Raw genomic sequence first — 57,418 nt, 5'->3', positions numbered from 1 at the left:
CGCTGAGCGCCCGGTCGTGCGACACGACCACCACCGCACCGCCGAACGACTCCAGCGCCGTCTCCAACTCCTCGACGAGAGCGGGCGCGAGGTGGTTGGTCGGTTCGTCGAGCAGCATCAGCCGCGGCGCCGAGGCCAGCAGGCAGGCCAGGCCGAGCCGGGCCCGGTTGCCGCCGGAAAGGCTGTGCAGCGGGCGGTCCCGGTCGAGTCCGCCGAGGCCGAGGGCGTGCAGCGACCTCTCCGTCCGCGCGTCGGCCTCGTAGCCACCGCGCTCCTCGAAGACGTGGAGGAGCGCACCGTACTCGGAGAGCAGCGGAGCGGCCGTGGCCGCCGGGTCCTCGGAAGCGGCGGAGTCCTCCAGGAGCGTCGCCGATCGGCGCAACCGGGTCTCGATCGTGCGGAGTTCGGCCAGGGCCGCGTCGATCGTCCGCTGCACGGGGAGGTGGCCGGGCAGGTCGATGGTCTGCCCGAGGTGACCGGTGCCGCCGCCTCCGTCCGAGACGGTCACCGTCCCGTCGTCCGGCGGCTCCGCTCCGGCGAGCAGCCGCAGCAGGGTGGACTTCCCCGAGCCGTTGTCCCCCACGACGCAGAGCCGCTCGCCGGGGCGGACGGTCAGGCTGACGTCGTCAAGGACGAGGTGGTCCGCGTAGGACTTCGAGACGCCTCGCAGGGCGAGTTGGACGGGCAAGGGAGACCTCCGTGCGGCAGGACGGGCGGGGCGGTACGCGACACGGGTCTCGCCTCATCGCTGCGGCCCTCCTGGGTCGGGGATCCTTGCCGCGACCACGGTGGCACGGTGCGCTCCGGGCGGCAACCGGATTCCGCCCCGGACCTCGGCCGCGCCGTTCGGAGGGCGCTCCCGGGGCGCCCGGGTCCGCCGCGTGCTGCTCCGGCTGCGGCGGATGCTGCGCGGAGCGCGGACCGCGTCGCGCTCCGTCCCGCGAGAATGATCGTGTGGCATACGCCAATGGCATGAAGGGCGTCGACGGCATGGACAGGCCAACCGGACGCCGCCGCGCACCCCGCCCGGCGGCCGTGCGATGCAGGCACCCGGGGAGCGCTCACCTGCGCGGAAGCCCGGGGGCGAACCCCCTGCGGCACTCTCCCGGCTGGGGGGCCGCTGCATCGGCGCAGGACAGCCGGTCGTCGAGAACGGCCTGATCTGTGCCCCGGGCACCTGCCGAACGCGGATGCGCGCGCACTTTAGACAACAGAGGAGGCCGTGCGTCGCAAAACGGCAGAACTCACTCGGGAGTGCAGCACGTTCCGTAACTTCTCCCTCACCGGTACTCCAGCGGGGAGTGCGGCGACGCGGAGGGGGCGGCGTGCCCGGAATCGACGAGTGCCTGCTGGAGGCCATGGTCCTGCCCGGCGCGCGCGGTGCCGCGGTGGTGGACTGGACGAGCGGCCTCGCGCTCGGCACCGTCGGCGAGTCGCCGGTGGGAGACCACGAGGCCACTGCCGCGGAGACCGCCGAGTTCGCGAGGATGGCCACCGAGCACCCCTCGTTCGCCGCACCGGAGGGCTCCGCCGGGCGCCGCGAGGGGCCCGGCGCCCGGAGCGGACGCGGGACGGCCTTCTCGGAGGCGCTCGGCAAGGGCCTGCCGGTGGAGGACGTCATCGTCACCTCACGGGCCGGCTACCACCTGCTGCGGTTCGTCGAGACCACCTTCGACAGCAGTGTGTTCCTCCACCTCTGGCTCGACCGGGACGAGGGGAACCTGGCCCTGGCCCGGATCCGGCTCGGGGAACTCGCCGACCGGTTGGTGCTGGTGTGACCACGATCGAGGCCGAGGCCCCTGTGACCATCGACAGACGTCCGGACCCCGCCGGACGCCACGCCGAACCGCCGAAGCCCACCGCGCCCCCGCCCGCACCCCCGGCCGCCGCTCCGCCCCCGCCGTCCGCCCCCTCGACGCCCCCGCGTCCGCGGTACCGCCCCGGCGCCCCGTCCCCGGACGCCGCGCCGCCGGAGGCCCCGTCCCAGGTGCGGGCGCCGGCGACCGACCTTGCGGACCTGGCCGGGCAGCGCGCCACCGGGGCGGTCCTGAGCGATGCCGGCGCCCTGTACCTCGTCGACGGCGAGGTGGTGCACGCGGAGAGCGCGGCCACCCCCGATCTGGAGGTGCTGCTGGTCCGCACCGGACGGCTGGCCGCCACCGGTTGGCAGCAGGCGGTGGACGCCGGCGGCGCGGACTGCCGTGTCGGTCAGGTGCTCGTGGAGTCCGGCCTGGTCGGCCGGGGCGAGCTGGAGATCTGCCATCTGTGCGCCCTGTTCGACGCCGCGTTCTTCGTCCTCACCTCGTCCGGCAGACCGGCGCGGTTCCGCAGCGGTGTCCGCCACTGGCTCGGCACGGTCCGTCCCGTCGGGGTCGCCCGGGTGGAGCGGGAGAGCCTGCGCCGCAGCCGACTGCTCGCCCACCTCTGGCCGCGACCGGACGTCGACGACGCCCCGGTCCGCTGCCCGCCGCCCGAGCCCGCGGACTCCGTGGACGGCGCGGGGCCGCGCCACGGGCGCCACAGCGCCGGCGGGAGTCCGGGGGCGGATTCCGCGCGCACCGGCGGGGCGGCCACCCGTCCGGCCGGCGTCAGCCGGCGCCAGCAGGAGGTGCTCGACCAGGCCGACGGTACCCGGACGGCCTCGGACATCGCCCGCGCTCTCGGTCGGCCCGCCTTCCACACCCTGGTCGAGGTGCGGCGCCTCACCGCGGCCGGCCTGCTCGAAGCGCCGCGCGCACCGGACCGGCAGGCCGCCGCCCCGTCCGTGCCGACCTGGGTCGCGGAGATCCCGACCGACCCGGACACCGCGCTGCTGCGCCGTATTCGTGACGCCCTGGAGGCAAGTCTGTGAGACCTCGTCCCACCCGCAAGGCACCCTCCGCGGCGTCATGAGGCGCACCTTGCGACAGCGCGCCGAAAGGAGACAGCTGATGGCCGCGGAACCGGAGGTCCTGGAGGAGCTGCGACGGTTACGGGCCCGGGTGCCCCAACTGACCGGAGCTCTGGCAGCCAGCATCGACGGACTGGTACTGGCCCAGGACACGCCGACCGTGGAGGCCGAGCCGATGGCCGCGCTCACGGCGGCGGCACTCGGTGTCGCGCTGCGGCTGAGCGACACGGCGGGGCAGGGCGGCTTCCGGGAGCTGGTGGTACGGGCCGAGCACGGCTATGTCGCCACCTACGCGGCCGGGTCCGGCGCCGTCCTCACGGTGATGGCGGAACCGCGCACGAACGTCGGCCGCATCCATCTCGAAGCACGCCGCTCCAGCGCGCGCATCGGCTCGCTCGTCGCCGAGGCGCTGGAGCGCAGGGACCACCTGTGAGCCGCTCCCGCCGTCCTGCGGGCCGGTCGTCCCGCGGAACGGGGGGCCGCCCACGGCCGATCGCGGGACTGCCACCGAGGCCCGTCCACATCCGAACGAAAACCGTCACGGAAGGAACCATCCGATCATGACCAATACCGAAACCGCCCTCAAAGAAGCGATGACCGCCATCGAGGGCGCCGTCGGCGTCGCTCTCGTCGACTACGGCAGTGGAATGGCGCTGGGCACCCTGGGCGGCGGCAAGGACCTCGACCTCAACGTCGCCGCGGCCGGGAACACCGACGTGGTCCGTGCGAAGGTGCGCACCATGGAGCACCTGGGACTCCAGGAGGACATCGAGGACATCCTCATCACCCTCGGCGGCCAGTACCACCTGATCCGGCTGCTGAAGGGCCGGGACAGCAAGGGGCTCTTCCTGTACCTGGCGTTGGACCGCGGGCGGTCCAACCTCGCGATGGCCCGCCACCAGCTCACCAGGATCGAGGGCGAGCTGGAGGTCTGAGCGGAGGCCGGTGGCTCCTCCCCGCCACCGGCTTCCACCACCACGCCGCGGGGGCCACCGGTCCCGGCGGTCGCACGCACCGCGGACGGGCCCCGCACCACGGCGCCCGTCCGCGGTGCCGTCGCGCGAGACGGGCGCGTACCGCGACCCGCGCGGGGGCGAGCCTGCGGGGGAGCGCGGCGGGCGCGCTGTGCCTTCAGGGGCCGGGCATCCACGCACGCCACGGGCGGGTGATGACCTCGCGGTAGATGTGGTGCTCCGGGTTCCCGCCCGCGTGCCGCAGGGTCCACGCCCTGGCCTCGGCGGCGTCGACGCTGGGCCCGGACTCGGCATGGCACACCGCGCACTGTATGGCGTGCGTGATCGGCTCGGCGTCCGGCTCCCGGTCGGGCGCAAGGGTCCAGCGGACGAAGCGCATGACGGTGCGTACGGTCATCGCGTACCGCCTCGGTGCGGCAGCGGGCGCGCCCGTGGTGGCGGAACGTTTCGGCCGGCCGGGCCCGGCGGTGCGGCGGAAAGGAGGGGCCCGAACGGTCGCCGCGCGGCGACCACGGAACGCGTGGGCACGGGGGCGATGGGGCGCAGGTGGGGCTCCGTGCTGCTGTCTCGGCTCGACCGCACGCGGTGGGGGCCGCCGGACGTGGCGCGGGATGCGGTCCTGCTCAGGGCTGAGCAGAGGCATGCCCAGGTCGGGACGTTGCCACACACATCGGCGGGAGCCGGTCCGGTACCGCGCCGAATAAGCGGAGTGACCTACTCCGAGGGCTGTGCCGATCCACCGCGGCGTGATGGGATCTCCGGGTGAACTCCCGTCCGGTCCCCTGGAAGCCCTCCTGCGCCCAGCTCCGCCCCCGTCTTCCGGAAGATGTGGCCGCCTGCGCCCGGGTGCTGGCGGACGTGCACGCGCGGGACGGGTATCCGCTCCACTGGCCGGCGGACCCGGCGCAGTGGCTGGACCGTCCCCGGACCCTCGGCGCCTGGGTCGCCACGCTGGACGAGCGGATCGTGGGCCACGTGGCCCTGTCGGGCAGCGCGGTGGACGACGCGGCCCCCGGCGTCCTCGCCCGGACCGCGTCCTCGGACCCGGACACCACCCCGGTGCAGGCCCCCGAGGCGTGCGCGGAGCCGGACGCCGAGCCGGGCCCTGTGTTGGGCGCCGACCGGGTGGACGGCCCGGCGTTCGACCTGCCCCTGCCCCTGCCCCCGCCCCCGTCTGCGCTCCCGGACCCGGTTGAGGACGCAGCCGACCCGTCCCCCGCGGGCCCGACCGCGGGGGTGGTCAGCCGGCTGTTCGTGGCGCCCGAGGCCCGCGGCCACGACTTCGGCCGCCTGCTCCTCGCCGAGGTGCGGCGGGCGGCGGAGTGGCACGGTCTGGTGCCGGTCCTGGACGTGAGCGCGGCCGACACGGCCGCCGTGGCGCTGTACGAGCGCCTCGGCTGGCGGCGGCTGGCCACCGTGGAGCAGGAGTGGCGCCCGGGGGAGCGGGTCCCGGTGCACTGCTACCGGGGCCCGGTCGGCTGACCCGCCACACCGGCCGCCGCCCGCCCCGACCTCGGCCCGCCTCCGTCCCGCCCCGACCGCCGGCCGGGCGGTCGGTGTGCGCCGGGAAGCGGGGGCCACTCGTGTGAGCTGCCTTACGTTCCGTGTTTCCCGGCGGTTACCGGGCAGGGTTCCCCGCTGGCGAGCACGGTGTCTCAGGTTGCGGCACCGGCGGGTCGAAAGACCTCCGCTCGCTAAGATGAGCCGACCGAGGGCCCCGGCCAAAGGGTCCGGTGAGACTGAGATACGAGGAGCGCACGTGAGCCTTGTCGTGCAGAAGTACGGCGGCTCCTCCGTTGCCGATGCCCAGGGCATCAAGCGCGTTGCCAAGCGAATCGTCGAGGCCAAGAAGAGAGGCCACCAGGTGGTGGCCGTGGTGTCGGCGATGGGTGACACGACGGACGAGCTGATCGATCTCGCGAGTGAGGTGTCCCCGGTCGCGTCGGGGCGCGAGTTCGACATGCTGCTGACCGCCGGAGAGCGGATCTCCATGGCCCTGCTGGCGATGGCGATCAAATCCCTGGGACACGAGGCGCAGTCCTTCACCGGCAGTCAGGCAGGGGTGATCACCGACTCCGTGCACAACAAGGCACGGATCATCGACGTCACACCGGGCCGGATCAAGGACTCGGTGGACGAGGGCAACATCGCCATCGTCGCCGGTTTCCAGGGCGTGTCCCAGGACAGCAAGGACATCACGACGCTGGGCCGCGGCGGCTCGGACACCACCGCGGTCGCGCTGGCGGCGGCACTGGACGCCGAGGTCTGCGAGATCTACACCGACGTCGACGGTGTGTTCACCGCGGACCCGCGTGTGGTGAAGAAGGCGAAGAAGATCGACTGGATCTCCTTCGGCGACATGCTGGAGCTGGCCAGCTCCGGCTCCAAGGTGCTGCTGCACCGCTGTGTCGAGTACGCACGGCGCTACAACATTCCGATCCACGTCCGGTCGTCCTTCTCTGGTCTGCCGGGCACCTGGGTCAGCAACGAACCGCGAGGGGACGAGCCGATGGAGCAGGCGCTCATCTCGGGTGTCGCGCACGACACCTCCGAGGCCAAGGTCACGATCGTCGGGGTCCCGGACAAGCCGGGCGAGGCGGCGGCGATCTTCCGCACGATCGCGGACGTCGAGCTGAACATCGACATGGTGGTGCAGAACGTCTCCGCCGCGACCACCGGGCTGACCGACATCTCCTTCACCCTGCCGAAGACGGACGGCAAGAAGGCGATCGACGCGCTCAAGAAGCAGCAGAGCACCATCGGCTACGAGTCGCTGCGCTACGACGACCAGGTCGCCAAGATCTCCCTCGTCGGTGCCGGCATGAAGACCAACCCCGGTGTCACGGCGACCTTCTTCGAGGCCCTCTCCGACACCGGCGTCAACATCGAACTGATCTCCACCTCGGAGATCCGGATCTCGGTCGTCACCCGGCAGGACGACGTGAACGAGGCGGTCCGCGCCGTGCATACGGCGTTCGGCCTGGACAGCGAGTCCGACGAGGCGGTCGTCTACGGCGGCACGGGCCGCTGACCCGACCGGTCCCGTCCGCGGCCGTGGCCGGCGGCGGGCGACAGCACGCACGGCGCAGTACCCGCCCACCGCGGGTGCTGCGCCGTTTCCGTGCCGGCCCGCGGGCCGGCGTGCCGTACGGGAGGACCCGCGGCGCACGAGTCAGAAGACGATCGCTCTTCGGACCGAACAGGGGCTGTTCGTGATGGAGTCGTGCTGGTCGCCGCTTGATCTGGACCAACGGTCTGAACGACCATTCCTCTCTCGGCTCCCGCGCAACCGGTGCGGGGGCGGTCCGCGTCTTCGCTTCCACTGTCGCGAGTGGCAGATACCGGCACAGCGGCGCGGCAGGGATATTCCGCGGAGAGGGGGTGCGCATGAGGACGTTTCGACCGATCACGACCCGTACAAGAATGACCTCGCCCGCGTACAACCCTGACAGGGGGGAACGTGTCCAACAGGCGTGGCAGACGTACTGGAAACGGCAGCGGCATCAGTCGGGCGCACGTACGGGAGCGGAACTCCCGGCGGGGACATGCCCGTGATCGCGCCGTGGACGGAGGGTCGTCCCGCGCTGGTCCCGGCCCGTCGCGGGGATGCTGAGGAAGCGATGGCCGCCGGCACCACCGTCGATCAACTGACCGAGACCTACCGCACGCACTACCGCTCCCTGCTCGGACTCGCCGCGCTGCTCCTCGACGACACCGCGTCCTGCGAGGACGTCGTGCAGGAGGCATTCATCCGGGTGCACTCCGCCCGCTCCCGGGTCAAGGAGCCGGAGAAGACGCTGGCCTACCTGCGGCAGACCGTCGTCAACCTGTCGCGTTCCGCGCTCCGCCGCCGGATCCTGGGCCTCAAGCTGCTCTCCAAGCCGATGCCGGACATGGCGAGCGCCGAGGAGGGCGCATACGAGCGGTTGGAGCGCGACGAACTCAAGCGCGCCCTGCGCGGACTTCAGCGGCGCCAGCGCGAAGTACTGGTGCTGCGATACTTCGCGGACATGACCGAGGAGCAGGTGGCGGAGACTCTCGGGATATCGCGCGGCTCGGTGAAGGCCTACGGCTCGCGCGGTATCGCCGCCCTCCGGGTGGCGATGGAGGCACCGGCATGAGCAGCGAACAGCGCGACGCGGACCGCCCTCCGCAGGCGGACGCCGCCCGCGAGGAGGCCCCCCGGGCGGAGGCACCCGGGGACGGGGCGGAGGACGACGGCCGGGGGCGCTCGGAGGGGTCCTTCGAGGAGGCCGCCGCGCTGCGCCGGCTGATGCGCGACGTCGTGGACGACCTCGACATCGCACCCGACCCGGAGGCCCTGGAGCGCATCCGTCGCGGGGTGCCCGCCAGACGGGCGCGTCGGCGCAGGGCCCTGGTCGCCGCTTCGGCGGCGGCCCTGGTCGCCGTCACGGTCCCCGCACTGATGCAGACGGGCGTGGTCCCCGGCCCGCTGAACGACCGCAGGGCCAACACCGCCGTCGGCGAGGACGCCGGGACGGAAGACGGCTCGCGGGAGGTGCACGGCGAGGGCGACATCGAGTCCGCGGGCCGCAGCGGCGATCGGGACGGCGGGGCGGACGACCGGAGCCGGGACGGCACCACGGCCGCGCCGAGCAGCGGGGCCGGCACCGCTCCCGGGAACAGCGGGGACGTCGCGGCGGGTGCGCCGCGCTGCACGCGGGACCAGCTCGGCGACACCGTCGTCGAGGTCGGCGAGCCCGACGCCCTGGGCCGCGTCTACGGTTCGTTCCGGTTGGCCAACGTCTCCGGCGGCACCTGCCGGGTCAAGGGCAGTGACGCCCTGGTGGCCTCCGCACGGGGGCAGATGACCGCCGCGGCGAACGCCGTCCAGGTGCTCGACCACACCGAGGGCGGCAAGGCCGAGCAACTGCCCAGCCCCGCCGAGGCGCGCAGCGAGATGGTGCTGCGCAGCGGCGAGGCGTACCAGGTGCGGTTCGCCTGGATCCCGGACGCGCAGCGGGGCGCCTGCGCTCCCGACCCCGGCTCCGGTCCCTCCCCCGATCCCAGTCCGACCGGTCCGGGGGACGGTGGCGGGGACGGCGAGGGGGACGGCGGGAACGGCGGCTCCCAGGGCGATGGCAGCGGCACCGCCGGCGGCGAGGGCGGCGGTGACGAGGGCGGTGACGAGGGCGGCAGCGGCGGCGACGACGCCGGGACCCCGGGCTCGTCCGGCGAGCACAGCGGCATGACGACGCAGGGGGAGGCCGACGAGGGCGGCGGGGCGGCGATCGTGCTCCGCTACACGCCGGCGGCGGGGGAGCCCCAGGTCCCCAGCGCCTTCCTCGACAACGCCTGTAGCGGGACCGTCTACCGCACCGGCGTCCTGCCCGCGGCCTGACCCGGCGGACACCCGCCCGGCCGGGCGCACCGGCCACCGGGCGGTCCGACCGGCGGCCGGTGTGCCCGGCCGGCGCGGCCCCGGTGGGGGAGGAGACGGTACGGGGGCGGGCTCAGCGCGCCGGGCCCGCCCCCGTACCGTGGGGGCGTGTACCGCTTTCTGCTGACTTCGCGCTGGTGGGCGATCAACCTCTTCGTCGTGCTCGCGGTCCCGTTCTGCCTCTTCATGGGGACCTGGCAGCTCGGCCGCTTCGAGGACCGGGTGGACACCCACCGCGAGCAGCGCGACCAGGTCGAGCAGGTCGCGGAGCAGGAGGCCCGGCCGCTCGCCGAGCTGCTGCCGGTGGACAAGGAGACCTCCGGCCGGATGGCCGCCGCCACCGGCCGCTACGACACCGACGCCGAGTACCTCGTGCCCGACCGGGCGCTGGACGGCGAGCACGGCTTCTACGTCCTGACCCTGCTGCGCCCCGGGCAACCTTCCACAGGGGACCGCGGCGCCGAGGCGCTGCCCGTGGTCCGCGGCTGGCTGCCGGGGGCGCCGGACCCCGGCCGGGTGCCCGCGCCGCCGTCCGGCGAGGTGACCGTGACCGGCGCGCTCCAGGCCTCCGAGACCGGCGGGAGCACGGGGCTGCCGCAGGGGCAGCTCGGTACCGTCAGCGCCGCCGCGCTCGTCAACCTGGTGCCCTACGAGGTGCACGACGGCTGGATCACCGTGCAGGACCCGCAGCGCCCGCTGACCGCGGTGCCGCCCGTCGCGGCGAAGGGCAGCGGGCTCGACATGAAGGCCTTCCAGAACCTCGGCTACACCGCCGAGTGGTTCGTCTTCGGCAGCTTCGTGGTCTTCATGTGGTTCCGGCTGTTCCGTCGCGAGGTCGAGAGGGAGCGGGACGCCGCCCTGGGCCTCCTCCCCGGCGACCCCGGCACTCCCGGCGGCTCTGCGGCTCCCGCCCCCGACGACGCCCCCGAGGGCAGCGAATCAGCCGGGGGCCCTGAGAGCAGCGACACCGCCGGGGACGAGAGCGCCGCTACGGGCGGAGGTGCCGCTGGGCGAACTCCAGCTCCAGCGCCACCTGCTTGATCCGCTCCTCCACCACCAGCGAACCGTGCCCGGCGTCGTAGCGGTAGACCTCGTGCGGGTGGTCGCGCCGCTTCAGCCGGTCCACGTAGTTCTCCACCTGCCGGATCGGGCAGCGCGGGTCGTTCACCCCGGCCGAGAGGTAGACGGGCGCCGTCACCTCGTCGACGTAGGTGATCGGGGAGGAGGCGGCGAAACGCTCCGGTACCTCGTCGGGGGTGCCCCCGAGCAGGGTGCGGTCCATCGCCTTCAGCGCCTCCATCTCGTCGTGGTAGGCGGTCACGTAGTCGGCGACCGGCACGGCGGCGATTCCCAGCGTCCAGGCGTCCGGCCGGGTGCCCAGGCCCAGCAGCGTGAGGTAGCCGCCCCAGGAGCCGCCGGTCAGCACCAGCTTCGCCGGATCGGCCAGCCCCGAGGAGACCGCCCAGTCGCGTACCGCCCCGATGTCCTCCAGCTCGATCAGGCCCACCCGGTGCTTGAGCGCGTCCGTCCACGCCCGTCCGTACCCGGTGGAACCGCGGTAGTTGACCCGCACCACGGCGAATCCGTGGTCCACCCACGCCGCCGGCTGCGCGGCGAAGGCGTCGCTGTCGTGCCAGGTGGGCCCGCCGTGGATGTCGAAGACGGTGGGGAACGGACCCTCGCCCGCGGGCTTCTGCACCAGCGCGTGCACCTGCCCGCCCGGGCTCGCCACCCAGACGTCCTCGACCGGCACCGAGACGGGGGCGGTCATGCCCGGCGGGTCCAGCACCACGCCGCCGGCGGTCGAGCGCACCGTCGGCGGTTCGGCGGCGGAGGACCACAGGTACTCCACCGAGCCGTCGGGCCGGGCCGTCGCGCCGGAGACCGTCCCGGGCGGCGTCTCCAGGCGGGTCAGCCGCTGGTCCGCCAGGTCGTAGCGGTACAGCTCGCCGCGCGCCCGGTAGTCGTGCGAGACCAGCAGCGCGGCACCGTCCGGATACCACTCGGCGCCCACGTCACCCGGCAGGTCGATGTCCAGGCCGGAGCTCTCGCCGGTGAGCGGGTTCCAGATCACCGGCTCCCAGCGGCCGCGGCGCTGGTGGCCCATCAGCAGCCGCGGATCGCCGTCCACGGGGGCGAACCCCAGGACCGTCAGCCCCAGCTCCTCACGACCGCCCTGGGTGTCGTCCAGCTCGGCGACCGTCGTCCCGTCCGGGCGGACCACGCGTACGGCCGAGTGCATGGCGTCGCCGTGCTCGGTGTGCTCGATCGCGATCAGCGACCCGTCGTACGACAGGTCGGCCACGCCCGCCGACTCGCGGTGGCGGTAGATCTCCACCGTCTCCGCACCGGGCCGCGCGAGATGGACGGTCGAGCCGTCGGTGTCGGTGGAGCGGCCGACCACGGCGGTGCCGTCCCGGCCGAGTGCCAGACCCGCCGGGTAGGAGGCCTCCAGGTCGGTGATCGCCGGTACGTCCTCGCCCCCCTCGAAGGGCTGCCGCATCCAGCGGCCGAACTCGTCGCCGTCGGTGTCGGAGAACCACCACACGTGGGCGCCGTCCGGGGTCAGCACTCCGTCGGTGGTGCCGTTCGGGCGGTCGGTCACCTGGCGCCGGCTGCCAGTGGCGCGGTCCCACGCGTACAGCTCGTAGGTGCCGGTCGCGTTCGACACGAAGAGCGCGCGCTCCGGCGCGTCCTCGGCCCAGTCCGGCAGCGACACCCGCGCCGCCCGGAATCGCTTCTCCCAGTCCGGCATGGTCCCGGTGGTCCCGTTGTTCTCAGTCATGCGCCCCATTGTGCGCATGACCGAGAAACCCACGGGGCGTTGCGTCGAACACGGCCGGTACCCGACGGCCGGTACCCGACGGCAGGTCCCGGCCACTCCCGGTGGCCCCCGCCGTCGGCACCGGCCGTCCGGGCGCCCGCCGGTTCAGTCGGTGAGCTCCACCTGGATCTCGACCTCCACCGGTGCGTCGATCGGCAGCACCGCCACGCCGACCGCGCTGCGGGCGTGGACGCCGCGGTCGCCCAGCACCTCGCCGAGCAGCTCGCTCGCGCCGTTGACCACGGCCGGCTGCCCGGTGAAGTGCGGCACCGAGGCCACGAAGCCGACGACCTTGACCACCCGGGCGATCCGGTCCAGGTCGCCGGTGACGGACTTCACCGCGGCCAGCGCGTTCAGCGCGCAGGTGCGGGCGAGCTCCTTGGCCTGCTCGGGGGAGACCTCGCTGCCGACCTTGCCTGAGGTCGGCAGCTTGCCGTCCACCAGCGGGAGCTGGCCGGCGGTGTACACGTACCGGCCCGTGCGCACGGCCGGGACGTAGGAGGCCAGCGGCACGGCGACCTCGGGCAGTTCCAGCCCCAGCTCGGCGAGCCTGGTCTCCACGGCGCCCTGGCCGCCGGTCACTGCTTCTCCCGCTTCAGGTAGGCCACGAGCTGTTCGGGGTTCGGGCCCGGCACGACCTGGACGAGTTCCCATCCGTCCTCGCCCCAGGTGTCCAGGATCTGCTTGGTCGCGTGCACGAGCAGCGGCACTGTCGAGTATTCCCACTTCGTCATGGCCTTGAGGGTAATGGGTGCGGCGTCTGGTTAGGCTTCGGAGGGTGAGCAGGCTCCATGTGGTCACCGGCAAGGGCGGTACCGGCAAGACAACGGTCGCCGCCGCACTCGCGCTCGCTCTGGCGGAAGCCGGGCAGCGCACACTCCTGGTCGAAGTGGAGGGACGACAGGGCATCGCGCAGGTCTTCGAGACCGAGGCGCTGCCGTACGAGGAACGCAGGATCGCCGTCGGACCGGGCGGCGGCGAGGTGCACGCGCTGGCAATAGACGCCGAGCGTGCCCTCCTGGACTACCTCCAGATGTTCTACAAGCTCGGCTCCGCCGGGCGCGCGCTCAAGCGGATCGGCGCGGTCGACTTCGCCACCACGATCGCCCCTGGAGTCCGGGACGTGCTCCTGACCGGCAAGGCGTGCGAGGCGGTGCGGCGCCGCACCAGGAGTGGCGCCTACGTCTACGACGCCGTCGTCATGGACGCCCCGCCGACCGGCCGGATCACCCGGTTCCTCGGCGTCAACGACGAGGTGGCCGGGCTGGCCAAGGTCGGTCCGGTGCACAAGCAGGCCCAGGCGGTGATGCGGGTGCTGAAGTCGGCCGAGACGGCCGTGCACCTGGTGACCCTCTTGGAGGAGATGCCGGTGCAGGAGACCGTGGACGGCGTCCGCGACCTGCGGGCGGCGGGGCTGCCGGTCGGCGCGGCGATCGTCAACATGGTCCGCCCGGTGCTGGTCGAACCCGTCCTGCTGGACGAGGCCGAGGGGGCGCACGCCCGGCTCGCGCAGGCCTTCGCCTCGGCCGGTCTCGGCGGCGCCCGGCGCGGCGGCAAGGCCGAGAGGCTCGTCGCCCCCCTGCTGGAGCAGGGCCGCGAGCACGCCGCGCGGCTGGAGCTGGAACAGGAGCGGCGCGCCGAGATCGCCGCACTCGAGCTGCCGACCCACGAGCTGGAACTGCTCGGGGAAGGCGTGGACCTGGCCGGTCTCTACGAACTGGCCGCACGGCTGCGCGGCTGCTGGGCCGACGCGGAAGTCGTCGAAGGAGCGGGCAAGTGAGTCTGGGTGACGCACCGGTACTGGAGATCGATCCGCTGATCGACGATCCGGAGACCCGCATCGTGGTGTGCTGCGGCTCCGGCGGCGTCGGCAAGACCACCAGCGCCGCCGCGCTGGGCGTCCGGGCCGCCGAGCGCGGGCGGCGGGCCGTGGTGCTCACCATCGACCCGGCCCGGCGGCTGGCCCAGTCGATGGGCCTGGCCGAGCTGGACAACACTCCCCGGCCGGTGCCCGGCGTGGACACCGCCAAGGGCGGCGAACTGCACGCCATGATGCTCGACATGAAGCGGACGTTCGACGAGATCGTCGAGACGCACGCCGATGAGGAGCGCGCCCGCGCCATCCTGGAGAACCCCTTCTACGCCTCCCTGTCGGCGGGCTTCGCGGGCACCCAGGAATACATGGCCATGGAGAAGCTCGGCCAGCTCAGGGCGCGCGACGAGTGGGACCTGATCATCGTCGACACCCCGCCGAGCCGTTCGGCGCTGGACTTCCTCGACGCCCCGAGCCGGCTCGGCTCCTTCCTGGACGGCCGGCTCATCCGGCTGCTGACCGCCCCCGCGAAGGCCGGCGGCCGGGCCGGCATGAAGTTCGTCAACCTCGGCATGGCCGGGCTGAACATGGTCACCGGCACCCTCGGCAAACTGCTCGGCACCGGACTGCTGCGGGACGTGCAGACCTTCGTGGCCGCGATGGACACCATGTTCGGCGGCTTCCGCAAGCGCGCCGACGCCACCTACCGGCTGCTGCAGGCGCCGGGCACAGCCTTCCTGGTGGTCGCCGCACCGGAGCGGGACGCCCTGCGCGAGGCGGCGTACTTCGTGGAGCGGCTGGCCGCCGACCGGATGCCGCTGGCCGGCCTCGTACTGAACCGGGTGCACGGCAGTGCAGCGGACCAGCTGACGGCCGAACGCGCCCTGTCCGCCGCCGAGGCGCTCGCCGAGCGCACCGGCGGCGACCCTGACGCCGACGAGCACTCCGAACCGTCCGAGCGGTCGGGCCGGGCAGGCGTGTCCGCCGAGGGTGCCCAGGCTCCGCCGGAGGGCGGCGCGAATCGTTCTGAAAATCTTGGCGCGGACGGCATTGTGGATCACCGGGGCGGGAAAGCTACGGGAGATTCCGGTGGTGACGGCTCCCCCGCAGCGTCGGACTTCCCCCTGCCCGATCCCCCTGCCGGTCGCGCGGCGAGTTCCGCCGCCCGGTCCGAGGGGGAGACCCCGCCCGCGTCCGCGCAGCGCGCGGGTGTCCGCGGCAAGGACGCCGCTGTCGGCGATCCGGACCTCGGCGATCCGGAGATCGAGCTGCTCGCGGCCGGCCTGCTGCGGCTGCATGCCGAGCGCATGCGGGTGCTCGTGCGCGAACGGCGCACGCGTGACCGCTTCGCCGCGCTGCACCCGGAAGTGCCCGTGGCGGAAGTGGCCGCACTGCCCGGAGACGTGCACGACCTGGCGGGACTGCGCGCGATCGGTGAGCGGCTCGCCGCCCAGTCGCGCCCGGGTCAGCCGGCGGCCGCCGACAGGCCCTCGTAGCTCTTGCCGGCGCCGTCGCGTCCCAGCGAGCCGAGGGCGTCGATGTCCGACTCCTCACCGGCGTAGGACGTGCTGTAGGCCTCGTACTCCGTACGCGCCGTCTCCAGCAGCCGGCGCCAGGAGGTGACCGTGGGCCGGCGGCGCAGCAGTGCGCGGCGCTCCCGCTCGGTCATCCCTCCCCACACGCCGAACTCGACGCGGTTGTCCAGAGCGTCGGCCAGACACTCCGTCCGCACCGGGCATCCGGTGCAGACCGCCTTGGCCCGGTTCTGGGCCGCTCCTTGCACGAACAGTTCATCCGGATCAGCAGTACGGCAGGCGGCCTGCGTACTCCAGTCGGTTACCCAGCTACTCATGCTGGTGCCGTCCTCTCCCGAGTTGAGGCTCCCCCACGGCGACAAACGGCATATGCACCGTCGCCAGTTGAGGACGTTACGGAAGGCAGGGCAGGAGGCAACACCCCCGACGGGCCCAATCTTGAATGGTCCGATTGGACTATGCGTGCGCGTGAGATCACCCACCGGAGTGAGCGCGCGACAAGCCGGACAAGTAAATCGAAGGCGACATCTCGGGTGTCGGGGGTGTTCGTTATGTCGGAGTCTCCTGGCATATGACGCCATTTCAGGGCGTCTCTCATCACTCACAGGAGTGATGAGACGGGTCATGCCGAACTGACCCTGTTACCAAGGTGTGAAGCAGCGTAGGCGAACAGATGCACCCCTGTCCGGGGTTCGGGCACGTACGCTGGCCGACATGGCAAACAAGCGCTCGGGCGGCGGGCTGTCCGCGACTCAGCAGGTCGCCAAGTTCCTCGGAGTCAGCGTGCTGTCCGGGGCCGTACTCGCCGGGATCGCGCTGCCTGCGGTGGGAACCTTCGGCCTGGCGGCCAAGGGGACTGCCGAGGGCTTCGACGACATCCCGGCCGTCATGAAGCGCCCCCCGCTGAGCCAGAAGACCCGAATCCTCGACTCCGAGGGCGGTCTCATCGCGGACGTCTACTTCAGGAACCGCACGGTGGTCTCCCTGGACGAGATGTCGCCGTGGATGGAGAAGGCCATCATCGCGATCGAGGACGAACGCTTCTACGAGCACGGCGCGGTGGACCTCAAGGGCGTGCTGCGCGCACTCAACCGCAACGCCCAGACCGGCGAGGTCTCCGAGGGTGCCTCGACCCTCACCCAGCAGTACGTCAAGAACGTCTTCGTCGAGGAGGCCGGCGACGACCCCACCGCGGTCGCCCAGGCCACCCAGCAGACCATCGGGCGCAAGGTGAAGGAGCTGAAGTACGCCATTCAGCTCGAACAGGAACTCAGCAAGAAGCAGATCCTGGAGAACTACCTCAACATCACCTTCTTCGGTCAGCAGAGCTACGGCGTCGAGGCCGCCGCGCAGCGGTACTTCTCCAAGCCCGCCAAGGACCTGGAGGCACACGAGGCGGCGCTGCTCGCGGGCATCGTCCAGTCGCCCAGCCGCTATGACCCGGTCAACGACGAGCAGGAGGCCACCAAGCGCCGCAACCTCGTCCTCCAGCGGATGGCCGACACCGGAGCGCTCAGCGCGAAGGAGGCCGAGGAGGCCCAGGAGAAGCCGCTCGGACTGAAGGTGAGCAGCCCGCAGAACGGCTGCATCACCGCCCGGAACGACGCCGGCTTCTTCTGCGACTACGTCCGCAAGGAGTTCCTGCGCAACGAGGCGTTCGGCAAGACGGACAAGGAACGCACGCAGCGCTGGCAGCAGGGCGGCCTCACGATCCGCACCACCCTCTCGCCCACGGCACAGAAGGCGGCGTCCGCCGCCGCCGCGAGCAAGGTGGACAAGGACGACGACATCGCCGCCTCCGTGGTCTCCGTCGAGCCGGGCACCGGCAAGATCCTCTCGATGGCGCAGTCCCGTCCGTACGGGAACGACCCGGAGCAGAACCAGACGGTCCTCAACCTCGCGGTCGAGAACAGCATGGGCGGCTCCTACGCCGGCTTCCAGGTCGGCTCCACCTTCAAGCCGATCATCGCCGCCACCGCGCTGGAGCAGGGGTTCGATCCCGCCGAGACCTTCAGCAGCGACTGGAAGACCGAGTTCGAGATGAAGAAGTTCCGCACCTGCGAGAACAAGCCGTACGGCGCCGGCGAGTACCCGGTGCAGAACGAGCTGGAGTCGGAGGCCGGGACCTGGGACCTGACGAGCGCCCTGGGCAAGTCGATCAACACCTACTCGATCAACCTGCTCCAGGAGACCGGCATCTGCGACACCGCGGAGATGGCCACGAAGATCGGCGTCCGCAGCGGTACCGGCAAGACCCTCGAACCGAAGCCGTCCATGGGCCTGGGAGCCCTGGAAAGCACCCCGCTGGCGATGGCCAACGCCTACGCGACCTTCGCGAACCGCGGCACCTACTGCACGCCCGTGGCCATCGCCAACGTCGAGGACGCCCAGGGCAACAAACTCAAGCCGCCGGGCAGCGAGTGCTCCACGGCCATGTCGGAGAAGACCGCTGACACCATCAACCAGATGCTCAAGGGCGTCGTCGAGGACGGCACCGGCACCACCGCCGGCCTCACCGACGGCCGTGACAACGCCGGCAAGACCGGCACCACCGAGCGCCGCCGGGACGCCTGGTTCGTCGGCTACACCCCGAACCTTTCCACCGCCGTGTGGGCCGGTTCGGACGGCGCCGAACGCATCGACATGTACGACATCACCATCGGCGGCCAGTACTACGACAAGGTCTGCGGCGGCTGTCTGCCCGGCCCGATCTGGCGGACCGCGATGACCGGGGCGCTGGAAGGCGTCGAGCCGACGCCGTTCAACGACATCGACGTCCCGCGCGGCAAGGACGAGGACGACGGGGAAGGCGACGAGGACGACGGGGAAGGCGACGAGGACGAGGGCGACCGCCGGAACCGCGCCGGCGACGACGACGGCGTCCCCGGCGAGAACCCGCCCGGCGACACTCCCGGCGTCATCGTCGGCGGTGACAACGGCGGCGGTGACGCCGGCGGCGGCACCGGCGACCCCGGCGGCGGCAACGGCGGCGGAGGCGGCTGGACCGAGGGAGCCGACGGCGGCGGGGAACCCGGCTGGCCCGGCTGGCCGCCCCCGCGCTGACCCGCGTCCCAGCGGCGCAGACGACACGGCGGCGGCCCGCCCTCCCACGCGGAGGGCGGGCCGCCGCCGTACGTGCACGGTGACGCGACGGCTCAGCCGGCCAGCGCCCGCTTCACCGCCGCCGCCACCCGGCCGCCGTCGGCCCGACCCGCGATCCGCGGGTTCACGCTCTTCATCACCGCGCCCATCGCACGCGGCCCCTCGGCACCCGCGGCCTTCGCCTCCCCGACCGCCTCCGCGACCAGTGCGTCCAGCTCCCCGTCCGTCAGTGGCTTCGGCAGGTACTCGGCCAGCACCTCGCCCTCCGCGCGCTCCCGCTCGGCCGACTCCGTACGACCGCCGCCCGCGAATGCCTCGGCGGCCTCCCGGCGCTTCTTCGCCTCGCGGGCGATGAGCGTCTCGACCTCGGCGTCCGACAACTCGCGCGCCTCGGTTCCCGCGACCTCCTCCTTCTGGACGGCGGTGAGGGTGAGCCGGAGGGTGGAGGAGCGCAACTCGTCGCGCGCCCTGATCGCTGCCGTCAGGTCGTCCTGCAGCTTGGACTTGAGCGTTGTCATGCGGTTCAGTCTGCCAGCGTCCCCGCTGTCCCCGTACCGGCGGAATCCCGCCGCTGCCCCGCTCCCGGGCCCGTACCCACCCGTCCACCGTGTCCCGTCGCCCGCTGCCCCCCGGCCGGCATCCCGCAGGGCCGCGTCAGGCCGCACGGTCCTGCCCGGCGTCCGGCGGGCCCTGGTCCTCCCGCCGCCCTGCACGCCCTTCCGCCGGGTTTCCGAAGGGCCCCTTCGGCCCCCCGCCGGGGCCCCTCGGCCGTGAGCGCTCCCCCGTTATGTTTTTTCGTGGTCCTGCAAGAGGGCCGCTGGCCTCCGGGCCCGGCATGACTGTGTCCCCCTGTCGAAGGCATGACCTGGGGGGTGGTGTCACCGGGCCTGGGGGTGTCGTCGGAGACGCTGATGAGAGGTCTGGCTACCGTCCGGTCCGGCGCAATGCCGGGCAGTTCGCGGGCGGCAGGTCTGTATAACGTGGATGCGCGCGCATGACACCACTGCCGGGGCCGGCACCGCCAACCCCCGGGGAGGGCGCGATGTTCGACACCGAAGACGTAGGGGTGTTCCTGGGCCTGGACGTCGGGAAGAGTGCCCATCACGGGCACGGGCTGACTCCGGCCGGGAAGAAGGTCTTCGACAAGCGGCTGCCCGACAGCGAGCCGAAACTGGGGGCCGTCTTCGACAAGCTGGCCGCGAAGTTCGGTACCGTCCTGGTGGTCGTGGACCAGCCCGCCTCCATCGGCGCCCTGCCTCTGGCCGTGGCCCGTGATGCCGGCTGCCGCGTTGCCTACCTGCCCGGCCTGGCCATGCGCCGGATCGCCGACCTCTACCCGGGGGAGGCGAAGACCGACGCCAAGGACGCCGCGGTGATCGCGGACGCCGCCCGCACCCTGCCCCACACCCTGCGCGCGCTGGAACTCACCGACGAGATCACCGCCGAGCTGACCGTCCTGGTCGGCTTCGATCAGGACCTCGCCGCCGAGGCCACCCGCACCAGCAACCGGATACGCGGCCTGCTCACCCAGTTCCACCCCAGCCTGGAACGCGTCCTCGGCCCGCGCCTGGACCACCGGGCCGTCACCTGGCTCCTGGAGCACCACGCATCCCCCGGCCGCCCTGCGCAAAGCCGGCCGCCGCAGACTCGTCGAGCTCATCCGGCCCAAGGCCCCGCGCATGGCCGCCCGACTGATCGACGACGTCTTCGACGCCCTCGACGAGCAGACCGTCACCGTGCCCGGGACCGACACCCTGGACACGGTCATCCCGTCGCTGGCCCGCTCGCTCGGCGCCGTCCATGAACAGCGCCGGGTCCTGGAAGCCCAGATCACCACTCTGCTGGAGGCTCACCCTCTTTCCCCGGTCCTGACCTCGATGCCCGGCGTCGGCGTCAGGACCGCCGCAGTCCTGCTGGCCACCATCGGCGACGGCACCAACTCCCCCACCGCCACCCACCTCGCCTCCTACGCCGGTCTCGCGTCCACCACGAAATCGTCCGGCACCTCGGTCCACGGCGCACACGCACCCCGGGGCGGAAACCGGCAGCTCAAGCGGGCCATGCTCCTCTCCGCCTTCGCCTGCATGAACGCCGACCCAGCCTCACGCACCTACTACGACAAGCACCGCGCCAGCGGCAAAACCCACACCCAAGCCCTCCTCCGCCTCGCCCGCCAACGCATCAGCGTCCCGTTCGCCATGCTCCGAGACGGCACCTACTACGAACCCCGAACCCCCACCATCACCCTCGCCGCACAACCACAACGAAACCACCCACAACGGCCAGCCTCGACTTGACGAAAAACATAGAGGCACCCCCCGGGCCCCTCCCGGACTCTCCCCGAGCCGTCCCGTGCGCAACTCCGGCGGCCCGGTCTCCCGGGCGGCGCGCGAGGCTGTTACCCGGCGGGGTCCGGGCTGTGCACGCCCCCCGACTCTGCGACGATGGACGGATGCGTGCGCGATACGGACTTCCCCTGGCTCTCACGGCACTTGGCGCGGCCGGCCTCGGCTACGCGGCGGTGGTGGAGCCCCGCGCGTTCCGCCTGCGACGCGTCACCGTGCCGGTCCTGCCGACCGGTATGCGTCCGATGCGGGTCCTCCAGGTCTCCGACATCCATATGGTCAGCGGCCAGCTCAGGAAGCAGCGCTGGCTCCACTCCCTGGCGGGTCTGCGACCCGACTTCGTCGTCAACACCGGCGACAACCTGTCCGACCCCGAGGCGGTGCCCGAGGTGCTCGACGCGCTCGGGCCGCTCGTGGAGTTCCCCGGGGCGTACGTCTTCGGCTCCAACGACTACTACGGCCCCAAGCGACGCAACCCCGCCCGCTACCTGCTGGAGAAGGCGAGCGGCCGGCACGGCCTCAACGGCAACGCACCCGTCGTCGGCGCCGTCCACAACCCGTGGGAGCCGATGCGCGACGCCTTCGACGAGGCCGGCTGGGTCGGCCTCACGAACACCCGAGGACGACTCAAACTGGAGAGCGGCGAGATCGCGCTCACCGGCCTGGACGACCCTCACATCAAGCGCGACCGCTACGACGAGGTCGCCGGCGGTCCGGAGTCGAACGCCGACTTCTCCCTCGCCGTTGTCCACGCTCCCTACCTCCGCGTCCTCGACGCGTTCACCGCCGACGGGTACCCGCTGATCCTGGCCGGCCACACCCACGGCGGCCAACTGCGCATCCCCTACTACGGAGCCCTGGTCACCAACTGCGATCTGGACACCGAACGGGCTCGGGGCCTGTCCGCCCACCGAACCGACGGTCACCGCGCCTACCTGCACGTCTCCGCGGGCTGCGGCGCCAACCGCTACACCCCCGTCCGGTTCGCCTGCCCCCCCGAGGCGACCCTGCTCACCCTCACCGAGCGCACCCCGGCCCCCGCCGCCCTCTGACCCCGCCAGCCGGCCCCCGCCCCTCCCGGCGGATGTCGGACCGGCCCTGCGGAGCGCCTCTCCGGCCCCTCCCCGGGCTGCTCCGAGGCCACCGGCAGCACCGCCCGTGAGCGGTCGGGAACCGGATTTCGCATGAGGCCGCAGGTGGGCTAAGGTAATGCTCGTTGCTTCGGGGTGTGGCGCAGCTTGGTAGCGCGCTTCGTTCGGGACGAAGAGGTCGTGGGTTCAAATCCCGCCACCCCGACAGTGAAGTACCAGGTCAGGGGCCTGATCCAGTAAGTGGATCAGGCCCCTGACGGGTTCCTGGAGATCGTTTGGGAGAATTCTGGGAGAAGATCTTGGTCGGCTTCTCCCAGGAACAGTCTCCAGTGCCGCAGGAAGAGCGGCGCTCGCGCGCCCGATGACCTGCGCATTCGCGAATCCGGGCTCGTAGCTGACCAGGAACACCCGTGCGGGCCGCCCCAACGGTCGTTAGGAACACCGCATATGGCAGGTCGTCGCTCAGCTCCTTCTCACGACCGGGCCCGTGCGCTCGCCCAGCGGGTACGTGCGTTAAGGGAAGACCGTGGGTGGACGCGGGAACGGCTGGCAATGGAGGCAGGCATCGCCGTCGGAACGCTGGGCCGCTTGGAGAGCGGGGGAGCGATCCAGCCAGGTTTCCTGACCGTTGGCTCGGTGGCCGAGGCTCTTGCGGTCGCTCTCGACGATCTGTTCCGGGCGACCCAGGTCCCGGCTGTCACACCCGGCCTTTGGTCCGCCGGATACGAAGGGCGGGACATCGACTCGTTCGTCGCCGCGCTCGTCGACAGCCACATCGGTGTCGTGGCGGATGTACGGCTCACACCGATCAGTCGCAAGAAGGGCTTCAGCAAGACCCGCCTCGGAGATGCCCTGGCGGAGGCCGGTATCGAGTACACGCACCTGCGTGGCCTGGGCAATCCGAAGGACAACCGGGAGCCCTTTTGGGACGGCCGGGTCGAGGTGGGACGCGCGCGCTTCCGTGGCCTGTTGCGGTCCGAGGAGGCACAGGCCGACCTTGACCGCCTCGCGGGGCATGCCCAGCAGTCGCGGGTGGCAGTGTTGTGCTTCGAGAAGGACGAGAGCCGCTGCCACCGGCAAGTCGTCCTCGAGACGGTTCGCAAGCGAGCCGCCGTGCCGGTAATTCCCCTGGCCTGACTTCACCCCTCGCTCCTGCACGCGCTCTTGCCTGCATCGCATGCCTCTCCTCCAATCACCAGATCGGGAGATCTATGGAGGGGGCAACCATGGGATCGGGGAGTCGAGAGCGCGCACGGATCATGATCACGGTCAAGACCTATCCGGAACTGTCCGCGAAGTACCACGAGACGAGCTGCGTGGCCGGCATACGGCTCGACCAGGGAACGCCCCAGCATGTGCGGCTTTTCCCGGTTCCGTTCCGGTTACTGAACGAAGATAGCCAGTTCGCCAAGTACTCGATCGTCGAGGTCGACGTGCAGCGACACCCTGGGGACCACCGTCCCGAGAGCTTGCGCCCCAACCTGCAGACCCTCAAGGTCATCGAGCGCCTCGGGACAGCGGACGGCTGGCGCGAACGCTTCTCGCATGTTCAGTCCCTCGTGGCACCGTCCTTGTGCTCCATAAAGCGGGACCAGGAACGGCGAGGGACGTCGCTTGGTGTCTTCCGCCCAGAAGAGTTCACCGGCTTCCGCTTCGCTCCTGCTGAGCCCTGGCCAGCTTCAAAGGCGGCACTGGCTGATCAGTTGGATCTACTCGCGCAGGACCTTCGCCAGCTGGAGTGGGTGCCCCTTGAGTTCCGGTACAGCTTCCGATGCGCGGATCGGGAGTGCGGTGGTCACGACATGGGGCTGAGGGACTGGGAGGCGGGCGAGTCGTACCGCAAGTTCGTTCGCCACTACGGGAAGGACGGCGTGGAGGAGAAGCTTCGCGAGCGCTGGTTCGATCGGATGGTCACTCCGGAGAAGGCCGTGCACTGCTTCGTCGGGAACGTCGCGGCCCGCCCCAAGACTTTCCTGCTGCTGGGCCTGTTCTACCCGCGACGGGATGTCGTCGAGAACTTCCAAGAGAGCCTGTTCGACCTGTGAGGGTGATGACTCAGGGCACTGCCCAGTGGGCCAGCCTCACCGGTGGCCCAGCCGCCGTCCCTACGCCCTCGCCGACGCCGACCCGCGAGCCGTGGTCTTACTCGCGGCCCTGCCCCGGGTGGACCCCCGGCTGATCCTGTCCGGGGCGGAAGCCACCCGGCTCGCACCGGCCGTCGTCCGATGGCTCGCCGCCGGCGTCGAGGTGCCCCGGATCACCGAGTTGCTCACCGCAGGGCTCCCGGACCGGTTTCGTGCCCGCCCAGCAGGCATCCTGGCTTTCCGGCTGCGGGAGGCGCCGCTGCCCGTCCCGCAGCCGACCACGACTGCCGCTGTCTCTCGGCCGGTCGTGTTGCCCTTCCAGACCTGTGACGGCTGTGAGCGAGCGTTCTGCGCGCCACGTCCCGGACGCTGTCGGGACTGCCGCTCCGGGGGCGACCTGCTCCCCGCTGCCGGATGAATCGGTGGGGTCCCGGGGCGCCGGGGCGATGGCGAAGACGGGCGGGAGGGGGGCTGTGAGCGGGCGTTGAGTACGGGTACTCATGCTCTGTCCCCGAACTGCTGTGATTCTCCAGTGGTCGGGGGCGGGAATCGAACACGGGTACGAGAAGAAGCGATGGACGGACACGACGGCGGACGCAGCGTCGGGGCTGCTGCGCTGAGTGGACCGCGCAAGGTCGAACAATGGGGCGTCCAGGATCTACCTCGCCGTCGTCCTCGGGCTGCTGGTGTGGGTGATCGTCGACTCCACCCTGGTCGAGCACCAGGACGCCTCGTTCGCCGGTGTCTGGCCCGTGCTCGCCACCCTGCCGACCAGCCTCGTCATCACGGCGATGCCCGAGGCGCCCGCCGTTGTGCTCGTGCTCTGCATCGCGATTGCCGGCCTGCTGAACGCGTTCCTCCTCGGCCGGGTGGTCCACGCGCTGCGGAAGGACACGAGCCGGGCGTGAGGCGGTCGGCCCGGAGGAGGGACAGGCCGGTGCGGGCCAGGGGCCGCCGGACGGCGCGCTTCACAGGGGCACCTCCCCGGGCTCGTGGAACGACGGTGGCGCCGGGGCCGGGCCGGGGGCGCCCGAACCGGCCCTCGGGGGCGCGGGTGGCCAGGCGTCCGCGAGTGTGAAGGTGACGGCGTTGCCGCCGTAGCGGCTGGGGCCGACGGACCAGGAGTCCGCGAGTGCCTCCACCAGGTGCAGGCCACGACCGTTCGGGTCGTGGCCGCCTGCTGCGCGCAGCAGGACCGCCTCGGGTGGCCCGGGGCTGTGCACCTCCACGCCGAGCGCCTGCCCCTGCCGCCACCACTCCACTCGCACCCGCCACGGGTGTGGCGCCCGCCCGTGCAGGACGGCGTTGGTGACGAGTTCGGACAGCATCAGCAGGCAGTCGTCCAGCGGGCGGACGAGGCCGTTCGGGGCCAGGAACTTCCGGAACCAGCGGCGTGCCTGCGGCACCGATTCCGGACGCGGGTACAGGGTCATCGCCCCCAGCGCCTCGCGGACCGGTTCCGCCCCCGTGCGCTCACCGTCACTGACGTCGTCCATCCGCGCCACTCCTCACCGGTGCCGTCGCAGTCCGGCCAACGCCGCCCGGGTGTCCGCCGGCACCACCGCGCGCAGCGGTGGGGAGCGCCGGGCCGGGTGCGGACCGGCGTGCCTTCCGCTCTGTCCGCGACACCCTCCACGGTGGGATACGGGCGCACAGGCGGCAGCGTTCAGCCCCGCGGCCGAGCCGGCAGGTTGATGCGCGGTGTGCACCCGCCGCGGCCGAGCCGGTGGCCCGGCCTCGGCGCCGGGCTACGGCGGGGGTGCGCTCTCGAACATCGTGGCGCCTGGCCGTACGATCCGGCCATGTCGAAGAACGGACGGCCGGGCGACGCGGCGGACGGGCCACGGGAGAGCCGGCAGCGCGTCCGGCCCGGTGGGCAGTGGTACCCGCCGCAGTGGCCGGATCGCATACGCGCCCTGTCCCGCGGTGAGCTGACGCCGGTCCGCCCGCGCCGGGCGGCGACGGTCATGCTGCTCCGCGACGCTCTTGGCGAAGGAACTCCCGGCGCCCCCGACACTCCCGACGGCGCCGCAGGGAGCTCCGGGGGCGGGCCGTCGGTGCACCTGCTGCGCCGCAGCGCGTCGATGGCCTTCGCCGCCGGGGCGTACGCGTACCCGGGCGGCCGGGTGGACCCGCGGGACGAGATGCCGGTGCGCTGGGCCGGTCCCTCCCGCGAGGCGTGGGCCGACCGGCTCGCGCTGCCGGCCGCGGAGGCGCAGGCGGTGGTCTGCGCGGCGGTGCGGGAGACGTTCGAGGAGGCGGGCGTGCTGCTTGCGAGTACGGACGCCGACGCGGTCGTCGCGGACACCACCGGTGACGACTGGGAGGCAGACCGGGCGGCGCTGGTGGACCGCGAGCTGTCCTTCGCCGACTTTCTCCAGCGCCGCTCGCTGGTGCTGCGCAGCGACCTGCTGGGCGCCTGGGCCCGCTGGATCACCCCGGAGTTCGAGGAGCGCCGCTACGACACCTGGTTCTTCGTCGCCGCCCTCCCGGCGGGGCAGCGCACCCGGCACGCGACGACGGAGGCCGACCGCACGGTGTGGGCGCGCCCGGCCGACGCCGCGGCCGGCTACGACCGGGGCGAACTGCTGATGATGCCGCCGACGATCGCCACGCTGCGGCAACTGGCCCCCTTGCCGGACGTTGCGGCCGCGCTGGCCGCAGCCGGGGACCAGGATCTCACCCCGGTGCTGGCGCGAGCGCGTCTGGAGGACGGTGAGATCGTGCTGACCTGGCCGGGACACGACGAGTTCGAGAAGAGGATCGACCAGCCATGACGAACGCTGCCGCCCCGCCCGGGAACCCGCGCGAAGGAGCGCTCGGGGGGCCCGCCACCACCCGTACGTACTGCGTACTGGCGCCCAACCCGTCACCGATGACGCTCCAGGGCACGAACACCTGGATCGTCGCCGAGCCGGACGCGGAGACGGCGGTGGTCGTGGACCCCGGCCCGTTGGACGAGGGACATCTGCGGGAGGTGATCGCCACCGCGGAACGCGCCGGGAAGCGGGTCGGCATGACCCTGCTCACCCACGGCCACGCCGACCACGCGGAGGGCGCCGCCCGGTTCGCCGAGCTGACCGGCTCCCCGGTGCGGGCCCTGGACCCGGCGCTGCGGCTCGGCGCGGACGGCCTGGTCGCGGGGGACGTGGTCACCGTCGGCGGGTTGGAGATGTGGGTGGTGCCGACACCGGGCCACACCCACGACTCGCTCTGCTTCCACCTGCCGGCGGACGCCGCGCTGCTCAGCGGCGACACCGTGCTGGGGAGCGGCACCACCGTCGTGGCGCATCCGGACGGTCGCCTGGGCGACTACCTGGACTCGCTGCGGCGCCTGCGGGCCCTCGTCGTCGAGGAAGGGGTTCGCACGATACTGCCCGGGCACGGTCCGGTCCTGGACGACCCCCGCGGAGCCGTCGACTACTACCTGGTGCACCGGGCCAAGCGGCTCGCCCAGGTGGAGACTGCGGTGGAGATCGGCTACCGGACGGCGGCCGAGGTGGTCGCGCACGTCTACTCCGACGTGGACCGTGTGCTCTGGCCGGCCGCCGAGCAGTCGGTGCAGGCCCAGCTCGACTACCTCCGCGAGCACGGCCTCACCCGGTAGGGCCCGCCCGGCCGGGGTCACGGCCGCGGGTTGGTGCGCTGCCAGCGGGGGCGCGCCTCCTCGCCGCGGCGCCCCGCGACGGAGGCGCAGCGCGGGCAGATGCGCTGCACCCGGTCGGCGGCGCCACCGGAGTCCGGCAGGGCGTCCGTCCAGGCGATGTGCGGGAACCTGCCGAGCTGCGAGCGGCTCAGAGCCAGTCCGCACACTGTCTCGTTGCGGCCCTGTTCCCAGGCGTGCACCTCGCCGGCGGGCAGTCGGCGGCCGTCCTCGGCGTCCACCCACTGCCCGGAGGCGGCGACCGCGTAGCGCTTCGTTCCTGCCATGTGTGCTCGCTTCCCTCAGCCGTGGCCCGTCATGCGCGTCCGGGTGGCCGGGAGTGCCGCGGCGCCCCGAGGGAGGCGCCGCGGCACGGGCGGGGCATTCCGCCGGTCAGCGACCGACCACCTGCCGCCCGTTCGGCACGCAGTGCGTCATGGTGAGCCCGGAGACGTCCCGCGGCGGGTTGTCACCGAGCCGGGAGAGGCGCTTGCGGTCCTCTTCCGAGAGGTCCTGGCTCGCCAGCGGCTCCAGGTGGGTGACGTCCGCGGGGCGGACGCCGAGTCCCTCGCCCACGCGCAGGCCGAGGTCGTTCTCCACCAGCAGGAAGTGCCAGACCATCCGCTCCTGCACCGCCCGGTCGCACTGGCCGACCAGGTCGACGAAGTTGGCCACCAGGTCGTCCCGCTCCCAGTCCTCCATCAGGAGGTAGCGCTGACCTGCCTGCAGGTAGTCGTTGGTGCGGGAGATCCGCTTCCTGGTCAGCCGGCCGTTGATCTCCGGCCCCTGCTCGTCGTGCGTGGGGTACCGGGCCTCGTGCAGACCGCCGGTGATCGAGGGCTCGTAGTTGACCTCCGGGTTGTCGCCCGCCTCGTCCACGCCGTAGGTCATCTGGCCGTCGCGCTGATTGGTGCGGACCCGGGCGTTCTTGGCGCTGTTCACCGGCAGCTGGAGGTAGTTCGGGCCGACCCGGTACCGCTGGGTGTCGCTGTACGAGAAGGTGCGTCCGACCAGCATCTTGTCGTCGGAGAAGTCGAGGCCGTCGACCAGTACCCCGGTGCCGAAGGAGATCTGCTCGTTCTCGGCGAAGTAGTTGTCCACCGTGCGGTCGAGCACCATCCGGCCGACCGGTTTCGGTGGGAACTGCTCCTCGGGCCAGGTCTTCGTGTCGTCCAGCGGGTCGAAGTCCAGCTCCGGGTGGTCGCGGTCGTCCATCATCTGGACGACCAGCTCCCACTCGGGGAACTCCTCACGCCGGATCGCCTCGTACAGGTCCTTCGTCGCGTGGCCGAGCTCGCCGGCCTGGACGTTGGCGGCGTCCTCCTCGGTCATGCTGCGCACGCCCTGCTTGGGAAGCCAGTGGTACTTCACCAGGACGGTCCGCCCCGATGCGTCGACCCACTTGTAGGTGTTGACCCCGAAGCCCTGCATGTGGCGGTAGTCGGCGGGGATGCCGCGCGGGCTGAAGAGGTTCACGAGCATGTGCATCGACTCCGGGGTCTGCGACATGAAGTCGAAGATCCGGGCCGGCTTCTGCTCGTGCGAGACGGGGTCCGGCTTGAGCGAGTGGATGACGTCCGGGAACTTGATGGCATCCCGGATGAAGAAGACGCCGAGGTTGTTGCCGACCAGGTCCCAGTTGCCGTCCTCGGTGTAGAACTTCACCGCGAAGCCGCGGGGGTCCCGTGCCGCTTCGGAGGAGTCCCGGCCGCCGATCACGGTCGAGAAGCGGACCGCCACGTCGGTGCGCTTGCCGCGCTCCTGGAACAGCTTGGCCCGGGTGTACCGGCTGATGGGCTCGTCGCCCCAGGCTCCGTACGACTCGAAGAAGCCGTACGAGGTCACCCCGCGGGCGTGCACCACCCGCTCCGGGATCCGTTCCCGGTCGAAGTGGCTGATCTTCTCCAGGAACTGGTAGTTCTCCAGCGTCGCGGGGCCGCGCTCGCCCACCGTGCGCTGGTTCTGGTTGTCGTACACCGGGTGGCCCTGCCGGTTGGTGAGCTCCGGCCGGTCGTCGTCCGGTGCCGGGCCCTGGCTCGCTACGTCTGTCACGGCTCCTGTTTCCTTCGACGCTCGGGGGCGCGCTTCGCCGCGCCGCACTGACATGACCCTTATGCCCCCGTGTGCACTGCAATGGACTGCAAGGGCCCACAAGGGCCCACAAGGGGGACGCAGTACCCGGTTCGGGCGTCGGTGATGCTTCGCGCGGCGGGATTCCCGGCCGGCGACGCGTCCCGGGCGCGGCGAAAGCGACGGCCGGCCCGCGTGTCCCGGGCCGGCCGTCGTGGGTGCCGGGTGCTGCGCCTGCCGGCGCGGCGGTCAGCGCGAGCGCTTGGCGAGCCGCTCGACGTCCAGCAGGATCACCGCACGGGCCTCGAGCCGCAGCCAGCCCCGTCCGGCGAAGTCGGCGAGCGCCTTGTTCACGGTCTCCCGGGAGGCGCCGACCAACTGGGCCAGCTCCTCCTGTGTGAGGTCGTGCACGACGTGGATGCCTTCCTCGGACTGCACGCCGAAGCGCCGCGACAGGTCCAGGAGCGCCTTCGCCACTCGGCCGGGCACGTCGGAGAAGACCAGGTCGGACATCGAGTCGTTGGTGCGGCGGAGCCGCCGTGCCACCGCACGCAGTAGCGCGGTGGCGACCTCGGGCCGGATGCTCAGCCAGGGCTGGAGGTCGCCGTGCCCGAGTCCGAGCAGTTTGACCTCGGTCAGCGCGCTCCCGGTGGCGGTACGCGGGCCCGGGTCGAACAGGGAGAGCTCGCCGATCAGCTCGCCCGGTCCCAGGACGGCGAGCATGTTCTCCCGTCCGTCCGGGGAGGTGCGGTGCAGCTTCACCTTGCCCTCGGTCACCACGTAGAGCCGGTCACCGGGGTCCCCTTCGTGGAACAGGGCCTCGCCGCGGGCCAGCGTCGTCTCCGACATGGAGGCACGCAACTCAGCCGCCTGCTCCTCATCGAGCGCCGCGAACAGCGGGGCGCGCCGCAGAACGTCGTCCACGAGTTCTCTCCTTGTCGACCTGCCCACAGGGTTGTCGCCCCCATGATGCCGGACGTTCGAAACAGTGCGATCAGTCACAAGTTTGACTCACCTCGCGAGTACGGGAAGCGGCAGGGCGCCGATTGGTCTGCCAATCGACCACGGACGGGGCGAACGGCGGTCGTCCCCCGTACGCTTGCCGAGTGTCCACTACCCCGGTGAGAGCACCTGAAAAGGGGGCCGAGCGGGTGACGGAAGCGGGTATTTCGCCCTGGGCGAACAGAGGCGCCTCGGCCGGTCGGGTGGACCACGGTAGGCAGTCGGCTGCTGCCGGGCAGCTGACGAGGAGAGCGGCGGAGCAGGCAGTGACCGAAGAACCCAGCGGGACGGCACCCAAGGACGAGTGGACCGCCGTCGAGAAGGCCGGCGCGGAGAAGACCCCGGCCGAGGAGAAGAAGCCCTCCACCCCGCCGAGGAAGGCAGCCGCCGGGATGGCAACCGCCCCGCCGAAGGCGACCACGAGCGGGGAGACGGCCGCGAAGAAGACGGCCGCGAAGAAGACGGCCGCGAAGAAGACGGCCGCGAAGAAGACGGTGGCGGGGGGCGCGGGGCTGGGGTCCCGGCAGGTGCGGGTCGAGCGGGCACGCCGCCTGAACGAGGAGCTCGCCGAGGTCTACTCCTACGCGCACCCGGAGCTCGACTTCGAGAACCCCTTCGAGCTGCTCGTCGCCACGGTGCTCTCCGCGCAGACCACGGACCTGCGGGTCAACCAGACCACCCCCGCCCTCTTCGCCGCCTACCCCACGCCGGAAGACATGGCGGCGGCGGATCCGGAGAAGCTGGAGGAGCTGATCCGGCCGACCGGCTTCTTCCGCAACAAGACCAAGTCGCTGCTCGGCCTCTCCGCGGCTCTGCGGGACCGGTTCGACGGAGAGGTGCCGGGTCGGCTGGAGGACATGGTCACGCTTCCCGGTGTGGGCCGGAAGACGGCTTTCGTCGTGCTCGGCAACGCCTTCGGCATGCCGGGGCTGACCGTGGACACCCACTTCGGCCGGCTCGTCCGCCGTTGGGGTCTCACGGCGCAGACGGACCCGGAGAAGGTCGAGGCGGAGATCGCCGGGATCGTGCCGGAGGACGAGTGGACGATGTTCTCGCACCGGACGATCTTCCACGGCCGCCGTGTCTGCCACTCCCGGAAACCGGCCTGCGGAGCCTGCCCGATCGCCGACCTCTGCCCCGCGTACGGCGAGGGCGAGACCGACCCGGAGAAGGCGGCGAAGCTACTCAAGTACGAGATGGGCGGCATGCCGGGGCAGCGGCTGAAACCGCCGCCGGACTACCCCGGGCAGCCGGCACCGCCGCTGGGCGCCCGGTGAGAGGCCCGCGGAGGGCCTCGGGAGCGCCCGCGCGGCCCGCGTCCGCCCCCGGGCCGCGCCCGGACGGTGCGGACGGTACGGCCCGGCGGGGTCGCGCATGAGGCCTGCCGGGCAGCCCGAGGTCGGAGGCGTCAGCGTCACGGCGGAGGGGTTGCCCGACTGGCTGCGCCCGGTGTCCGAGGCTGCGGCCGGGCTGCGGCCGGAACAGCTCAGCCGCTTCCGGCCGCCGGAGACCGGCGGCCGGCAGTCGGCCGTGCTCGTGCTCTTCGGCTCGGCCGGCCACGGCCCGGAGCTGCTCCTCCAGGAACGGGCGAGCAGCCTGCGCTCCCATGCCGGGCAGCCCTCGTTCCCCGGCGGCGCGCTCGACCCCGAGGACGGGGACCCCGAGGGGGAGGGGCCGCTGCGCGCCGCGCTCCGGGAGGCGGCCGAGGAGACCGGTCTCGACCCCGCGGGGGTGCAGGTTTTCGGGGTGCTGCCCCGGCTCTACATCCCGGTGAGCGGTTTCGTGGTCACCCCCGTGCTGGGCTGGTGGCGCAGTCCGACGCAGGTCCTCGCGGTGGACGCGGGCGAGACTGCGCGGGTCTTCAAGGTGCCGGTCGCCGACCTGACCGACCCCGCGAACCGGGGCACCGCCGTGCACCCCAGCGGTTTCCGCGGCCCGTGCTTCACCGTCGGGGACGTGCTGGTGTGGGGTTTCACCGCCGGAGTGATCGACCGGCTGCTGCACTTCGCGGGCTGGGAGCGGCCCTGGGACGACGGCCGGGAGCTCTCCCTCGACTGGCACTCGTGAGACGGTGGGCCGATATGAATGCCAGTCAGGCGGGCTGCCGTCCCGCTCCCGGCGCCGCGGGGGACGTACCGATGACGACGAGGCGGGGCTGACACGGTGAACGTGCTGGACGTACTGCTGCTGCTCGCCGCCGTCTGGTTTGCGGTCATCGGCTACCGCCAGGGCTTCGTCGTCGGGGTGCTCTCGGTGATCGGCTTCCTCGGCGGCGGGTTGATCGCGGTGCTGCTCCTTCCGCCCCTGTGGAAGGAGGTGAGTGACGGGGCCTCACCGGGTACCGCGGGCGCGGTCCTCGCCGTGGTCGTGGTCATCGTGGTCGCCTCGGTCGGGCAGGCCTTCACCACGCACCTCGGCAACCGGCTCCGCCGGTACATCACCTGGTCGCCGGCCCGGGCGCTGGACGCGACCGGCGGCGCCCTGGTGAACGTGGTGGCGATGCTGCTGGTCGCCTGGCTGATCGGTTCCGCACTCGCCACCACCTCGCTGCCCACCCTCAGCAAGGAGGTCCGCGGCTCTTCGGTGCTCCAGGGCGTCTCGCGGGCGGTTCCGGGCCACGCGGACACCTGGTTCGCCGACTTCAGCACCGTGCTGGCCCAGAACGGCTTCCCCCAGGTCTTCTCGCCGTTCACCAGCGAGCCGATCACCGACGTTCCGCCGCCGGACCCGGCGCTCGCCGACAGCCCCGCGGTCGACCGGGCGAAGGCGTCGATCGTCAAGATCACCGGTACCGCGCCGAGCTGCAGCAAGTCCCTGGAGGGCACCGGTTTCGTCTTCTCGCCCGGCCGGGTGATGACCAACGCCCACGTGGTCGGCGGTGTCCGGGAGCCCACGGTGCAGGTGGGCGGCGAGGGGCGCCTCTATGACGCCCAGGTGGTGCTCTACGACTGGGAGCGCGACATCGCTGTCCTCGATGTGCCCGACCTGCAGGCGCCCGCGCTGCGGTTCGCCGCGAACGACGCGGGCAGCGGTGACGGCGCCATCGTTGCCGGGTTCCCGGAGAACGGCGGCTTCGACGTGCGCCCCGCCCGGGTACGCGGTCGGCTCCAGGCCAACGGTCCGGACATCTACCACCGCGGAACCGTGCGGCGCGACGTCTACTCGCTCCACACGACGGTGCGTCAGGGCAACTCGGGTGGTCCGCTGCTCACGCCGGAGGGACGCGTCGCCGGGGTGATCTTCGCCAAGTCGCTGGAGGACGCCAGCACGGGTTACGCGCTGACCAACGACGAGATCGTCGAGGACATCAACCGTGGCTCGGCCGGGGGAGGCCCCGTGGACAGCCAGGGCTGCGCCATGTGAGCGCGGGCCGCTGCCCTGCCGGACACGCTCAGCTGCGCGGATGGCGCAGCCGGGCACCGACCCAGCGGGCCCGGCGGCGCAGGATGCGCGGGATCCCCAACCGGGGATCGCTCGGATCACGCATCGGGTGGGCGGCCGCGTTGACAGCGGCGCCCTGGTTGCGGAGATTGTGAGACACGTCACGGAAGTCGTGCGTCCAGCCCATACCCCCGAATCTGCCCCCGCCTCATGGTCGGTAACCACCTCACACACTCTCAATCGACCTGTGCGGCGGGCGTGTGCGCGGACGCCGGACGGCTGGGTGGCGGAGTGCCGCCGCGGCCACCGCGGCAGGCCCCCGCCCGGTCGGCCGTGCCGGTGGGTGTCCGGCCGGGCCGGCACCGGCGCCCGGACGAGGGGCCCGGGGCAGGGGCGCAGGCTCGGGTTCAGCGGTCGGGTTCAGCGGTCGGGTTCCGGGTCCTTCAGCCAGTCGACCAGTTCGGTGTTGAACGCCGTCGGGTTCTCCTCGTGCGGGAAGTGCCCCAGGCCGTCGAAGAGCCGCCAGCGGTAGGGCGCCTCGACGTACTCGCCGGAGCCAGCCGCGCTCCGGGTGCGCACTACCGGATCGAGTGAACCGTGCAGGTGCAGGGTGGGCACCCGGACGGGCCGCTTCATCCGCCGGTTGAACTGAATCCCGTCCGGCCTGGCGAGCGAGCGCACCATCCAGCGATAGGGCTCGATCGCGCAGTGCGCTGTGGAGGGGATGCACATCGCGCGGCGATAGACGTCGACGTCCTTGTCCTCGGGCGGTTGCGGGCCGGACCACTCCCGCAGTAGCCGCCCCACCAGCGCCCCGTCGTCGGCGACCAGCTGACGCTCCGGAACCCAGGGCCGCTGGGAGCTCCAGATGTACGCGCCCGCCGCGGTCTGCCGGGCGTCCTTGAGCATCGCCGCGCGCCAGCGCCGCGGGTGCGGCATCGAGGCGACCGCGAGTCGCCGGATGAGCTTGGGACGCATCACCGCGGCAGTCCACGCCAGGTATCCGCCCAGCTCGTGCCCCACCAGGGCGGCGTCCGGCTCGCCGAGCGAGCGGATCACTCCGGTGACATCCATCGCGAGGTTGGCGGGGTCGTAACCGCGGGGGGTGCGGTCGCTGCCGCCGACCCCCCGCAGGTCCATCGCGACCGCCCGGTACCCCGCCTCGGCGAGGGCGGGCAGTTGGTTCCGCCACGTCCACCAGAACTGCGGGAAGCCGTGGAGCAGCATGACCAGCGGCCCCTCGCCCATTTCGGCGATGTGGAAGCGGGCGCCGTTGGCGGCGACGTCCCGGTGCGACCAGGGGCCGTCCAGAATTGCGGAGGAAGGGGCGGGGACCGTCATGTTGCGCAGTCTGTCACTTTTTCGCACCCGCGCTGATCGCTTCGGTGCCCTGGGTGGCCCGCGGGTGCGGCTTGGCCTTCCCGAGCACCGCCGCCGACTCCCTGACCGAGGCGATCGACTGCTTCGGCGCCTGCATCTTCTTCAGCAGCGACCGGGCGACCAGTCCGCAGAGCGCGGCGAACAGCAGCATGATGCCGCCGGTGATCAGGAACGCGATCGCGAGCGGCACGTTCCACCAGACGTGCAGCCAATAGGCGAGGGCGAAACTGAACACCGGCAGGGAGAACAGCGCGAGGACCGCGGCCACCAGGATCGCGCCGGTGCCGGCCACGCCCTTGGACACGCTGGTCTTCAGCTCGGCCTTCGCCAGCGCGACCTCCTCGTGCACCAGAGCGGTCACCTCGGTGGTCGCGGTGGAGACCAGTTGGCCGAGGCTGCGGCCCTCGTCGCTTGCGCTCATCTGCGTAACTCCCTCTGCTCTCGTGTGGCCGTCCCGTCGGCCGGCGCGTCCTGAGCTGTCAGGATGCCGGACCGCTGTCGGAATCGCCGCCGGTGGCGGTGAGCTCGGCACGTCGCCGGTGCTCGGCCGCCTTCTTCTCCAGGATCTCAGCCATGCGCAGGTGGTACTCCGGCCGGTCCTGCTCGTAGATGTCGGGAATGCCGTCGCCGTCCTCGTCGCGGCTCTCGTCCTGGCACAGGCGCCGGTAGTGATTGTTGCGGAGCTTGAGCAGCACCGCGGCCAGCAGGGTGGCGAGGAAGGTGCCGATCAGCACCGCCGCCTTGATCTGCTCGGACAGCGCGGTGCCTTCGAAGGCGAGGTCACCGATCAGCAGGGCCACCGTGAAGCCGATCCCGGACAGTGCCGCGACGGCGAAGACGTCCGCCCAGGCGAGGTCGGGGTTGAGCTCGGCCTTGGTGAAGCGCGCGGCCAGCCACGCGCCGCCGAACACGCCGACCGTCTTGCCGACCAGCAGTCCCATGACCACGCCAAGGGTCTCCGGCTGGGTGAACACGTCGCCGATCGCGCCCCCCGACACCGCCACACCGGCCGCGAACAGGGCGAAGAGGGGCACGGCGAGACCTGCCGACAGCGGACGCACCCGGTGCTCGATGTGCTCGGCGGGCGAGGTCTCCTCGCCGTCCTTCAGCTTGCAGCGCAGCAGCAGGCCCATCGCGACACCGGCGACCGTGGCGTGCACGCCGCTGGCGTGCATCAGGGCCCAGATGGTCAGGGCCAGCGGCACGTAGACGTACCAGCCTTTGACGCCCTTGCGGTGCAGGAGCCAGAAGAGCACCAGGCCGCCGACCGAGGCGGCGAGCGCGCCGAAGCTGATGCTCGACGTGTAGAAGATGGCGATGATGGTGATCGCGCCGAGGTCGTCCACCACGGCGAGGGTGAGCAGGAAGGCGCGCAGCGCGGAGGGCAGCGAGGTGCCGAGCACCGCGAGCACTCCCAGTGCGAACGCGATGTCGGTGGCCATCGGGATGGCCCAGCCGCTCATGTCGCCGCCGCCGCTGAGCACGAAGCCCACGTAGACCAGTGCAGGAACGATCATGCCGCCCGCCGCGGCCACGATGGGCAGAGCGGCCGCGCGCGGGTCGCGCAGCTCACCCGCGACGAGTTCCCGCTTCAGTTCGATACCGGCGACGAAGAAGAAGACCGTGAGCAGCCCGTCCTTCGCCCAGTCGGCGACCGAGAGGTTCAGGTGGAGCGACTCCGGGCCGAAGCTGAAGTCCTTGACGTCGGAGTAGAAGCCGCTCAGGCCGGTGTTCGCCAGCAGCAGTGCGAGGACCGCCGCGGCGAGGAGCAGCATGCCGCCGACGGTCTCGGTGCGGAGGATGTCCGCGAGGACACGCGTCTCCTTGAGGTCGGGGCGGTGCAGGAACTTGGGGTCCTGCTTCTGGGGCGCGGACAAGACTGGTACCTCCAACAGAGGGGCGGTGCGTGTACACGGATTCCGTGTGCCGACCAGACTTCCCGGCTCGCCCTGATTCTCTCCACGATCTCTGCGCGGCGCCCTCAGACTAACCAATGCGGGTGAAGGGCACCGGGACCGGCGCCCGTGCCGGTGCCCCGATGCCCTCGACTGCCCCGTTCCGTCCGCCCGAGTGCTGTGTTGTCCCATGACCGGCGACGCCCGGTCGTCCTCGCGGTCTCCGCCGCGCCGGCCCGGCGGCCGTGCCGGGCCGGTCCTCGCGCCGGGCCGGGGCCTGTCCTGCTCGGCTCCGCACCGGTGCCGTTCCCGTGCCGGGTCAGGCCTCGTCGGACCCGGAGGACGGCAGCTTCGACTGGATGAGGTCCATCACCGAGGAGTCGGTGAGCGTGCTGACGTCGCCCAGCTCCCGGTTCTCCGCGATGTCCCGCAGCAGCCGCCGCATGATCTTGCCGGAACGAGTCTTGGGCAGCTCCGCGACCGGCAGGATGCGCTTCGGCTTCGCGATCGGCCCGAGCTGCTTCGCGACGTGCGCGCGCAGTTCCTCGACCAGCCCCTCGGTCTCCGACGCGGTGCCGCGCAGGATCACGAAGGCGCAGATGGCCTGGGTCGTCTGTGGGTCGGCCGCACCGACGACCGCCGCCTCCGCGACCGAGGGGTGCGAGACCAGGGCGGACTCGACCTCGGTGGTGGAGATGTTGTGGCCGGACACCAGCATCACGTCGTCCACCCGGCCCAGCAGCCAGACGTCGCCGTCCGCGTCCTTCTTCGCACCGTCGCCGGCGAAGTAGCGGTGCTCGAACCGGGACCAGTAGGTGTCCCGGTAGCGCTGGTCGTCACCCCAGATGGTCCGGAGCATCGACGGCCACGGCTCCGTCAGGACCAGGTACCCGCCGCCTCCGTCGGGCACCTCCCGCGCCTCGTCGTCGACGACGGTGGCCGCGATGCCGGGGAGCGCCACCTGGGCGGAGCCGGGCTTGGTCGCGGTGACCCCGGGCAGCGGGCTGATCATCATGGCCCCGGTCTCGGTCTGCCACCAGGTGTCCACGATCGGGGCCCGGTCGGCACCGATGTGCCGCCGGTACCACATCCAGGCCTCCGGGTTGATCGGCTCGCCGACCGACCCGAGCACCCGCAGCGAGGAGAGGTCGTACTTCGCCGGGATCTCGTCGCCCCACTTCATGCAGGCGCGGATCGCCGTCGGGGCCGTGTAGAGCAGGCTGACGCCGTACTTCTGCACGATCTCCCACCAGCGTCCCTTGTGCGGGCTGTCGGGCGTGCCCTCGTAGAGCACCTGGGTCGCGCCGTTGGCCAGCGGGCCGTAGACGATGTACGAGTGCCCGGTGACCCAGCCGACGTCCGCCGTGCACCAGTAGACGTCCGTCTCCGGCTTGAGGTCGAAGACGGCGTGGTGCGTGTAGGCCGTCTGGGTGAGGTAGCCGCCGGTCGTGTGCAGGATGCCCTTCGGCCTCCCCGTGGTGCCGGAGGTGTAGAGGATGAACAGCGGATGCTCGGCGCCGAAGGCCTCGGGGGTGTGCTCCTCCGGCTGCCGGTTCACCGTCTCGTGCCACCAGACGTCGCGGCCCTCGTGCCACGCGACCTCCTGCCCGGTGCGCCGCACCACGAGCACGCTGCGCACGTTCTCGGTGCCCGGCCGGGTCAGCGCCTCGTCCACCGCGGGCTTCAGTGCGCTCGGGGCGCCCTTGCGGTAGCCGCCGTCGGCGGTGATCACGACCCGGGCGTCGGCGTCCTGGATGCGGGTGGCCAGCGCGTCGGCGGAGAAGCCACCGAAGACGACCGAGTGCGGGGCCCCGATCCGGGCGCACGCCAGCATGGCGATCAGCGCCTCCGGGATCATCGGCATGTACACCGCGACCCGGTCGCCGGTGGCCACACCGAGTTCGGTGAGCGCGTGGGCGGCCCTGGAGACCTCGCGCCGGAGCTCGGCGTAGGTGAGCGAGCGGCTGTCGCCTGGCTCGCCCTCGAAGTGCACGGCGACCCGGTCGCCGTTGCCGGCCTCCACGTGGCGGTCGACGCAGTTGTACGCGACGTTCAGCTTCCCGTCCTGGAACCACTTCGCGAACGGGGGGTCGGACCAGTCGAGGGTCTCGGTCGGCTCGGTGTCCCAGCTCAGCCTGCGGGCCTGCTCGGCCCAGAAGCCCAACCGGTCGGCCTCGGCCCGCTCGTACGCCTCTGCGGTCACGTTGGCCTTCTCGGCCAGTTCGGCGGGCGGCTCGAACCTTCGCTCTTCCTTGAGCAGGTTGGCCAGGCTTTCATTGCTCACGACATCTCCCTTTCCAAAGGGTGTGCGCTGTGTCCCAGCTCATACCTCAACAGCTCGCCACCTGCTCTGACAAGGGCCGCCACCATATTGGTTTAGACCTCTTGCGGTGAACGGTGGAAGCCCTGCGCCGAACGGTCGTCGGACGGGCAGCAGGCGGTTCTCCGCGCCCCGCGCGGCCGTCTCGGCCGGTTCATCCGAACGGGTCCGCCGAGGGTTCCCCCTCCGGCGGACCCGTTCGCTCCCCGCAGGGCGGGCGCCTCAGTCCGCGTGCACGGGGACGAAGACCGGAGGCCGCTGCTCGTCGGCGTCCGCCGTGTCGGAGGCGTCCAGCACGTAGGTCTGGGCCTCTCCCACGTCGAAGTACATGCCGTGCAGTTCCAGGGTTCCGTCCGCGAGGCGCTTGGCGACGGACTCGTGGGCCCGCAGGTGCTCCAGCTGCTGGAGGACGTTGCTCAGGCAGAGCGCCTCGACCCCCTCCACCGGGGCCCGTTCGGCGATCTGCGGGGCGCGGCCGTCCCGGGACGCCAGCCGTTTCAGGCTCGGTTTGCCGTGGCCGAGCCACCGGGAGAGCGAGTCGGGGAGTTCGGCCGGGTCCGAGCCGCTGTGCAGCGTCTGCATGGCTCCGCACCCGGAATGCCCGCAGACCGTGATCGAGCCGACCCGCAGGACGTGCACGGCGTACTCGATCGCCGCGGCCACCGAGTGGTCGCCGCCGTCCTCCCCCGGCGGCGGCACGAGGTTGCCCACGTTGCGCACGGTGAACAGATCGCCCGGGCCGCTGGAGGTGATCATGCTCGTCACCAGCCGGGAGTCCGCACAGGTGAGGAAGAGGTGGGACGGCTGCTGGCCGTCCCGCGCCAAGCGGGCGAGCTCCTTCTTGACCGTTGGTGCGATGATCCGCTGGAAGTTCCGCACCCCGCCGAGCAGTTGCCCGCGGCGCTCCGGCTGTGGGCCCGGGGCGCGTCCCGCCTCGGATTGCGGTCGGGTGCAGTGGTGGTTGCGCCAGGGGGTCCACGGGGTGCAGTGGTGGGTGGTGGTCGGCTCGGCGATCCGGGCCCCGGCCCGGCTGGCGATCCGCACCTCGCCGCCGCGTGCACAGTGTGCGGCCCGCCAGTCCTGGAGTGCCTCGTACGCGGCGTGGTCCATGAAGGAACCGTCCAGTTCCACCACCGCGCGCGTCCCCTCGGGGACCAGGTGGAGGGTCCGGCTGAGCCGGGGCACCGCGAGGAAGGTCAGCTGCCCCCGCACCACCACCCGGTGCTCGTCCGCGGCGTCCGGGACGCTCGGCTCCGCGCTCTCCGCCGACGCGGTGGCGGCTTCGTCGGGCCGGTCGGTCCCGGCGTTCCCTGCGACGCCGGGGCGGGGCTCCCCGGCGTCGAGGTCGTCGCCCGGCCTCGCAGCTGCGATGCCTGTGTCGACGGGTGCCGCAGCGCCGGGATCGGCCGAGTCGAGGCCGTCGGAGCCGAGGCGAGGGACGTCCGCCGCCGGGGGGCCGGCGTGCGGGGCGGCCCGCTGGGCCGACGCGTCCGGGCCCTCCCCGCCACCGGGTTCGTAGGTGATCCGCGTGCGGGCCAGCCGGTGCAGTGCGACGCCGATCGCCACCGCGATCCCGATCACCACCCCCTCCAGCACGCCGAGCAGCACCACGGCCCCAGTGGTCGCCAGATACACGAGCATCTCCCGGTGCCGGGTGACGCTGCGGATGTGCGTCAGGTTCACCATCTGGATGCCGACCACCATCACCAGAGCCGCCAGCGAGGCGAGGGGGATCAGCTCCAGCACCCCGACCAGGAGGACCGATGCCAGCACCACCCAGCAGCCGTGCATCACAGTGGAGTTCCGGCTGACCGCCCCGGAGTTCACGTTGGCCGCGCTCCGTACCGCGACACCGGTGACCGGGAGCCCGCCCAGGGCACCGGAGACCACGTTCGCCGTCCCCTGGCCCCGGAGCTCCTTGTCCAGGTTCGCCCGCGGTACCCGGACGCCGCCCGCCGCGGCGCGCGAGGCGGCGAGTTTGTCCACGGCGACGGCGGAGAGCAGGGACTCGACACTCGCCACCAGCGTCACGGTGAGCACCGCGGCCAGCAGTCCGAGCAGCGGGCCCTCCGGCATCGACGGCAGCGCGTGGCTGCGCCAGGACGGCAGCTCGACCCGAGCCACGGGGAGTCCGGCCGCGGAGCCGAAGGCGGTGGCGAGGAGCACGGCCGCGAGCGGTCCCGGGACGGTGCGGACGGCCCGTCCGACGCGGCCGCGCAGCCGCGGCCACAGCAGGAGGACGAGGACGGTCAGCGCGCTGACCGAGAGCGCGGCCGGGTGCGGATCGGAGAGCTGCTGCGGCAGTTCCTGGACGTTGGCGATCGCCGAGCTCTCCGGGCTGCCGCCGAGCACGATGTGCAACTGCGCGAGGGCGATGGTGACCCCGATGCCGGCGAGCATGCCGTGCACGATCGCCGGGCTGACCATCAGCGCGGAGCGGGCCACCCGCAGGGCGGAGAGGCCGAGCTGGGCGAGTCCGGCGACCACGGTGATCGCACAGGTCGTGCGCCAGCCGTACACCTGGATGAGTTCGGCGGTGACCACGGTGAGCCCGGCGGCCGGCCCGCTCACCTGGAGCGGTGCCCCGCCCAGCCGGCCGACGACGATGCCGCCGACGGCCGCGGCGACCAGCCCGGCCTGGAGCGGGGCCCCGGTGGCCAGCGCGATGCCGAGGGACAGGGGCAGGGCGATCAGGAAGACCGTGAGGGAGGCGGAGAAGTCCGCACCTCCCGAGCTGGCTCCGCTGCCGCCGCCGCGCCACGGCAGCCGGAGGCGGCCGGGGGGGCGCGGGGGCGGGGCGGTGGGGATGCTCGTGGTGCCGTCCGCCGGGGAGGCGGTCTCCGGGTCATGGGTAGAGGCCGTGCGTCGGGCGGCCCGGTCGGTGTGTCGGGCCGGCCGCTCGCGACCGGGGTTCGGTTGGGTCGCGCGCTTTCCGCACGGGGCGGCGGCGCGGGGGACTGGGGCGCAGGCGGACATCGATCCCGTCTCCGTCGCAAGGATGTCGAGTGGGGGTGGCAGGAGGTGGCGGGGCGGCAGGGGGTGGCCGACCGCACGGCCGTGGCCGGCAGTGGTGGCGCGTGCGTCCGCCCCGTGTGACGGGGACGGCACGACCGCTTGACGCTCGCAGTAGTCGAGTGATTACCCAAGCTTAGGTAAACGAATCGTAATGCCGGGTAAAGACCTTTGGGTGCGAATTCACCGTGATGCGGAGATGGTTCCGTCTTAAGGGTGAATAAGAAGATATTCCAGCTTGTCCTACCGGGGTGTTGGGTGAAGCGGTGTCAGGTTGGTGCGCACCGGGGCCGGGTGGCCTGCGCGGTGGTGGTGGAAGCGGTGCGAGCCCGTTCGTGCCGACCCCGCGGCCCCACTCGGAGGCGGCCCCCACCCGGAGGCGGCGCGCACCGGGTGACACCGGGTACACCGGGCGACATCGAGGGACGAGGTGGAGTGATGGCAGGCGCACGGAAGTTCGTCGGCGGTATCGCGGCGGCGGTGGCGCTCGTGCTGCTGGCCGGCTGCGGGGAGGGCCCCGACGCCGGAGACGGTGCGGAAGCCGGCCCGGAGGGCGGCCGAAAGGAGCAGGGGCAGGCCGACAAGCCGTCGCAGTCCCGGCCGATCGGGGACGGCTCCACCGCCTTCACCGGCGCCCAGCCCCGCCAGCCGAGCCCGCGGGCGTTGGCGCCGGGCGAGAAGCCGCCGCAGTTCGTGGTCTTCTCCTGGGACGGCGCGGGGGAGGACAGCAAGGAGCTCTTCTCCCACTTCCGCGAGGTCGGACGGGAGTACGACGCCCACATGACCTACTTCCTCTCCGGGATCTACCTGCTGCCGGAGGAGGAGGCGAAGCGCTACCGCCCGCCCGGCCACCGGCCCGGCGCGTCCGACATCGGGTACCTCAAGGACGAGAACGTCCGCGCGACCCTCGAACAGGTACGAGGCGCCTGGCAGGACGGCAGCGAGATCGGCACCCACTACAACGGGCACTTCTGTGGTCCGACCGGTGTGGACAGCTGGTCCGTCGCCGACTGGCGCAGCGAGATCGACCAGGCGAAGTGGTTCGTCAGGAACTGGCGCACCACCACGGGGTGGAAGGACGCGGAGGCACTGCCCTTCGATTACGAGCAGGAGCTGATCGGCGGTCGCACGCCCTGCCTGGAGGGTAGGGAGAACGTGCGCAAGGCTGCCGAGAAGGAAGGTTTCCGCTACGACTCGAGCGGGATCGGCAACCAGGTCTGGCCCGAGCGGACCGGGACGCTCTGGGACCTCCCGCTCCAGATGGTGCCGATGCCCGGCAGGTCCTTCGAAACGCTCTCGATGGACTACAACTTCATGGTGAACCAGTCCGGGCCGGGCAGCGGGGACCCGGCGATGCACCCCCGGTGGGAACGGCAGATGCGCGAGGGCCTGCTGCAGGGCTTCGACCGCGCGTACCGCGGCAACCGGGCCCCGATGATCATCGGCAACCACTTCAACGGCTGGAACAACGGTATCTACATGGACGCCGTGGAGGACGTCATCAAGGAGGTCTGCGTCCAGGACGACGTCCGGTGCGTCTCCTTCCGGCAGCTGGTGGACTGGCTGGACGCCCAGGACCCGCGGGTGCTGGAGAAGCTCCGCGGGCTGGGGGTCGGCGAGGAGCCGAAGGGCGGTTGGGAGCGGTTCACGACCTCCGCCGCCGCACCCGCGGGCAGTGGCGCGGGCAAGTCCTGACGGAGACCTGCAGAGGCGGGTGGCGGGCCTGTGGGCGGTGCCCGGGCGGTCCGTCGGCGGAACCGGTCGCCCGGGCGGAGGACGCTCGGGCGTCGCGGGCTCGTTAGGTGGTCGCACCTCGGGCGGTCGTTCGTCGGCCCCTCGGTAACGGCCTCGATCGCGGCCGCCCGGCGAGGCCCGTTCGCCACGGACCCCGCCCGGTCGGTGCCGCTTGCGCTCAGGCCGGTTGCGGAGCGCCCTGCGAGCCCAGCACGAATCCGGGATCGACCTGGGCGGCGAGGTCGGCGCCCGTGCGCTCGTTGCCCCAGCTCTCCGCGTTCCGCAGGTGGAAGTGCACCATCTGGCGGGTGTAGTGCTCCCAGTCGCGCGCGGGGTACGCGGCGTCCGCGGTGCGGTGGAGCGCCTCCAGGGCCTGCCGGGCGGCCGGCTCCAGCTCGGCGAACGGTTGCGGCCGACCTTTCTCCATCGACCGTACCCAATCCGAGGAGCCCACGGTGAGCAGCAGGTCGTCGCCGACCTCGTCCCGGAGATACGCCAGGTCGTCCGGCCCCTGCACCTTGTTGCCGACCACCTTGAGCGGCACGCCGAAGTCCTCGGCGTAGGAGCGGTACTGGCGGTAGACGGCCACGCCTTTGCGTGTGGGCTCGGCGACCAGGAACGTCATGTCGAACCGGGTGAACATGCCCGAGGCGAAGGAGTCGGAACCGGCCGTCATGTCGACCACGAGGTACTCCTCCCGGCCGTCGACGAGGTGGTTCAGGCAGAGCTCCACGGCCCCGACCTTGGAGTGGTAGCAGGCCACCCCCAGGTCGGACTCGGTGAACGGGCCCGTCGCCAGCAGCCGGATGTCACTGCCCTCCAGCGAAACGGCACGGGCACAGGCCCGGTATACGGGATTGTCCTCGTCGATCCGGAGCAGGCGGGAGCCCTCGCCCGGAGGCGTCGTCTTGATCATCGTCTCGGCGGAGACGATGCGCGGGTTGGCGCCGCGAAGGTAGTCCTTGATCAGCGGCAGCCGGTCGCCCATCGACGGCACGTCGGCGGCGTCCGCCTCGTCCAGGCCGAGTGCCACCCCGAGGTGCTGGTTGATGTCGGCGTCCACGGCGATCACCGGCACGTGCCGGTCGGCCAGGTGACGGATGAACAGGGACGACAGCGTGGTCTTGCCACTGCCGCCCTTCCCAACGAAAGCGATCTTCATGTTCATCAGAGTAAGGGGCGGCCGGGGCCGCGAAGCGCAGCCACGTGAAGAAGACCACTCGAACGTGCGGCATGCCCTGCCCGGGTGATGCGTAGGGTCGTCCGCATGAGTTCGAGCCCCCGGCCCCCCGGCCCCGCAGACCCGCTCGCCCCCCTGGGAGAGCTCGGCGGCGTGTCCGCCTCCGTTGCCTCGATGCGCAAGGCCGTGGACCGCGTCTACGGCCACCGGGTGATGCGTCGCCGGAGCGCCGAGGTCACCTCCGAGGCGGTGCTGCGCGCCGCGCGGGCGAGCGCCGCGCTGGCCGGTGCGGACTGGGCCCTGGAAGAGGTGCGGCGGCGGACCGACTTCACCGGAGCTGACGGCGAGGAGGAGGCCCGTACGGTCGGCGCGGCGCTGCGGGTGACGGCGGAGGCCGGTCAACTGCTGCCGGTGTGGCGTCAGTCGCCGCTGCGGGTGCTGGCCCGGCTGCACCTGGTCGCGGCCGGCGGCGGCGACGCGCCGGAGGAGACGGTGGGGCGTCCCCGGTTGGCGGGCGAACCGGTGCGGGAGCCGCTGGTGGACCTGCCGCTCCCCGACGCCTCCGAGGTCTCGGCGAGACTGGACGGCCTGGCCGAGGTCGTCGTCACCGGGTCCGCCGTACCCGCCCTCGTGGCGGCCGGCGTGGTACATGGGGAGCTGCTGGCGCTGCGGCCCTTCGGTTCGCACAACGCGCTGATCGCCAGAGCTGCGGAGCGGATCGTGCTGGTCGGCAGCGGCCTCGACCCGAAGTCCGTCTGCCCCGCCGAGGTGGGGCACGCCGAGCAGGGCGCCGCGGCCCACCGGGCCGCGTTGGAGGCCTACGCGGCGGGTACCGAGGACGGGATGGCGTCGTGGCTCGCGCACTGCGGGAAGTCGGTGGAGCTGGGGGCGCGGGAGTCGACCGCGGTCTGCGAGGCCCTGCAGCGTGGCGCCGCCTGAACGGGTGGCGGGGCCACCCGGCGGGGTGCGGCCCCGCCGGTTGGTGCTCGTCGGCCGGGCGGGTGAACCGCGGCGTGGTGGCGTATCCGGGACGCAAGGATGCGGCGGCGCCGCTGGGGCGGCGCCGCCGCTGACATGGTGCAACGAGTTACCAGTGCGTGCTCGATATCTCCGGTCAGGCCGGGACTTTGCCCGCTGCCTGGTGCGGTGGGCCCGTAATCGACGGGTCGACGTCGCGTGGGTTCTCGATGTCCATGCTCGGTCCGTGGGGCCGTTCCGACGTGTGCGGGAATCCTCTCGGACGCCTTCGGTCTCGCGGGCCGTTACATCCTTTGTACTCCTCGGTGGGGCCTAACGAAAGACTTGTCGCGGATCTTTACTTTTGCCTTCAACTGTATGAGGAGGGGCCACCGTGGCAGCCCTCACGCAGCCGCGCGCGGTGGCCGGCCGGGGGTGTTCCGGGTCGTCGGAGTCCGGCGGCGGTTGGCGTACCAGACCAGGCCCGCGGTGACGGCCGCCGCTCCGAGCGCCGCTGCCGCGACGAGTACCGGACCCGGGGGCATGGAGAGCGAGGGCAGTCGCTGCTTCAGCGGGACGGGACGGGAGAAGGTCAGCACCGGCCAGTCACGAGTGCCGGCCTCCCTCCGCAGAGCCCGGTCGGGGTTGACCGCGTACGGATGGCCGACGGATTGCAGCATCGGGAGGTCGGTCACCGAGTCGCTGTACGCGAAGCAGCGGGAGAGGTCGTACCCCTCGCTCTCGGCCAGCTCCCGGATGGCCTCGGCCTTGGTCGGGCCGTAGGCGTAGTAGGCCACTTCCCCGGTGTAGCAGCCGTCCTTCACCTCCATACGGGTGGCGACCACGCGGTCGGCGCCCAGCAGCTCCCCGATGGGCGCCACCACCTCGGCTCCGGAGGTGGAGACGATCACCACATCCCGGCCGGCCAGATGGTGCTCCTCGATCAGCGAGGCGGCCTCGTCGTAGATGAGCGGGTCGATCAGCTCGTGCAGGGCCCCCGCGACCAGTTCCTGCACCTGCTGGACGTTCCAGCCGCGGCAGAGGGCCGACAGATGCTGCCGCATCCGCTCCATCTGGTCGTGGTCGGCGCCGCCGGCCAGATACAGGAACTGCCTGTAGGCGGTGCGGAGCGCGGCACGGCGATTGATCAGGCCACCTTGGTAGAAGGACCTGCTGAAGGTGAGCGTGCTCGACTTCGCAATGACTGTCTTGTCCAGGTCGAAGAACGCGGCTGTCCGGGGCGACGAAGGGGTTTCCACGAGAGAGAGGATAGGCGGCCCACCATTCGGCGTAAGCTGGGGCGCGTGGGTTTGCCTGAGAAGGCTCTCGGGTACACCATGGAAGTCACGGATCGTTCGCGACCGTGCTCACGCGGCTCGACTCCTACCCCCCCCGAGTCGGCCGTGAAGACGACCCCCGCTCTCCCCCCCCGGCGGGGGTCGTCGCACGTCCGGGGTCTTTACGTGCTGCCATCGGCGCTCCGTCTCCTCGCTCCGCCCCTGTCGGTCGGCTGCTCCCTACAGGAGAAGCGTTACTGACGGTGATCGCAAGACTTCGCTCCGGAAGTCACCGGGGCGAGGGTCCGAGTTATTCACAACCCATGGGTTGTCCACGGTTTCAGACCAAGATCTTCACGATTTCGGTAGCTCCGGCACGGTGATTGCGCGCCACGTCCCCGAGTGTTCGCGGATGTGAGGGTGCGAACCCGTGAGGAGAAACTCCGATGGCTGAAAACATTCTGATCGTCACCGAGGACACCGAGCTGCTGGACGACCTCCTCCGGTTGTGCGCGGCTGCGGGCGCCGAAGCGGAAGTCGCACCGACCGGGCCGTTCGAGGAGGCCGGTTGGCGGGCTGCCCCTCTGGTACTCGTCGGCGACGACCGCGCGGACGCCCTGCACCGGGCCCGCCCGGGTCCGACCCGCCGGCCGGGGGTGCTGCTGGTCGGGCGCGATCTGGACGACCACCGGATCTGGGAGCGCGGTGTCGGTGTCGGAGCGGAGCACGTCGTCTTCCTGCCGGACGCGGAGCCCTGGCTGACGGGGCGCATCGCGGATGCCGTGGAGGGGGTCGGCCGCCAGGGTGTCACGGTCGGCGTGATCGGCGGACGCGGCGGTGCCGGCAGCTCCACGCTCGCCTGCGGGTTGGCCCTCGCGGCCAGCCGCGCGGGGCGCCGCAGCATGCTCGTCGACGCGGATCCCCTGGGCGGCGGACTCGACGTCCTGCTCGGCGGGGAGTCGGCCGAGGGCTTGCGCTGGCCGGCCTTCGCCGACTCCCGCGGCCGGGTCGGGGCACTCGCCCTGGAGGACTCCCTGCCCCGGATGCACGAGGTCAGCGTGCTGAGCTGGGATCGCGGTGACTGCGCTCTGGTGCCCCCCGAGGCGATGCGGTCCGTGCTCGGGGCCGCGCGGAGGCGGGGCGGAGCCATCGTCGTGGACCTCCCCCGGCGCCCGGACGACACCGCTGCGGAGGCCCTCGCCCAACTCGACCTCGGGCTGCTGGTGGTACCCGCGGAACTGCGCGCGGTGGCCGCCGCGCACCGGGTGGTGCCCCGGCTCGCCGCCCTCATGAAGGACCTCCGGGTGGTGGTCCGCGGCCCCTGCCGCCCCGGACTGGCCGACGAGGAGATCGCCCGGTTGCTCGACCTGCCGCTTGCCGGGGAGCTCCTGCCGGACAGCGGCCTGCTGGATTCCGTGGAGCGCGGCGTGCCGCCCGGCGGGGCTCCGGGCAGCCGACTGGCCGAGTTCTGCAAAGCCTTCTGGGCCGAGGTGCTGTCCGCATCGGAACGGGGTGCTTCGGCATGACGGCGATGAGTACGCGTCCGGCCGTTTCCGCCGAGAGCGTCCCGGCGGAACTGGTGGACGCCGTCCGGCTCCGGCTGGCGGAGTCCGCGGCGGACCCGACCCCCTCCGGGGTGGCCGCGGCGCTGCGGGCCCAGGGACGACTCCTGGGGGACAGCGCGGTGCTCGGGGTGGTGCGCGCCCTACGGTCCGAACTCGTGGGCAGCGGGCCCCTGGAGCCGCTCCTCGCGGACCCCGGGGTGACGGACGTACTGGTGACGGCGCCCGACCAGGTGTGGGTCGACCGCGGCTGCGGCCTGGAGCGCACCGCGGTGCGCTTCCCCGACACCACCGCCGTCCGGCGGCTTGCCCAGCGGTTGGCGACGGCCGCCGGGCGCCGGCTGGACGACGCCAGGCCATGGGCGGACGCCCGCCTGCCGGACGGCACCCGGATGCACGCGGTACTGCCTCCGATCGCCGTGGGCTGCACCTGCCTGTCGCTGCGGGTGGCCCGCCCGCGAGCCTTCCTGCTCCCGGAACTGGTCGCCGCCGGCACCGTCCCGCCCGGCGGGGACGCCCTGCTGCGCGCCGTCCTCAACGCCCGGCTGTCCTTCCTGGTCTCGGGTGGCACCGGCACGGGCAAGACCACCCTGCTCAGCAGCCTGCTCGGTCTCGTCGGGCCGGCCGAACGCATCGTGCTGGCCGAGGACTCCGCCGAACTGCGCCCCGACCACCCGCATGTGGTGCGCTTGGAGGGTCGGCCCGCCAACCAGGAGGGCGTAGGCCGGGTCGACCTCCGGGACCTGGTCCGCCAGGCACTGCGGATGCGCCCCGACCGGCTGGTGGTGGGGGAGGTCCGCGGAGCCGAGGTGCGGGACCTCCTGGCCGCGCTCAACACCGGCCACGAAGGCGGGTGCGGGACACTCCACGCCAACGCGGCAGCGGACGTGCCCGCTCGGCTCGAGGCGCTCGCCTCGGGTGCGGGGCTGGACCGCGCGGCACTGCACAGCCAACTGGCCGCCGCGATTGCGCTGGTGGTGCACCTGGTGAGGGACCGGCACGGTCGCCGCCGACTGGCCGAGGTCCATGTGCTCGAACGGGACCGCGACGGTCTGGTGTACACGGTGCCCGCCGTCGAATGGTCCTCCGAAGGCTTCGTCCCCGGCCCGGGACGGGAGCGGCTGCGCCGGCTGTGCGAGCGCGGCGGAGCACGACTGTGAGCCCGCAGGCGTGGGCAGGGCTCTCGCTCTGCGCGGCGGGGTTGTGCGCGGGAGTCGCCGTTCGAACGGCAGAGGCCCACAGGCGGACGACGGCCCGGAGCGGGCACCTCCCCATACTCGGGCAGAGCGGACCAGTCCGCAGGGACAGTCGCGGCGTCGGCCGGAGCGGCGCCCTCCGGTCCGTCCCTGAAGCGGGCCGCCCACTGCCCAGCCCGCTGCTCCGGCTGCGCCACTTCACCCGCCGGCGCCACTGGTGGTGCCTGCCGGCAGGGGGCGCGGTGGCGCTGCTGACCGGTTCGTGGCTGCCACTTCCGGCGGCGGCAGCCGCGGTGCCGGCAGCGCGGCGCCTCCTCGAACGACGGAAGCACCGTGCGGAAGCGGAATGTCGGGAGGCCGCGGTGATCGGCTTCTGCGGTGCGGTGGCGGCGGAGCTGCGGGTGGGCCGGAGCCCGGAGGCCGCTTTGCTGGCCGTCGGTGTGCACGGACTGGGCGGGGCGGGGGCTTCGGTGTCCGCGGCTGCCAGATTCGCCGGCGACGTGCCCGCGGCACTGCGACAGGCGTCCGAGCGGCCTGGCGCCCAGGGGTTGGCAGGGATCGCCGCCTGCTGGCAGGTCGCGGTGAGGGGTGGCGCGGGCCTCGCCGACGGCCTGGACCGGGTGGCGTTCGCGCTCCGGGCCGAGCGGGACCAGCGGGAGGAGGTCCGAGCCCAGCTCGCGGGGCCGAGAGCAACCGCCTTGCTGCTGGCGCTGCTGCCCCTCTTCGGCCTGCTGCTGGGCGGTGCCATGGGAGCGAGCCCGGTGGACGTCCTGCTGCATTCACCGCCGGGCTGGGTGCTGTTGACGGGCGCCGTGGCGCTTGAGGTCGCCGGACTGCTGTGGGTGGGCCGGATCATCCGATGGGCCGAGGAACCGGGTCGGCGACCGGGAAGGGGAGAACGGACGGTGAAGGGCGTCCCGCACAGACTGTGGACAGTGCCGCGGCACCTCGTCCGGGGTGGGCCCGCGCCGGGAGCGGCCGCCACGGGAGGTCCGTTCCGGACGGCTTCGGGCGGCCGGCTCCACGGGTGTGCGGCCCGTTCGCCGCGGAGCACCAGGCGCCGCCGGGCGGCCGCGGTGTTCGCGTCCTCGACGATGCCTCCGCCCTCTGCCCGGCCGCCGGCACCTCGACCGTCCCTCGTCCCGTTGCGGAACGCGACCGGCGCCCTGGGCGCCGGAACGATGTGCGCGGTGCTGCTCGGGGGCGCGGCCGGATGTCTTCTGGGGGCTGCCCTGGCCGTCGGCATATGGCGGTGGCTGCGAAAGCACACGACCGCCTCCTCGGCGGCTGCCGAGGTACTCACGGAGGAAGCGGCGTCGCGGCGGGTCCCGTTGGCCGCTGACCTGCTCGCGGCCTGCCTGGCCGCCGGATCCGGGCCGGGGGAGGCTTCGCGCTCGGTGGGGGAGGCGATCGGAGGACCCCTCGGAGAGCGGATGGTGCGGGTCGCGGATGAACTGCGCCTCGGCGCGGACCCGTCGGAGGCGTGGGACCGGCTGGGCGCGCTGCCCGGCACCGTCACTCTGGCGCAGTGCCTGCGCCGGAGCCACGCGTCAGGCGTCCCCGCGACGGAGACCACGGCCCGGCTCGCGGCCGAGCTGCGAGCCGATCGGACGCGGGAGGCGGCGGCGCGCGCCCGCCGCTCCGGGGTGGTGGTGACCGCCCCACTCGGTCTCTGCTTTCTGCCGGCCTTTCTCCTGGCCGGGGTGGTGCCAGTGGCCGTGGGACTTGGCCGGACGTTGCTGTGAGGTGGCAACGACCCGCCGCAGGGCGCCGGAACACCACCGTGTCTCCCTCACCGCTCCGGCCGGGCGCCGGCCTCGGGGCCCCGCCCACCGTGTGCGGACCCCGCAGCCCGCCTCGATCACCCCGGCAACCGACCTCCGGGACACCGGGCCGGCCCCCGGTCCCGGCCAACCGCCAACCGCCAACCGACGACTGACAGGAGAACGAGAACATGTGGGCAGCAGTACTTCGGCGCCTCCGGCGCCGCGGCTCCGACACGGGAATGAGCACGGCCGAGTACGCCCTCGGCACACTCGCGGCCTGCGGTTTCGCCGCCGTGCTGCACCAGGTGGTCACCAGCGAGGCCGTGCGCGATTCCATGACCGGGCTCATCGAGCGGGCTCTCGATGCCGGTTTCTGAACGGCGGCTGTCCGACCGGGGCCAGGCGACGGCCGAGACCGCCGTGGTGGTTCCCTCGCTGGTGCTGTTGACGGCGATGCTGCTGTGGGGGCTGCTGGCCGCGGTCACCCAGGTGCAGTGCGTCGACGCGGCTCGGGCGGGAGCCCGGGCCGCGGCCCGGGCCGAGGGGGCGGAGCGGGTCACGGCTGCGGCCAAAGCTGTCGGTCCGGACGGCCTGCGCGTGGAGCAGGTACGCGAGGACGATCTCGTCCGGGTCCGGGTGGTCGCCCGCTCGGCCGGTCCGAGCGGGCTCTCCGTGCGGATCGCAGCCGAGGCCGTGGCGCACGTGGAGCCCCCGGCCCTGTGGACCGGAGATGGCGGGCAGGGCGGCACCGGCCCCGACGGTCCCGAGGCAACGGGTCCCGACGATCCTGCCTCAGCCGCCGCCTACGTCGAGACGAGCCGGTCGCGGTCTCCCGGAGCGGAAGCTCGGGCCCGGCTTGGAGCACGGTGCCGCGGGGCAGCGGGACGGCGAGCACCCCGGCGCACCCGTCAGCGCTCTCCGGCGTCCGGCACGGGCCCCGACCCGCCCGCGCCTCCGGCAGGGTCGCCGCGCTCCGCTGCGTCCGGCAACCGGGTCTGCGACCCGTCGACGTCCGCTCAGGCCGTGAGCGGCGCTCCGGAGGCGGGTGCAGGGGCCGAACCGGCTGACCGCGGCTCCGTGACGGTGTGGGCGATGCTCTGCTCGGTACTGCTGTGCACCGCGTTCCTCGGGGTTCTGGCACTGGGGCAGGCCGTCTCCGTCCGGCACCGGGCGGCTGCGGCGGCCGACCTCTCCGCGCTCGCCGCGGCCGACGCAGCCCTGCGAGGGAGGGCGGCGGCGTGCAGCTCCGCCGAACGGGTCGCACGGGCGCAGCGCGCCCGGGTGGTGCGGTGCTCGGTGGTGGGCGGCGTCTCCGACCTCACCGCTCGGGCGGAGTGGGGCCCGTACGCGGCGCTGGTGCGCTCTCGCGCGGGGCCGCCCGCAGCAGTTCCGTGAGGAGTCGTACGGCTCCTCGCTTGTGCAGCGGATCGTTGCCGTTGCCGCACTTGGGCGACTGGATGCAGGAGGGGCAACCGGCCTCGCACTCGCAGGAGGAGATGGCCTCCCTGGTGGCGGTGAGCCAGGCGGCGGCGGTGCCGAACGCCCGTTCCGCGAATCCGGCGCCACCCGGGTGGCCGTCGTAGACGAAGACGGTCGGCAGCAGCGTGTCCGGGTGCAGCGGGACGGAGACACCGCCGATGTCCCAGCGGTCGCAGGTGGCGAAGAGCGGCAGCATGCCGATCGCCGCGTGCTCGGCCGCGTGCAGTGCCCCGGGCAGGATCTCGGGTCCGACGCGGGCGGCGTCGAGCTGGTCCTCCGTCAGCGTCCACCACACCGCACGGGTGCGCAGGGTGCGCGGCGGGAGGTCGAGCGGGGTCTCGCCGAGCACCTCACCGGTGATCAGCTTCCGTCGCAGGTAGGAGACCACCTGGTTGGTGACCTCGACCGAGCCGAAGCAGAGGCGGCCGGTCCCCCACGGAACCTCGGTGTCGGTCTCCAGTATGCGCAGGGAGGTGGTGTCGCGGGCCACGGTCGACCAGGGCGGGTCCGCCTCCTCGACCAGTGCCACCGGTCCGCCCGGATCCTCCAGGTCCAGCCGTCGTACGACGTGGCTCCGGCCCTGGTGCAGGTGCACGGCGCCCTCGTGGACGGTGCTGTGGGCCGCGGCGGCGTCCACGGTCCCCAGGAGCCGTCCGGTGGCCGACTCGACCACCTGGACCGGGCTGCCGCTCCGTCCGCGGAGGTCCGTCAGGTCGGCGGCCCGCTCCCGGCGCGTCCAGTACCAGGCGTTCCCCCGGCGCCGCAGCATCCTGCGCTGTTCCAGTTGCGGCATGAGGCCGGCCGCAGCCGGGCCGAAGAGGTCCAGGTCCGCCTCGGACAGCGGCAACTCCGCCGCGGCGGCGCACAGGTGCGGCGCGAGGACGTACGGGTTGTCCGGGTCGAGCACGGTGCTTTCGACCGGTTGTCGGAAGAGGGCGTCGGGGTGGTGCACCAGGTAGGTGTCCAGCGGGTCGTCCCGGGCCACCAGCACCGCGAGGGCTCCCTGCCCGCGCCTTCCGGCCCGCCCGGCCTGCTGCCACAGCGATGCCCGGGTGCCGGGATAGCCGGCGATCAGCACGGCGTCCAGACCGGAGACGTCCACTCCCAGCTCCAGGGCCGTGGTGGTGGCCAGACCGAGCAGCTCGCCGCTGTGCAGCGCCCGTTCCAGGGCCCGGCGCTCCTCGGGGAGATAGCCGCCGCGGTAGGCGGCCACCCGGCCGGTCAGGGCGCGGTCGACCTCGGCAAGCCGTTCCTGGGCGATCACCGCGATGAGTTCGGCGCCGCGCCGGGAGCGGACGAAGGCCACACTGCGTACTCCCTTCGTGGTCAGGTCGGTCAGGAGGTCGGCGGTCTCGGCGGTCGCGGTACGGCGCACGGGCGCCCCCCGCTCACCCCTCGTCCCCGTCAGCGGGGGCTCCCACAGGGCGAACACCAGCTCTCCGCGGGGTGATGAGTCCTCGGTGACCTCGGTCACCGGGATTCCGGTCAGCCGTCGCGCCGCGACCGCGGGCTCGGCCGCCGTCGCGGAGGCGAGCAGGAACACCGGTTCGCTGCCGTACCGGGCCGCGGCGCGACGCAACCGTCGGAGCACCTGGGCGACATGCGAGCCGAACACGCCGCGGTAGGTGTGGCACTCGTCCACCACCACGTACCGCAGCGCGCGCAGGAAGGAGGACCACCGCGGGTGGGCGGGGAGGATGCCCCGGTGCAGCATGTCCGGGTTGGTCAGGACGTGGTTGGCGTACTGCCGGACCCACTCGCGCTCCTCGAAGGGGGTGTCGCCGTCGTACACGGCGGGTCGGACGGCGTGGCCGAGCGGCGCGGCCAACTCGGAGACCGCACGGCGCTGGTCGGCGGCGAGCGCTTTCGTGGGGGCCAGGTACAGGGCGGTCGCTCCCCGCCCGTTGGGCGCCTCGGAGCCCTCCAGGAGGGCGTTGAGCACCGGGAGGCCGTAGGCGAGCGACTTGCCCGAGGCCGTGCCGGTGGAGATCACCACGGACTCCCCGGCGAGGGCGTGCTCGACGGTGCGTGCCTGATGCTCCCACAGATGCTCGATGCCGGCGCCCCGGACGGCGGCGATCAGTTCAGGCCGGATCCCCGTCGGCCACGGGGCATGCCGTCCGACGCGAGGGGGCACATGCTCCGTATGGGTGATGCGGGCAGCCCGATCGCTCCCGGCGGCCAGGGCTGCCAGGACTGCTCGCGGGGCCGGTGCGGCGGGGCCCGGGCCCGCCGTGGGTGGATGATGTCTGCTGGCCATCGGAACCGAGTGTGTCACCGCTGCGGCGGACAATGACTGCAAGGCGTCGTCCCGGCCGGTGGGTAAGTGATTGAATGCCACTGCGGCTGCCGATCCATGGGGGGCGACCGCTCGATAGCAAGGTGCTGGAGGATCCGTGGACCTGTCCCTGTCAACCCGTACCGTCGGCGATCGCACGATCGTCGAGGTGGGTGGCGAGATCGATGTATACACAGCGCCCAAGCTGCGTGAGCAGCTCGTGGAGCTGGTGAATGATGGAAGCTTCCACCTCGTCGTGGACATGGAGGGCGTCGACTTCCTCGACTCCACCGGCCTCGGCGTTCTGGTGGGAGGGCTCAAGCGCGTTCGTGCCCACGAGGGTTCGCTGCGTCTGGTCTGCAACCAGGAGCGGATTCTGAAGATTTTCCGCATCACCGGGCTGACCAAGGTGTTCCCGATTCACACGTCGGTCGACGAGGCCGTCGCGGCCACCGACTGACGGAACCGAACCCGAAAGGCTCGCCTCCAGGGGAGCAGGGCGCCCGTCACGGCCCCTGCCCCTGGAACGCACACCCGTATCCAGAACCTGGGGGATGCATGGCCACCGTCGAACTGCGTTTCAGCGCGCTCCCGGAGCACGTGCGCACGGCCCGGCTGGTGGCAGCCGCGGTGGCGCGCCGCGCCGGGGTCGACGAGGCGGTGCTGGACGAGGTGCGGTTGGCCGTCGGTGAGGCGTGCAGCCGGGCTGTCGGCCTGCACATGGGCAACGGGTTGGAAGGTCCGGTGCGCGTCACCCTGATCGAGGACGGGAAGACGTTCTCGATCGAGGTCGGCGACGACGCCACGACCGGTTCCGGACGCGGCCCCGGGGCCGGCGGTTCCGGCGCCGAGCACCCGGCCGAGGGGGACGGCGAGATGGGTCTGGCCGTGATCAGCGGGCTCGTCGACGACGTCGAGGTGACCTCGGACGCCCAGGGCGGTCTGATCCGGATGTCCTGGCCCACTGCCCCGGCCGACATGCTTCCCTGAGTCGCCGCCCGCGAACCGACCGACCAGTTTCCGGGCCGAGGCCGTTCGGTCCGTCGCCCCGGGTCTGCCGCGCGGTTCCCTCGCGCCCGGAGGGGCCGCGTCGGGCGGCCGGGCCGCGAAGACCCGGGAGCGGGCGCTGCGGGTCACAGCCGCAACCACTGCCCCTTCGTGCGCCGCCGACCGGCCGCGTCCGCCGCTGGCAGTACCGGACAGGGCAACTCCGCGGGGGCGACGCAG

50 protein-coding genes, 1 tRNA gene and 1 pseudogene (1 of these 52 only partly in view) are annotated in these 57,418 nt (G+C 72.4%); 32 read left to right on the top strand and 20 right to left on the bottom strand.

What is annotated here, in order from left to right; genetic code table 11:
* On the bottom strand, positions 1-688 hold the 5' portion of the coding sequence (locus tag H300_RS26490; RefSeq protein ID WP_051269968.1) for an ATP-binding cassette domain-containing protein. 32 nt of this gene lie to the left of the window's left edge; only the first 688 of its 720 coding nucleotides appear in the window; the start codon lies at positions 686-688; its stop codon lies off the left edge, out of view.
* Positions 689-1,325: 637 nt separating this feature from the next.
* On the opposite strand from H300_RS26490, the gene H300_RS0111875 reads away from it, so the two are divergent.
* From H300_RS0111875 to H300_RS0111860, 4 genes are all read left to right on the top strand, one after another.
* Positions 1,326-1,778 carry a hypothetical protein gene (locus H300_RS0111875; RefSeq protein ID WP_028427595.1) on the top strand — a complete coding sequence of 151 codons (453 nt, stop codon included), beginning with the start codon at positions 1,326-1,328 and terminating at the stop codon, positions 1,776-1,778.
* A complete protein-coding gene (locus H300_RS0111870) occupies positions 1,775-2,851 on the top strand; it encodes a transcriptional regulator (protein WP_486583710.1) in 1,077 nt (358 codons plus the stop codon). Before H300_RS0111875 ends, H300_RS0111870 begins: the two co-directional genes overlap by 4 nt.
* A gap of 37 nt (positions 2,852-2,888) precedes the next feature.
* Complete coding sequence (locus tag H300_RS0111865; RefSeq protein WP_078515922.1) at positions 2,889-3,323, top strand: roadblock/LC7 domain-containing protein; 435 nt, start codon at positions 2,889-2,891, stop codon at positions 3,321-3,323.
* A gap of 127 nt (positions 3,324-3,450) precedes the next feature.
* Entirely contained in the window at positions 3,451-3,825 is a 375-nt protein-coding gene (locus H300_RS0111860; RefSeq protein ID WP_028427592.1) for a hypothetical protein, read from the top strand.
* 196 nt (positions 3,826-4,021) lie between these two features.
* Here H300_RS0111860 and H300_RS0111855 read toward each other — a convergent pair whose 3' ends face one another.
* A complete protein-coding gene (locus H300_RS0111855; RefSeq protein ID WP_028427591.1) occupies positions 4,022-4,261 on the bottom strand; it encodes a DUF7848 domain-containing protein in 240 nt (79 codons plus the stop codon).
* 365 nt (positions 4,262-4,626) lie between these two features.
* Between H300_RS0111855 and H300_RS26485 the strand changes: the two genes are divergently transcribed.
* From H300_RS26485 to H300_RS0111830, 5 genes are all read left to right on the top strand, one after another.
* Entirely contained in the window at positions 4,627-5,346 is a 720-nt protein-coding gene (locus H300_RS26485; RefSeq protein ID WP_106966816.1) for a GNAT family N-acetyltransferase, read from the top strand.
* Positions 5,347-5,623: 277 nt separating this feature from the next.
* A complete protein-coding gene (locus H300_RS0111845; RefSeq protein WP_028427590.1) occupies positions 5,624-6,895 on the top strand; it encodes an aspartate kinase in 1,272 nt (423 codons plus the stop codon).
* 514 nt (positions 6,896-7,409) lie between these two features.
* Positions 7,410-7,985: a SigE family RNA polymerase sigma factor gene (locus tag H300_RS0111840; protein WP_028427589.1), complete on the top strand. Its 576-nt coding sequence runs from the start codon at positions 7,410-7,412 to the stop codon at positions 7,983-7,985.
* On the top strand, positions 7,982-9,226 hold the full coding sequence (locus H300_RS26480) for a hypothetical protein (RefSeq protein WP_051269967.1): 1,245 nt from the start codon (positions 7,982-7,984) through the stop codon (positions 9,224-9,226). The genes H300_RS0111840 and H300_RS26480 overlap by 4 nt, the downstream gene beginning before the upstream one ends.
* A gap of 147 nt (positions 9,227-9,373) precedes the next feature.
* Positions 9,374-10,306, top strand: a complete 933-nt coding sequence (locus H300_RS0111830; protein ID WP_028427588.1) for an SURF1 family cytochrome oxidase biogenesis protein — start codon at positions 9,374-9,376, stop codon at positions 10,304-10,306.
* Here the strand turns inward: H300_RS0111830 and H300_RS0111825 are convergent.
* The 3 genes from H300_RS0111825 to sp36 form a co-directional block, all read right to left on the bottom strand.
* A complete protein-coding gene (locus H300_RS0111825; protein WP_486583709.1) occupies positions 10,254-12,050 on the bottom strand; it encodes a S9 family peptidase in 1,797 nt (598 codons plus the stop codon). The two genes, H300_RS0111830 and H300_RS0111825, sit on opposite strands and share 53 nt — an antisense overlap.
* Positions 12,051-12,194: 144 nt before the next feature.
* Complete coding sequence (locus H300_RS0111820; RefSeq protein ID WP_028427586.1) at positions 12,195-12,671, bottom strand: RidA family protein; 477 nt, start codon at positions 12,669-12,671, stop codon at positions 12,195-12,197.
* Positions 12,668-12,823 carry a Sp36 family protein gene (gene sp36 / locus H300_RS31035; protein ID WP_106966815.1) on the bottom strand — a complete coding sequence of 52 codons (156 nt, stop codon included), beginning with the start codon at positions 12,821-12,823 and terminating at the stop codon, positions 12,668-12,670. The genes H300_RS0111820 and sp36 overlap by 4 nt, the downstream gene beginning before the upstream one ends.
* A 44-nt stretch (positions 12,824-12,867) precedes the next feature.
* On the opposite strand from sp36, the gene bagA reads away from it, so the two are divergent.
* A complete protein-coding gene (bagA, locus tag H300_RS26475) occupies positions 12,868-13,869 on the top strand; it encodes an ATPase BagA (protein ID WP_051269966.1) in 1,002 nt (333 codons plus the stop codon).
* The gene (gene bagB, locus H300_RS0111805; RefSeq protein WP_037980031.1) at positions 13,866-15,398 is read left to right on the top strand and encodes an ATPase BagB; all 1,533 of its coding nucleotides are present in this window, start codon (positions 13,866-13,868) and stop codon (positions 15,396-15,398) included. The genes bagA and bagB overlap by 4 nt, the downstream gene beginning before the upstream one ends.
* Here the strand turns inward: bagB and H300_RS26470 are convergent.
* Positions 15,368-15,754 (bottom strand): WhiB family transcriptional regulator, encoded by a 387-nt coding sequence (locus H300_RS26470; RefSeq protein WP_051269965.1) that lies wholly within the window; start codon positions 15,752-15,754, stop codon positions 15,368-15,370. The genes bagB and H300_RS26470 overlap by 31 nt on opposite strands.
* 397 nt (positions 15,755-16,151) lie before the next feature.
* Here H300_RS26470 and H300_RS26465 point away from each other — a divergent pair, with 397 nt between their 5' ends.
* Complete coding sequence (locus H300_RS26465) at positions 16,152-18,500, top strand: transglycosylase domain-containing protein (RefSeq protein WP_078515920.1); 2,349 nt, start codon at positions 16,152-16,154, stop codon at positions 18,498-18,500.
* Between the two features lie 92 nt (positions 18,501-18,592).
* Here H300_RS26465 and H300_RS0111790 read toward each other — a convergent pair whose 3' ends face one another.
* Positions 18,593-19,057 carry a GatB/YqeY domain-containing protein gene (locus H300_RS0111790; protein WP_028427584.1) on the bottom strand — a complete coding sequence of 155 codons (465 nt, stop codon included), beginning with the start codon at positions 19,055-19,057 and terminating at the stop codon, positions 18,593-18,595.
* A gap of 524 nt (positions 19,058-19,581) precedes the next feature.
* On the opposite strand from H300_RS0111790, the pseudogene H300_RS26460 reads away from it, so the two are divergent.
* From H300_RS26460 to H300_RS26450, 6 genes and pseudogenes are all read left to right on the top strand, one after another.
* Positions 19,582-20,836: pseudogene (locus tag H300_RS26460) on the top strand (IS110 family RNA-guided transposase).
* A 155-nt stretch (positions 20,837-20,991) separates the two neighbouring features.
* The gene (locus tag H300_RS0111780) at positions 20,992-21,936 is read left to right on the top strand and encodes a metallophosphoesterase (protein ID WP_028427583.1); all 945 of its coding nucleotides are present in this window, start codon (positions 20,992-20,994) and stop codon (positions 21,934-21,936) included.
* Between the two features lie 170 nt (positions 21,937-22,106).
* Positions 22,107-22,180, top strand: a tRNA-Pro gene (locus tag H300_RS0111775).
* Positions 22,181-22,422: 242 nt separating this feature from the next.
* The gene (locus H300_RS0111770) at positions 22,423-23,112 is read left to right on the top strand and encodes a DUF488 family protein, N3 subclade (RefSeq protein ID WP_028427582.1); all 690 of its coding nucleotides are present in this window, start codon (positions 22,423-22,425) and stop codon (positions 23,110-23,112) included.
* A gap of 122 nt (positions 23,113-23,234) precedes the next feature.
* Positions 23,235-24,020, top strand: coding sequence for a hypothetical protein (locus H300_RS0111765; protein WP_051269964.1), 786 nt, complete (start codon positions 23,235-23,237; stop codon positions 24,018-24,020).
* A 659-nt stretch (positions 24,021-24,679) separates the two neighbouring features.
* Positions 24,680-24,967, top strand: a complete 288-nt coding sequence (locus tag H300_RS26450) for an SCO4225 family membrane protein (protein WP_051269963.1) — start codon at positions 24,680-24,682, stop codon at positions 24,965-24,967.
* A gap of 60 nt (positions 24,968-25,027) precedes the next feature.
* Here the strand turns inward: H300_RS26450 and H300_RS26445 are convergent, their stop codons facing one another.
* Positions 25,028-25,555 (bottom strand): ATP-binding protein, encoded by a 528-nt coding sequence (locus tag H300_RS26445; protein ID WP_078515919.1) that lies wholly within the window; start codon positions 25,553-25,555, stop codon positions 25,028-25,030.
* 306 nt (positions 25,556-25,861) lie between these two features.
* Here H300_RS26445 and H300_RS26440 point away from each other — a divergent pair, with 306 nt between their 5' ends.
* Positions 25,862-26,836, top strand: a complete 975-nt coding sequence (locus H300_RS26440; protein ID WP_486583708.1) for an NUDIX hydrolase — start codon at positions 25,862-25,864, stop codon at positions 26,834-26,836.
* Complete coding sequence (locus H300_RS0111740) at positions 26,833-27,666, top strand: MBL fold metallo-hydrolase (protein ID WP_028427580.1); 834 nt, start codon at positions 26,833-26,835, stop codon at positions 27,664-27,666. Before H300_RS26440 ends, H300_RS0111740 begins: the two co-directional genes overlap by 4 nt.
* 17 nt (positions 27,667-27,683) lie before the next feature.
* Here the strand turns inward: H300_RS0111740 and H300_RS0111735 are convergent, their stop codons facing one another.
* The 3 genes from H300_RS0111735 to H300_RS0111725 all read right to left on the bottom strand — a co-directional run bounded on the left by H300_RS0111735 (position 27,684) and on the right by H300_RS0111725 (position 30,696).
* Positions 27,684-27,989, bottom strand: a complete 306-nt coding sequence (locus H300_RS0111735; protein WP_028427579.1) for a hypothetical protein — start codon at positions 27,987-27,989, stop codon at positions 27,684-27,686.
* A gap of 106 nt (positions 27,990-28,095) precedes the next feature.
* Positions 28,096-29,754: a catalase gene (locus tag H300_RS0111730; protein WP_028427578.1), complete on the bottom strand. Its 1,659-nt coding sequence runs from the start codon at positions 29,752-29,754 to the stop codon at positions 28,096-28,098.
* A gap of 267 nt (positions 29,755-30,021) precedes the next feature.
* A complete protein-coding gene (locus H300_RS0111725) occupies positions 30,022-30,696 on the bottom strand; it encodes a Crp/Fnr family transcriptional regulator (protein ID WP_028427577.1) in 675 nt (224 codons plus the stop codon).
* 344 nt (positions 30,697-31,040) lie between these two features.
* On the opposite strand from H300_RS0111725, the gene nth reads away from it, so the two are divergent.
* The 3 genes from nth to H300_RS0111710 all read left to right on the top strand — a co-directional run bounded on the left by nth (position 31,041) and on the right by H300_RS0111710 (position 34,137).
* Positions 31,041-32,051: an endonuclease III gene (nth, locus tag H300_RS26435; RefSeq protein ID WP_037980028.1), complete on the top strand. Its 1,011-nt coding sequence runs from the start codon at positions 31,041-31,043 to the stop codon at positions 32,049-32,051.
* Between the two features lie 97 nt (positions 32,052-32,148).
* Positions 32,149-32,841, top strand: a complete 693-nt coding sequence (locus H300_RS0111715; RefSeq protein WP_028427576.1) for an NUDIX hydrolase — start codon at positions 32,149-32,151, stop codon at positions 32,839-32,841.
* Between the two features lie 96 nt (positions 32,842-32,937).
* On the top strand, positions 32,938-34,137 hold the full coding sequence (locus tag H300_RS0111710) for a MarP family serine protease (protein WP_028427575.1): 1,200 nt from the start codon (positions 32,938-32,940) through the stop codon (positions 34,135-34,137).
* Positions 34,138-34,165: 28 nt separating this feature from the next.
* Here H300_RS0111710 and H300_RS31845 read toward each other — a convergent pair whose 3' ends face one another.
* From H300_RS31845 to H300_RS32370, 6 genes are all read right to left on the bottom strand, one after another.
* A complete protein-coding gene (locus H300_RS31845) occupies positions 34,166-34,315 on the bottom strand; it encodes a hypothetical protein (RefSeq protein ID WP_199779177.1) in 150 nt (49 codons plus the stop codon).
* Positions 34,316-34,575: 260 nt separating this feature from the next.
* The gene (locus H300_RS0111700) at positions 34,576-35,496 is read right to left on the bottom strand and encodes an alpha/beta fold hydrolase (RefSeq protein WP_028427574.1); all 921 of its coding nucleotides are present in this window, start codon (positions 35,494-35,496) and stop codon (positions 34,576-34,578) included.
* A 13-nt stretch (positions 35,497-35,509) separates the two neighbouring features.
* Complete coding sequence (locus tag H300_RS0111695) at positions 35,510-35,956, bottom strand: phage holin family protein (protein ID WP_028427573.1); 447 nt, start codon at positions 35,954-35,956, stop codon at positions 35,510-35,512.
* Positions 35,957-36,014: 58 nt separating this feature from the next.
* The gene (gene nhaA, locus H300_RS0111690; protein ID WP_028427572.1) at positions 36,015-37,412 is read right to left on the bottom strand and encodes a Na+/H+ antiporter NhaA; all 1,398 of its coding nucleotides are present in this window, start codon (positions 37,410-37,412) and stop codon (positions 36,015-36,017) included.
* Between the two features lie 337 nt (positions 37,413-37,749).
* A complete protein-coding gene (gene acs / locus H300_RS0111685; protein ID WP_028427571.1) occupies positions 37,750-39,714 on the bottom strand; it encodes an acetate--CoA ligase in 1,965 nt (654 codons plus the stop codon).
* 258 nt (positions 39,715-39,972) lie between these two features.
* Positions 39,973-42,726: a bifunctional SulP family inorganic anion transporter/carbonic anhydrase gene (locus H300_RS32370; protein WP_078515918.1), complete on the bottom strand. Its 2,754-nt coding sequence runs from the start codon at positions 42,724-42,726 to the stop codon at positions 39,973-39,975.
* Positions 42,727-43,200: 474 nt separating this feature from the next.
* Here H300_RS32370 and H300_RS0111675 point away from each other — a divergent pair, with 474 nt between their 5' ends.
* Complete coding sequence (locus H300_RS0111675) at positions 43,201-44,457, top strand: hypothetical protein (protein WP_028427570.1); 1,257 nt, start codon at positions 43,201-43,203, stop codon at positions 44,455-44,457.
* Positions 44,458-44,674: 217 nt separating this feature from the next.
* Here H300_RS0111675 and H300_RS0111670 read toward each other — a convergent pair whose 3' ends face one another.
* Positions 44,675-45,658 (bottom strand): nucleotide-binding protein, encoded by a 984-nt coding sequence (locus tag H300_RS0111670; RefSeq protein ID WP_028427569.1) that lies wholly within the window; start codon positions 45,656-45,658, stop codon positions 44,675-44,677.
* Between the two features lie 87 nt (positions 45,659-45,745).
* Here H300_RS0111670 and H300_RS0111665 point away from each other — a divergent pair, with 87 nt between their 5' ends.
* Entirely contained in the window at positions 45,746-46,615 is an 870-nt protein-coding gene (locus tag H300_RS0111665; protein ID WP_199779175.1) for an oxidoreductase, read from the top strand.
* A gap of 422 nt (positions 46,616-47,037) precedes the next feature.
* Here the strand turns inward: H300_RS0111665 and H300_RS26425 are convergent, their stop codons facing one another.
* The gene (locus tag H300_RS26425) at positions 47,038-47,904 is read right to left on the bottom strand and encodes an HAD family hydrolase (RefSeq protein WP_051269962.1); all 867 of its coding nucleotides are present in this window, start codon (positions 47,902-47,904) and stop codon (positions 47,038-47,040) included.
* A 452-nt stretch (positions 47,905-48,356) separates the two neighbouring features.
* Here H300_RS26425 and ssd point away from each other — a divergent pair, with 452 nt between their 5' ends.
* The 5 genes from ssd (at position 48,357) to H300_RS32365 (ending at position 53,829) form a co-directional block, all read left to right on the top strand.
* Positions 48,357-49,436: a septum site-determining protein Ssd gene (gene ssd, locus H300_RS0111655; RefSeq protein WP_028427567.1), complete on the top strand. Its 1,080-nt coding sequence runs from the start codon at positions 48,357-48,359 to the stop codon at positions 49,434-49,436.
* Between the two features lie 5 nt (positions 49,437-49,441).
* Positions 49,442-50,632 (top strand): TadA family conjugal transfer-associated ATPase, encoded by a 1,191-nt coding sequence (locus H300_RS0111650; protein WP_106966820.1) that lies wholly within the window; start codon positions 49,442-49,444, stop codon positions 50,630-50,632.
* A gap of 398 nt (positions 50,633-51,030) precedes the next feature.
* Entirely contained in the window at positions 51,031-52,413 is a 1,383-nt protein-coding gene (locus H300_RS30110; protein ID WP_486583707.1) for a type II secretion system F family protein, read from the top strand.
* A gap of 260 nt (positions 52,414-52,673) precedes the next feature.
* Positions 52,674-52,811, top strand: coding sequence for a DUF4244 domain-containing protein (locus H300_RS0111640; RefSeq protein ID WP_486583706.1), 138 nt, complete (start codon positions 52,674-52,676; stop codon positions 52,809-52,811).
* Positions 52,798-53,829 (top strand): Rv3654c family TadE-like protein, encoded by a 1,032-nt coding sequence (locus H300_RS32365; RefSeq protein WP_486583705.1) that lies wholly within the window; start codon positions 52,798-52,800, stop codon positions 53,827-53,829. The genes H300_RS0111640 and H300_RS32365 overlap by 14 nt, the downstream gene beginning before the upstream one ends.
* On the opposite strand, the gene H300_RS0111630 is transcribed toward H300_RS32365, so the two are convergent.
* Positions 53,753-56,254 (bottom strand): DEAD/DEAH box helicase, encoded by a 2,502-nt coding sequence (locus H300_RS0111630; RefSeq protein WP_028427563.1) that lies wholly within the window; start codon positions 56,252-56,254, stop codon positions 53,753-53,755. The two genes, H300_RS32365 and H300_RS0111630, sit on opposite strands and share 77 nt — an antisense overlap.
* 55 nt (positions 56,255-56,309) lie before the next feature.
* Here H300_RS0111630 and bldG point away from each other — a divergent pair, with 55 nt between their 5' ends.
* On the top strand, positions 56,310-56,651 hold the full coding sequence (bldG, locus tag H300_RS0111625; RefSeq protein ID WP_028427562.1) for an anti-sigma factor antagonist BldG: 342 nt from the start codon (positions 56,310-56,312) through the stop codon (positions 56,649-56,651).
* Positions 56,652-56,749: 98 nt separating this feature from the next.
* The gene (locus H300_RS0111620) at positions 56,750-57,181 is read left to right on the top strand and encodes an ATP-binding protein (protein ID WP_028427561.1); all 432 of its coding nucleotides are present in this window, start codon (positions 56,750-56,752) and stop codon (positions 57,179-57,181) included.
* The last annotated feature ends 237 nt before the right edge of the window (positions 57,182-57,418 follow it).

Source organism: Streptomyces sp. TAA040 (assembly GCF_000424845.1).
The sequence above is the reverse complement of the archived record's forward strand: the minus strand, read 5'-3'. Positions and strand labels throughout refer to the sequence as shown.

Coding starts and splice junctions, on each gene's coding strand:
- H300_RS0111700 (WP_028427574.1), bottom strand. CDS start 35,496: ATGACGGTCCCCGCCCCTTCCTCCGCAATTCTGGACGGCCCCTGGTCG.
- H300_RS32365 (WP_486583705.1), top strand. CDS start 52,798: ATGCCGGTTTCTGAACGGCGGCTGTCCGACCGGGGCCAGGCGACGGCC.
- H300_RS0111620 (WP_028427561.1), top strand. CDS start 56,750: ATGGCCACCGTCGAACTGCGTTTCAGCGCGCTCCCGGAGCACGTGCGC.
- H300_RS0111675 (WP_028427570.1), top strand. CDS start 43,201: ATGGCAGGCGCACGGAAGTTCGTCGGCGGTATCGCGGCGGCGGTGGCG.
- H300_RS26440 (WP_486583708.1), top strand. CDS start 25,862: ATGTCGAAGAACGGACGGCCGGGCGACGCGGCGGACGGGCCACGGGAG.
- H300_RS0111740 (WP_028427580.1), top strand. CDS start 26,833: ATGACGAACGCTGCCGCCCCGCCCGGGAACCCGCGCGAAGGAGCGCTC.
- H300_RS0111840 (WP_028427589.1), top strand. CDS start 7,410: ATGCCCGTGATCGCGCCGTGGACGGAGGGTCGTCCCGCGCTGGTCCCG.
- H300_RS0111765 (WP_051269964.1), top strand. CDS start 23,235: ATGATCACGGTCAAGACCTATCCGGAACTGTCCGCGAAGTACCACGAG.
- H300_RS0111640 (WP_486583706.1), top strand. CDS start 52,674: ATGAGCACGGCCGAGTACGCCCTCGGCACACTCGCGGCCTGCGGTTTC.
- H300_RS32370 (WP_078515918.1), bottom strand. CDS start 42,726: ATGTCCGCCTGCGCCCCAGTCCCCCGCGCCGCCGCCCCGTGCGGAAAG.
- H300_RS0111695 (WP_028427573.1), bottom strand. CDS start 35,956: ATGAGCGCAAGCGACGAGGGCCGCAGCCTCGGCCAACTGGTCTCCACC.
- H300_RS0111770 (WP_028427582.1), top strand. CDS start 22,423: ATGGCAGGTCGTCGCTCAGCTCCTTCTCACGACCGGGCCCGTGCGCTC.
- ssd (WP_028427567.1), top strand. CDS start 48,357: ATGGCTGAAAACATTCTGATCGTCACCGAGGACACCGAGCTGCTGGAC.
- H300_RS0111665 (WP_199779175.1), top strand. CDS start 45,746: ATGCGTAGGGTCGTCCGCATGAGTTCGAGCCCCCGGCCCCCCGGCCCC.
- H300_RS0111670 (WP_028427569.1), bottom strand. CDS start 45,658: ATGAAGATCGCTTTCGTTGGGAAGGGCGGCAGTGGCAAGACCACGCTG.
- H300_RS0111790 (WP_028427584.1), bottom strand. CDS start 19,057: ATGACAACGCTCAAGTCCAAGCTGCAGGACGACCTGACGGCAGCGATC.
- H300_RS0111715 (WP_028427576.1), top strand. CDS start 32,149: ATGAGGCCTGCCGGGCAGCCCGAGGTCGGAGGCGTCAGCGTCACGGCG.
- H300_RS0111825 (WP_486583709.1), bottom strand. CDS start 12,050: ATGACTGAGAACAACGGGACCACCGGGACCATGCCGGACTGGGAGAAG.
- H300_RS26465 (WP_078515920.1), top strand. CDS start 16,152: ATGGCAAACAAGCGCTCGGGCGGCGGGCTGTCCGCGACTCAGCAGGTC.
- H300_RS0111855 (WP_028427591.1), bottom strand. CDS start 4,261: ATGACCGTACGCACCGTCATGCGCTTCGTCCGCTGGACCCTTGCGCCC.
- H300_RS0111735 (WP_028427579.1), bottom strand. CDS start 27,989: ATGGCAGGAACGAAGCGCTACGCGGTCGCCGCCTCCGGGCAGTGGGTG.
- H300_RS0111650 (WP_106966820.1), top strand. CDS start 49,442: ATGAGTACGCGTCCGGCCGTTTCCGCCGAGAGCGTCCCGGCGGAACTG.
- sp36 (WP_106966815.1), bottom strand. CDS start 12,823: ATGACGAAGTGGGAATACTCGACAGTGCCGCTGCTCGTGCACGCGACC.
- H300_RS0111865 (WP_078515922.1), top strand. CDS start 2,889: ATGAGGCGCACCTTGCGACAGCGCGCCGAAAGGAGACAGCTGATGGCC.
- H300_RS0111860 (WP_028427592.1), top strand. CDS start 3,451: ATGACCAATACCGAAACCGCCCTCAAAGAAGCGATGACCGCCATCGAG.
- H300_RS26445 (WP_078515919.1), bottom strand. CDS start 25,555: ATGGACGACGTCAGTGACGGTGAGCGCACGGGGGCGGAACCGGTCCGC.
- H300_RS0111780 (WP_028427583.1), top strand. CDS start 20,992: ATGCGTGCGCGATACGGACTTCCCCTGGCTCTCACGGCACTTGGCGCG.
- H300_RS26480 (WP_051269967.1), top strand. CDS start 7,982: ATGAGCAGCGAACAGCGCGACGCGGACCGCCCTCCGCAGGCGGACGCC.
- H300_RS26470 (WP_051269965.1), bottom strand. CDS start 15,754: ATGAGTAGCTGGGTAACCGACTGGAGTACGCAGGCCGCCTGCCGTACT.